This window comes from Staphylococcus croceilyticus, from assembly GCF_002902575.1.
Taxonomy (GTDB): domain Bacteria; phylum Bacillota; class Bacilli; order Staphylococcales; family Staphylococcaceae; genus Staphylococcus; species Staphylococcus croceilyticus.
On the sequence record NZ_PPRD01000009.1, the window covers coordinates 1 to 56,398 of the forward strand.

Below are 56,398 nucleotides of genomic sequence, written 5' to 3' on the forward strand. Positions count from 1 at the left end.
ACGAAGTATTGTAAATAAAGAAGCCAGTAAATGAATTTATAAAAAACTCATTTACTGGCATTTTTGCTAGGAATTATGTCCCAGCCTCATTATATAAATTACTTAATATCTACGATTTTAACGTTAATTTCGCCACCATTTGGAAGTGGTACGCGAACTTCACCATTTAAATTTTTACCAATTAAAGCTTTAGCCATTGGTGATTCGTTAGAAATTTTACCTTTGAATGCATCTGCTTCAGCAGAACCAACGATTTGGTAACTTTCTTCTTCGTCACCAGGTAATTCAACGAATGTTACTGTTTTACCGATTTGTACTACATTGTTATCGCCAGTATCTTCAATAATTAAAGCATAGCGTAACATATGTTCAATACGTTGAATATCTTGTTCGATAAAACCTTGTTCATCTTTAGCTGCATCGTACTCTGAGTTCTCAGATAAGTCACCAAATGAACGTGCAACTTTAATTTTTTCAACTACTTCTGGACGTTTAACCGTTTTTAATTCTTCTAATTCTTGTTCTAATTTTTCATAACCTTCTTGAGTCATTGGATATTGTTTTTGATTTTCCATTATGTCATCTTCCTTTTCACATACTAAGATTTAACTTCTAGAATTGATAAAAAATAATGCAATATTAGAATACTCGTAAGTTATTGTTTACTTACAAGTGTTTGGATTTTAGTTGTCATTATATCAATTGCGACCTTATTACTTCCACCTTCTGGGATAATAATATCTGCATAGCGTTTAGTAGGTTCAATAAATTGATTATGCATAGGTCTGACAACATTTAAATATTGATTGATTACTGATTCCATTGAACGACCACGCTCTTTAGTATCTCTTACTAATCGGCGTAAGATTCTTAAGTCGGCGTCAGTATCAACATATATTTTAACATCCATCACATCACGTAAAGTTTTATTTTCTAATGCAAATATACCTTCTACGATAATAACATCTTTAGGCTCAAATGCAATCGTTTCATCACTTCTTGTGTGATTAGCGTAGTCATATGTTGGTACTTCTACAGCGTGACCATTACGTAAGTCTTTTAAATTTTCAATTAATAAATCATTATCAAATGCGAAGGGATGGTCATAGTTCGTTTCTAAACGTTCTTCAAACGTTAAATGTGATTGATCTTTATAATAATAATCCTGGGCTAATAAAGCTACACTATGGCCTTCTAAATTCTTCATGATTTCATTAGTAACTGTTGTTTTTCCAGAACCAGATCCGCCTGCAATACCAATAATAGTTGTGTTCGTCATTAGCCGATTTCCTTTCTCATCATGTTGTTAGGATAAATAGGATGATTCACCTTAATTTGGACGATTTGAAGTGGATGACGTGCAGCATCTAAGCTATTTCCTTCTTCGTCATAAATTTCATCAATAACTTGTTTGAAGCTTTCAATTTCAGGACCGAAGAATTCAATTTCTTGACCAGGTTTAAAATGGTTACGTTGTTGGATAGTTGCTATTTGAGATTCAGAATCATAGTCTAATACTAATCCACAGAAATCATAAGGTGATTTTTTATTTTGTTGTAAGCCAAACATTTGCTCTTCATAACCTGGTGTACCTTCAAAGAAAGCAGGTGCTGTATCTCTATTAGCACATTTATCTAACTCAGTTAGCCACTCTGGTTTAATTTTAAAATTGTCAGGGTCTTCTGCATATGCATCAATCACTTTTCTATAAACAGAAACTACCGTAGCAATATAGTGAATTGATTTCATACGACCTTCGATTTTAAGTGAGTCGATACCGATATCCATCATTTGTGGGATTGATTCTATTAATTTTAAATCTTTGGGGCTCATAGCGAAAGGCATTACATCCCCATCTTGATAATATAAATCAAGTTCTCCGTCTGCATCGACAGAAAGTAAATCATAATCCCAACGACAACTTTGACAGCAACCGCCTCTATTAGAATCTCGTGCTGTCATATGGTTACTTAACGTACATCTACCAGAATAAGCGATACACATTGCTCCATGAATGAATGCTTCAATTTCAATATCGACATTCTCTTTCATTTCCTTCATTTCCATAGCACCAGTTTCACGAGCTAATACAACGCGATCTAAACCTTCTTCTTTCCAATATTCTACAGCTTTATAGTTAGAAAGAGATTGTTGCGTAGATAGATGGATTTCTAATCTTGGTGCTACGCGTTTACATGCTTCAATAATAAGTGGATCAGCCACTATGATTCCAGTCGCACCTGTTGCGTCTAATTCCATTAAATATGATTCTAAGCCATCGATATTTTCATCATGCGCAATAATATTTGTAGTAACATAGATTTTTGCGCCATATTGATTAGCGAATTCAACGCCTTCTTTAATTTCTTCCAAAGTGAAATTATCCGCATTAGATCTTAAACCATATTCTTGTCCGCCTAGGAATACAGCGTCTGCGCCATAATGTACAGCAATTTTTAATTTTTCTAAATTACCAGCAGGCGCTAATAATTCAGGTTTTTTAACTTTAGATTTACTTGTTGAATTAATTTCAGTTAATGTTTTCATATAAGCGCCCCCTTTTAATAAACAGTCTGTTTGTATAAAAATCCTTCATCAAATGGACGATGTTCTGGTTGAATTTCTTCAATAGGATCTACTAACATAAATTTTTCATCTTCATATGCTTCAGGATCTTCATTATATAAATCTATAGCTTCTCTATATTGAGTCGTTACAGTATTAATATATTCTTCACTTTGCAAGACGCCATCAATTTTAAATGAATCAATGCCAGCTTCAAAGAACGGTTCAAGTTCTTCAATTAAGCAGATATCATTTGGTGACATAATATGTGTACCATTATAATCTTCGAATACAGGATATTTATTATCACGTTCTTCATCATATAACAATAACGCAGTATCACCTTTATCACGTTGAATTTTCATTTGTCTATCTTGGAATGTATAATAATTACCAAGTAACATACGTTTAGATTGGAACATACAAGTCATGCCATGTACCTGGACTTCTATTTCTACAGCGGCATTCTCTTTAATATTAATAATTTCATCTAAGTTTAATTCACGTGCTAATACTGCTCTTTGCGCGCCTCTTTTCCCCCAATAATTACATTGGAAGTAATTCGTCACGATAGTTTCAGCATCCCAATTAAGAGGGATTGGATTATTTTGTTGCTTAACGAACATCACTACAGCTGGATCACCAAATATAATTCGATCAACGTTAATTTCATGTAAGAAATTGATATAATCTTCAAGCGCATTTAAATGATAATTATGGAAAATGCCATTTACAGCAACATAAACTTTTTTCTCATTGTCATGTGCTAATTTAACAGCTTGTTTAATATCGTCACGATCGAATTCTCCAGCTAATCGTAATCCAAATTTTGGTTCCCCAATAACAAATGCATCAGCACCTAAATCAATTAATGTTTCCATATGAGCTAGTGATTTAGGAGTAACTAGTAATTCTGTCATTTTTATTCTCCTTTAATAGATATGGCTAACCCATCATCCATATTCACAAAATTAGTTTGATAATTTTCTTGTGTCATTAACCAAGCATTGAATTTCTGCACTTTTTTTACCATTTGTTTAACGTTTCTTGAGCGAACAACATCTATATCCGCTACGAACCCGTGATAAAGTACATTATCTGTAATGACAAGCCCGCCCTTTTTAAGTAATGGCGTATATAATTCAAAGAATTTTTTGGATTGTGCTTTAGCCGCATCAATAAATATCATATCGTATTCTTGATCATTAACATTAGAATACTGTTCCAAAGCATTACCTTCTATAAGCCTAATTTGATTTTGGTAACCAAACTTTTCAAAATTTGGTTTAGCTTGATAAATCATATCTTCATCTCGTTCAATTGTCGTCACATTTATATCATCTGAAATTGAAGCGAATTGCATTGAACTATAGCCGATAGCTGTTCCTATTTCAAGTATATTTTTAGCTTGGTGTATTCTTATTAATTGTTTTACCAATTCAAGAGATAATCTATCTATAATAGGCACAGCATGTTCTTCAGCATAGGCTCTTAATTTTTCAATATGATTATCTGTTTTTTCATGTATTTCAAGTAAATACTGTTGATTTGCTTCCATTTTTTACTTCCTTTTAAAATACAAAATAACATTAAAAATAATCAGTCTATTTACTGGAAGTTTTACTCCTTAAAAAAAGTTTCAATTCGAAAAACTTATGTGTTTAATGACTGATTGAATGATTAATATATGCTTATAAGATTTAAACTTTATATATTTTACCATAGTTTTAGGCTAAATTTAAGAACGAATTTGGAAAACGAGACCTTTGTATCTGATTTGAAACAATCATACTATAAAAAATTTTAGTAAATATAACCTCCTACTGCTCAGATTGACAAATAAATATCACATAAAAAACTCCTCCATAAATAATTCGTATTATGGAGGAGTTTTTTTTATTCAACTACACATGAAAAGAATAGCTATTAAGCCTCTATTCTTCCATGTTTGTATTAACGACTTCTTCAATCATATCCCATTCTTCATCAGTTTCGATTGGGACTAGTTTACCACCGTCGCCTGATTCATCAGGTTCATTAATCATTGGGATAAGTTCAATCATATCATCGTCATCTGATTGAGCGCCTTCTTCAGCTAAAATAACATATTCTTTTTTGAATTCTGGGTGATAGAATTCTAACATCTTTCTGTATAAAACTTCATTACCATCTTCATCAAATAACGTTAATAATTCTTCTTCATTACTAATATTTAACTCAGAGTTATGGTCGTGATTATGTTCAGTCATAATTTAATTCTCCTTTATTGGATAGAGTCTATATAGCCTTGCAAGATAAAGACAGCGGCCATTTTATCAATAACTTTCTTTCTCTTTTGTCTTGAAACGTCTGCTTCAAGTAGTGAGCGTTCAGCAGCCATTGTACTTAAGCGCTCATCCCACATAATTATTTCTATGTTTGGTAATGCTTCTTGTAGCAGCTCCTTGTATTGTAACGAAGCTTCGCCACGAAATCCAATAGAATTATTCATATTTTTTGGTAGACCAATTACTACTGAACCTACATTGTGTTCTTTAATAATTGTTACTAATTTATCAATACCAAATTCGTTATTTTCCTCATTAATTCTTAGAGTGTCTAATCCTTGAGCAGTCCATCCCATTAAATCGCTAATTGCAATGCCTACAGTTTTACTTCCTACATCTAAACCTAAAATCTTGTGTGTTAACATAAATTATTGCTTATGCTCTTTAAGATAGTTTGAAACAAGTTCTTCCATAATTACATCTCGATCAATATGACGGATTTGATTACGGGCATCGTTTTGACGTGGTATATATGCTGGATCTCCAGATAATAAATAACCAACAATTTGATTTACAGCATTATAGCCACGTTCTTCAAGTGTTCGATGTACGTTGTTTAAGACTGATTCGACATTTTCTTTAGGGATTTCTTCATAGTTAAACTTCATTGTTTTATCAATATTTTCCATAGATGCGACACTCCTCTAATACGAATTATCTTACATAATAATTTTACACTAGTTGATTACAAAGTTATAGGTTTTTAATGTAATCTTTAATAAAGCGTAATGAATTTGAGATATTTTCTGGTTCAGTACCGCCACCTTGAGCCATGTCAGGACGGCCACCACCTTTACCACCAACAACAGGAGCCATATTTTTAATAATATCTCCAGCTTTAATTTGGTTAGTATATTCTTTAGGGACTGTTGCGATTAGTGAAACTTTGCCGTTTACTTCACTTGCTAAAATGATGATAGCATCTTGTTGTTTTGATTTAAAGTCATCCATTGTTTGTCTAATTTGTTTAGGATTTGAAACTTCAACTTCAGTAGCAAGTACTTTGAAACCATTAATTGTTTCAATTTGATCCTCAATATTACCCATTTTAAGTGATGTGATTTCTTTATTGCGTTGTTCTAATTGTTTATGAAGTTCTTTTTGTTCATCTTGAATTTGGACTACTTTATCATAGACTTGATTATCTGATTTAACTTTTAATTGAGTTTTAATAGCATTGAATTTGTTTTGGACTTCTTCTAGATATAAGAATGCAGCTTTACCAGTTAATGCTTCGATACGTCTTACACCTGCGCCAGTACCTGATTCACTTACAATTTTAAATAAACCAATTTCAGCTGTATTATCTACGTGAATACCACCGCATAACTCGATTGAGAATGGCGCCATATTTACTACACGCACGATATCGCCATATTTTTCACCGAATAATGCCATAGCGCCCATTTCTTTAGCTTCAGCTATTGGCATTTCTTGAATATGAACAGAGATACCTCTCCAAATTTCTTCATTTACGCGTCTTTCCACTTGATCAATTTCTTCTTGTGTCATTGGACCGAAATGAGAGAAGTCAAATCTTAATCTTTCACTTTCAACTAAAGATCCAGCTTGGTTAACATGCTCGCCTAATACTTCTTTTAATGCAGCGTGTAATAAGTGTGTAGCACTGTGGTTCTTTTGAATATCTTTACGTTCATCGCGATTTACACTTGCATCTACTTCGCTGTTAACAGTAACTTGTCCAAATTGTACGACACCTTTATGCAAGTTTTGGCCATTTGGCGCTTTAGTTACTTCTTGAACTTCGATTTCAAAATTATCATTTCCTACAGTACCTCTATCAGCTACTTGTCCACCACTAACAGCATAGAAAGGTGTTTCTTTTAGAATAAAGTAAACTGTTTCGCCAGCCTCTACACTTTCAACTTTTTCACCGTTGAAAATTAGATCTGTTAATGTAGTTTGATAATCAGTAGTTTCATAACCTACAAATTTACTATCTGTATTAATATTTTTTAATACATCACTTTGTACTTGCATAGATTGAGAACTTTGACGTGCTTCTCTAGCGCGAGTACGTTGTTGTTGCATTTCTTCTTCAAAAGTCGCCATATCAACGCTAATGCCTTCTTGGCTTGATAATTCTTCAGTAAGTTCAATTGGGAAACCATATGTGTCATATAGTTTGAATGCATCAGAACCATTAATTTCATGCGTAGAAGCTTTCGCTTTATCAATTAATTGATTTAAAATCGTTAAGCCTTCTTGTAATGTTTCGTGGAAACGTTCTTCTTCAGATTTCACTACACGTTTAATGAATGCAGCTTTCTCTTTAACATTTGGATAATAAGGTTCCATAATCTCAGCCACGATATCTACTAATTTATACATGAATGGTTCATTAATACCAAGACTTTGACTAAATCTTACTGCACGACGTAATAAACGACGCAATACATAACCTCGGCCTTCATTTGATGGTAACGCACCATCTGAAATCGCAAAAGCAATTGTTCTTATATGATCAGCAATAACTTTAAACGCCACATCTTGTTCAGGAACGTCTAAATATTTTTTTCCTGAAACATTTTCAACCTCATGAATGATAGGCATAAATAAGTCTGTTTCATAGTTAGTACGAACATTTTGTGAGATAGAAGCCATACGTTCTAACCCCATACCAGTATCAATATTTTTATTTGGTAGCGGTGTGTACGTATTATCTTTATTATGGTTAAACTCACTGAATACTAAGTTCCATACTTCTAAATATCTTTCATTTTCTCCGCCTGGATACATTTCTTCAGCAGGATCATCTTGACCATATTCTTCACCACGGTCATAGAAGATTTCAGTATTCGGACCTGAAGGACCTTCACCAATATCCCAGAAGTTACCTTCAATTCTAATAATGCGACTTTCTTCAAGACCAACTTCTTCATTCCATAAACGGTATGCTTCTGTATCTTCTGGATGAATCGTTACATATAATTTTTCCGGTTCCATACCCATCCATTTTTCACTAGTTAAGAATTCCCATGCAAATTCAATTGCTTCTTTTTTAAAGTAATCTCCAATAGAGAAGTTTCCTAACATTTCAAAGAATGTATGGTGTCTAGCAGTAAAACCAACATTTTCAATATCGTTCGTTCTAATTGCTTTTTGAGAGTTAACAATTCTAGGTTTTCTAGGTGTTTCACGACCATCGAAGTATTTTTTTAATGTTGCTACACCAGAGTTAATCCATAATAAAGAGTCATCATCAATGGGTACTAATGGTGCAGAAGGCTCAACCATATGCCCTTTTTCAACAAAGAAATCAATATACATTTGACGAATGTCACTTGCTTTTAAATTTTTCATTTATTCCACTCCTAAACATTCTTTATTTTTGAAAATTAAAGAAAAACAAAAAAACGCCCATCCTCAATCAAGGGACGAACGTTTTCGCGGTACCACCCTAGTTATAAACACACTGACTATATCACAATACCATCTATGTTTATCACTTAATTACAATATGAAACTATCATGAAGTAGCGTTCAACAATTAACCTTGCACTTTTCACCAACCAGTGCATCTCTAAAAGTGTTTAGATTGCCTACTCATCTTCATGTGAATTTAAATTTATTTTAAGTATTTTTCAGTTAAATGTCAACGTTCTACAAAGTCATATGGTGAAACGTCATCCATATTAATCATTGGATTAATTTGATAAATTGTTGCTTCACTTAATACAATTTGGTCTTGAATATCATCTACGTTCTTATCATCTGTCTCATTTATATTAGAAGCGCCAGTCTTAGCATGTTCATCTTGAGTAGAAGTGTTTTCAGAAGAAATATCTACTTCAAAGTAAGCAAGAATCAGTTCACGTAATTGCGTTTGACGCGTTTGTCCTTGCGTATTTAAGCCAATTTCGAATGCTTTTGGATCACCTAATAAAACAAGTGATTGTTTAGCTCGAGTAAGCCCAGTATATAGTATTGGACGTTGTAACATTCTAAAATATTGTTTAACTATCGGCATAATAACGATTGGAAATTCTGAACCCTGCGATTTATGAATCGATGTACAGTAGGCATGCGTTAATTCTAATAAATCTTGACGAGTGAACGTGATTTCGTTGCCTTCAAAGTCCACGATAAGTACATCTTTATTGAGCGCATTTTCCTTTGCCCAGAAAATGCCGACAATGACGCCAATATCGCCATTAAAAATATTATCATTAGGTCTATTCACTAATTGGAGTACTTTATCCCCTTTTCGGAATTTAATATCTCCAAATTCAATTTCTCTAACATCATCTTTTTTAGGATTAAGAATGTCTTGCAATACTTGATTAAGTCGCTTTATTCCAGCGCTCCCTTTATACATCGGCGCTAACACTTGAATATCGCTCATATCATAGCCTTTATTAACTGCACTTGAAACAACCTTTTCAACAACATCAGGAATTTGATCAACGTTACAGTTAATAAAACTTCTATCATGATAACGCTTCGTAATATCAATTGGTTCACCATGTTTCATACGATGTGCCAAATCAATAATACTTGAACCATCTTGCTGACGATACACTTCAGTAAGATTAACACGTGGTAAAGCATTAGAGTCTATTAAATCTTTAAATATTTGACCAGGACCTACTGAAGGTAGTTGGTCTTCATCGCCTACTAAAATAATTTGTGCATCTAAGGGCACAGCACTTAGAAATTGATGGAATAACCACGTATCCACCATAGACATCTCATCTATAATTATTAATTTAGCATTAATTTCATTATCTAAAATGTCTTCAGGTTGCGTATCCTGATTCCAACCTATTAGACGATGAATCGTCATAGCTTCTAGTCCTGTTGACTCTTGAAGACGCTTAGAGGCACGTCCAGTAGGCGCAGCTAAGACAATCGGATAATCATCTTCTTCATAATCAGAATAATTTAATGATAAACCATGAATTTCAGCATATAATTCAACGATTCCTTTAATAACAGTTGTTTTACCTGTTCCAGGCCCACCTGTTAAAAGCATAATTTTAGAATTAATAGCAGTTTGCAAGGCTTCTTTTTGCGAAGGCGCATAACTCACATTATTACTATCTTCAATCTCACCAATGTGCAACTGTAAATCAGACTGTTCAATTTCTTTAAGTTTATTTTTATACGTTTTTATACGATATAAGTTTTGCACGCTTTTTAACTCAGAATAATATAGACTAGGTATAGCTACACGATCGTTTTCAAACACAAGTTTACTTTCTTCCGCCAGAATTTGTAGTACTTCTTCTAATTGATGACCCTCTACTACCTCTTCATTGCGCGGGTCACTTAACATTTCTTGTGTAACTTCTATCACAAATTGGTGGGATAAGTATGTATGACCTTGTTTAATACATTCTTCTTCTAATGTATATAAGAGTCCTGCTTTCAATCTTTCTGGATCATTAAATTCGATTCCATTATTGCGCGCTAGTGTATCAGCTTTTTGAAATCCAATTCCTTTCACATCATAAACAAGTTGATAGGGATTTTTCTCTAATACATTTAAAGTTTCTGATTGATAAAATTGATAAATCGCCATCGATAATTTAGGCCCAAATCCTAAGTCATGTAAGCGAATCATCACTTTTTCCGATTCTTGATTTGCGCTAACTTGTTCAGCTATTTGCTGCTGTTTCTTTTTAGGTAAACTCGGTACTTTTTCTAAAACAGTAGCATCATTCAAAATGTCATTAATTGCATTTTCACCTAATGTATTTACAATATTTTGAGCCGTTTTCTTCCCTATTCCTTTGAAAAGGTCACTCGATAAGTAACTCACAATCGCATCTTTAGTTTGCGGTAACTCTTTTTCAAATGTTTCAGCCTTTAACTGTTTACCATAACGAGGATGTTCAACTACTTGTCCTTTAAAAGTATAAACATCGCCTTCAGCAATATTTGGAAAGAACCCTACAACTGTGGGCAAATTATCAAATGATTCATTTGTTTCAATGGTATCGACTTTAAGAACAGTATAAAAATTATCTTGGTTCTGAAATAAAATAGCATCTACTGTTCCTTTAATCATTGAATAATCAAATAGTGTAGGGTCTGACATATTATTCCTCCTGCGCTTTTAAAGATTGAAATGTTTGTTTCGCATGTTGACTTAACAAGTGTTTAGGATCGATTTCAATCGCTTTATCAAAATAAGCAATCGCCTCGTCTACATCTTCTGTTTCCATGTATGTGGCAAGTCCTAAATTATATAAAGCATCAACATGTTTGGAATCGATAGTAAGTACTTTATTTAACTGTTTAATAGCTTCTTTAAACAATTCTAAATGACATAACACTAATCCATATTGGAACTGAACTTCCGCATCATTATTATTATCTAGTTCAGCTGCTGTCATTAAGAACGGCATAGCTTCTCTGTGAGAATCTAATTGATTAAATGCCATGCCAATCATATAGTTTGTATCCACTTTATCCATATCATGCTTTAAAGCAAGTTGATATAGCTTGATAGCTTCTTGATAACGGTCCTGATTATAGTATAAGTTAGCTAAATTATAATAAACTGCACCATTCTTGTCATCAATTGTAATAGCTTTTTGGAAAAAGCGCTCCGCTTTCTCAACTTCCCCAGCGTCTGCTAAAACAATACCAGCATTGATATAATTTTCAACTACATTTGGTTCTTCTTCAATATTATTAAATAATGCTTGTAAAGCTTGCTCTAACTGCCCTTCTTTTATCCATTCATAAATTGTTTCTTGATTTACCATTACAAATCTCCTCAATTTTATGTATTATTTACGTTCATAATATTCAAAAAGAAAAGAACTGGGACAAAAATTTCCCAGCCCTTCATGAATATATTTAAATTAAACTACGTAACTTAATTGGCCAGTCGTTTTGTATACATCATCAATTGTAGCGCCACCAAGACAAACTTCTTCATCATAAAATACAACTGCTTGTCCAGGAGTAATCGCACGTACAGGTTCATCAAAAGTAACGCGAATAGAATTATCATTCTCTTTTTGTACAAATACTTTAGTATCTTTTTGACGATATCTAAATTTAGCTGTGCATTCAAATCCTTTTTCTAAGTCAACAGGATTAACGAATGAGAAGTCAGAAGCGATAAGATAATCGCTATATAATGCTTCATGATGGAAACCTTGTTCAACGTATAATACGTTGTCTTGTAAGTTCTTACCAACTACAAACCAAGGATCGCCGTCTCCACCAATACCTAAACCATGACGTTGACCAATCGTATAATACATTAATCCACTGTGCATCCCCATTTTCTTACCATCTAATGTTCTCATTTCTCCTGATTGAGCTGGAAGATATTGTGATAAGAATGATTTAAAATTACGTTCACCAATAAAGCAAATACCTGTAGAATCTTTTTTCTTAGCAGTAGCTAAATCCTGTTCTTCTGCAATTCTACGTACTTCTTTTTTCTCAATATCACCAATTGGGAACATTACTTTAGATAATTGTTGTTGTGATAATTGGTTTAAGAAATAAGTTTGGTCTTTATTATTATCTACGCCTCTTAACATTTCTACATGACCATCTTCATGACGACGAATACGAGCATAATGTCCTGTTGCCACATAGTCTGCACCTAGTTTAAGCGCATGTTCTAAGAATGCTTTAAATTTGATTTCTTTATTACACATTACATCTGGATTAGGAGTGCGTCCTTTTTTATATTCATCTAAAAAGTAAGTAAATACTTTATCCCAATATTCTTGTTCAAAGTTAACTGCATAATAAGGTATACCGATTTGGTTACATACAGCTATTACGTCATTATAATCTTCTGTTGCTGTACAAACGCCATTTTCGTCTGTGTCGTCCCAGTTTTTCATAAAAATACCAATGACATCATAACCTTGTTCTTTTAAAACATGTGCAGTAACTGAACTATCTACGCCACCAGACATACCAACTACAACGCGTATATCTTTGTTTGACAATTTTATTCCTCCTTAAATTTATGATAAATTTTATGAATTTCAGCTACGATATATTTAATTTCTTGCTCAGTCGTTTGTTCATTAAAACTAAAGCGTACTGAATGTTTAGCACGTTCTTCATCTTCATACATCGCTGCTAAAACGTGTGAAGGAGTAGTTGACCCAGCCGTACATGCTGATCCAGAAGAAACATAAATATTAGCTAAGTCTAACAATGTTAACATTGTTTCTACATCTATAAATGGGAAATATAAATTTAATATATGCCCTGTTGTTTCTACCATAGAACCATTCACTTCGAAAGGAATTGCACGTTCTTGTAAGCTCACTAAAAACAATTCTTTTAGCTGCATCAAATGGATATTGTTATTATCTCTATTTTCATCAGCGAGTTCTAAAGCTTTCGTTAAACCAACGATTTGCGCTAAATTTTCAGTTCCAGCACGTCGTTTCGTTTCTTGTTCCCCACCTAATTGAGAGAATTCGATAGGCGTCTTATCTTTAACTAGTAATACACCCACGCCTTTAGGACCTCCGAATTTATGTGCAGTGACACTCATAGTATCGATTTTGAAGTCTTCAAATTTTATATCAAGATGACCCACAGCTTGCACAGCGTCAACATGTAGTAATGCACTTGATTGAGCAACGATATCTTCAATATCATAAATAGGTTCAACTGTGCCAACTTCGTTATTAACAAACATGATTGAAACTAAAATAGTATCTTCAGTTAACGCTTCTTCTAACTGATCTAGGTCTACTTTACCTGTGTCATCTACATCTAAATAAGTAACATCATATCCTTCTTTTTCTAACTCTTCAAAGACATGAAGTACTGAATGATGTTCGATTTTAGTAGTAATGATATGATTCCCTAAATGTTCATTTTCATAAACTAAACCTTTAATAGCAGTGTTGTTAGATTCAGTTGCACCACTTGTAAAAATCACTTCACTTGGTTTAGCACCTAGAAGCTTAGCGACTGTTCTTCTTGATTCATCTAAATAACGACGGGCATCTCGCCCTATTGTATGAATTGAAGATGGATTACCATAATGCGATTGGTAAATTTCCATCATTGCATCTATAACTTCTGGTTTAACTGGGGTAGTTGCAGCATAATCTGCATATACTTCCATTATTTTGTACACTCCTCACAATATTATCAATGTTCCTATAATAGCACCTAACCATCAATTTTTCTACATTGTTGTTTGTAACTTCATTACTTCATATTTTAACATTTATCCCTTCTCTATTTATATATTTTTTATTTTTGAAAATGTCTTCATTATATGCAGTGAGCAAATTAATAACTCATCGTCGTCTATCTTGTTACACTAAACCATAGTAAAAAATAAAGGAGTCTTTGCAAATGTCTAATATGAAATTTTCTGCACTTAATTTAGTGCCTATTAAAGAAGGTCAAAGTGATAAAGACGCCATTAACGATATGGTTGCGTTAGCTCAAAAACTTGATGAGCTTGATTATGAAAGATATTGGATTGCTGAACACCATAATGCGCCTAACCTAGTAAGTTCAGCTACAGCATTGCTTATTCAACATACATTAGAACATACTCAAAATATCAAAGTAGGTTCAGGCGGTATCATGTTACCTAACCACGCACCTTTAATAGTGGCAGAACAATTTGGTACGATGGAAACCCTTTTCCCAAATAGAGTGGATCTTGGTTTAGGAAGAGCGCCTGGTACGGATATGATGACAGCAAGTGCGTTACGCCGAGATCAACATAACGGCGTGTATGCCTTTCCAGAAGAAGTGGAACAACTTCAAACGTACTTCGGTCCAGGCAATAAGCAAGCATATGTGCGCGCTTATCCAGCGGTAGGAAAAAATGTGCCATTATATATTCTGGGTTCATCAACGGATTCTGCCCATTTAGCAGCACGTAAAGGTTTACCTTATGTATTTGCTGGACATTTTGCTCCTCAACAAATGAAAGAAGCGATTCAAATTTATAAGGAACTATTTGAACCTTCTGAGGTATTACAAGAGCCTTATATGATAGTTTGTTTAAACGCTATCGTCGCTGAAACAGATGAAGAAGCTGAATATTTAGCAAGTACGTTGGCTCAAGTGTTTATTGGTATTGCGCGTGGTAGAATGCAGCCGGTTCAACCACCAACAAATGATTTACAAGGATTATTGACACCACGTGAATATGAAATGGCTAAACAACGATTTAATGATTCATTAGTGGGTTCTGAGGCTACGGTTAAACAGAAATTAGAAGACTTTATTGAAGAATACGGAGAAATTGATGAGCTAATGGGTATTAGCTATATTTATGATCAAGATAAACAATTTGAATCATTTGAACGCATGAAAAATGTAGTTCAATCTTTGAATAATTAATAGTCAAAAGTAGTAAGTTAGTAAAGTAGTTCTAAAATAGATGTTCACTTACTTAAGTTGAGATGCTTGCCGAGCCTTAGTCTTGTACAGAAGTTCTTAGATGAATGTTACTCATTTTGTTGCGACCCTTTCTTGCGGGAAAGGCTGAAGCCTGTAGTCTTATAAAGCAGTTCTTTGATTTTAATCATTAGAACTACTTACTTAAGTGTTTGAACACTTAAGTTCCTCAACCCCAACTTGCATTGCTTGTAGAATTCTATTCGAAATTCTTTATGTTGGGGCCCCGTCCCCAGCTTGCTTTGTTTGGAGACTTTCTATGCGAAAGTCTTTGTGCTGGGGCCCCGCGCGCAACGTCATTCGTTATTCATCTTAGAACTACTTACGTAAGTGTTTGAACGCTTACGTTCATCAATAAATCTAATTCCCTCAGGCGTCATAAAGCTTTAGTTGGTAATTTCACAATTTTATATAATTAAATACTTTATAAAAAAATTAACCCTTCAATTACTTCAATCGAGTTTTTGAAGGGTTTTTTGGTATAAAAAAAGGACGGTTAATACCGTCCCTAAAATTGATAATTATTTGTCATCTTTATCTTTTTTGTCACTGTCGTTGTTACCGCCAGTATATTCGTTGATTTGATCTTTTACTTTATTAACTTGTTCGTTATCGCTATCTTTGAATTTCTCTGCAGCTTCTTTTGCTTTATCCATGAATCCCATAATGAAATTCTCCTTTCAAATTTAAGCATAATTTAATTTAATAACTAACTTATGTTTAATCTACGATAACCATCAATAAACAAACATTATCGATTGGATGTATTTATTAGATACCCCGTACAATTTATTAATAAACACATTCAACCAAAAAGAATTTAAATATAAAACATATATCCATCTAATTTATCATCAGTTTCGATATAATCTGCTAAATATTTTAAAGTTGTATTATCTAATACCTCACGTACGGCATCTCTCATACGAAGCCATAGTTGTTTTTGAGCAGGTGGTTCTGATTCAATACTTTCTACAATTGTAATAGGACCTTCTAATAAACGAATGATATCGCCTGCTGTAATTTCGTCAGCTGGTACTCTTAGTTGATAGCCACCTTTAGCACCACGAACACTTCGAATTAAACCAGCATTTCTTAAAGGGCCTACGAGTTGTTCAAGATATAAGTCGCTCAGACTATTTTCTTCTGCGATTGTTTTTAATGATACACACCCTTGTCCTTCCCTTTTGGCTAGGGATATCATTAAAGTTAACCCATATCTCCCTTTCGTTGATATTTTCATAACATTACCTCTCTTAATTCGAATAATATATATTCCCATTCTAGCATTTTTTCAGTTAAGATAGTAATAGAAAGGTGTGAAAATCATGAGTACTGAACCATTAGCTTCAAGGATGCGCCCTACTAATATAGATGAGATTATTTCACAACAACATTTAGTAGGCCCTAAAGGTATCATTAGACGTATGGTTGAAACCAAACGTTTATCCTCAATGATTTTTTATGGACCTCCTGGAATTGGTAAAACAAGTATTGCTAAAGCCATTTCAGGAAGTACTGAATATAAATTTAGACAACTGAATGCAGTAACTAATACTAAAAAAGATATGCAGTTAGTAGTTGAAGAAGCAAAAATGTCTGGTCAAGTCATTTTATTATTAGATGAAATTCATCGCTTAGATAAAGCAAAACAGGACTTTTTACTACCACATCTTGAGAACGGAAAGATTGTATTAATTGGAGCAACTACTTCTAATCCATATCATGCAATCAATCCTGCTATACGTTCACGAGCTCAAATATTTGAGTTATATGCCTTAGATGAGAAAGACGTACGTGTAGCCCTTGATAGAGCTTTGTCAGATGAAGAGCGTGGATTGAAATTATACAACCCTATTGTTGATGAAGATGCACTTGAATACTTTTCAACTCAAAGTCATGGAGACGTTAGAAGTGCATTAAATGCTTTAGAATTAGCAGTGTTAAGTGCTGATGTTAAAGATGAACAACGTCATGTATCGTTATCTGATGCGAAAGATTGCTTGCAAAAAGGCGCTTTTGTTAGTGATAAAGATGGGGATATGCACTATGATGTGATGAGTGCTTTTCAAAAATCTATTAGAGGTAGCGATGTGAACGCAGCGTTACATTATTTAGCAAGATTAATTGAAGCTGGGGATTTACCAACTATCGTCAGACGTTTAATGGTTATAAGTTATGAAGATGTAGGTCTCGCTTCGCCAAGTGCTGGACAACGAACACTTGCAGCTATACAATCTGCAGAACGTTTAGGTTTCCCTGAAGCACGCATACCTCTCAGCCAAGCTGTGATAGAACTTTCATTATCACCGAAGTCTAATTCAGCTATTACAGCAATTGATAACGCCTTAAGTGATATACGTAAAGGCCAAGTTGGTCAAATTCCTGATCATTTAAAAGATGGCCACTATCAAGGTGCAAAAGAATTAGGACGAGCGATTGGTTATAAATACCCTCATAATTATGAAAATGGTTATGTAGTTCAACAATATTTACCAGATAAATTAAAAAATAAAATTTATTACGAACCAAAAACAACATCAAAGAGCGAACAACAATTTAAAGCGGTGTATGACAATCTTCGTAATAAAAGCTAAAATTAAAGACTATGAAATGTAGAGTGATGTGATTCATCTCAATTTCATAGTCTTTTTAATTAGAAATTACCTTTATCTTTAATGCGTCTAACTGGTACATCTTTAAGAATATCATTAACCACATAACTAGCGCATATTAAACCTACTGTGCTAGGTACAAATGCATTTGAAGATGGAGGCATTTGACCTTTACGATTACTAGCATTTGGATCCCCTACTGTTGCTTTTACATCTTCACGTATTACGATAGGACTTTCATCTGAAAATACTACAGGAATTCCTTTTCTAATACCCTGACGTTTTAATTTATTTCTAATAATTTTAGCCATAGGATCCATATACGTTTTAGAGATATCTGCAATCTGGAAACGTGTAGGATCTGTCTTATTAGCAGCGCCCATACTTGAAATGACTTTAATGCCACGTTCTAAACACTCTTTCATTAAATGAACTTTATAAATAATCGTGTCACTAGCATCTATGAAATAATCAATATCATAATTATTAAATAAGTCTTCATAAGTTTCTTCAGTATAGAACATATGTAAAGGCGTTACTTTACAATCAGGATTAATTAATTTAATTCTTTCTTCCATAAGTGTTACTTTACTTTGACCAATAGTTGTAGTTAAAGCATGAATTTGACGATTGACGTTCGTAATATCGACATCATCTTTATCTATAAGAATAATATGACCAATATTTGTTCTAGCAAGCGCCTCAGCTGCAAATGAACCAACGCCCCCTACTCCTAATACGGCCACTGTTTTATTCTTTAATAAATCTAAACCTTCTTTACCATATGCTAATTCATTTCTTGAAAATTGATGTTTCATTTTGAACTCCTTTATCAAACATTACGCTACCATAATATTAACAGAAAAAGACAAATAAAAATACGCAAGACAAAAGTCTTGCGTATCGATAGAGTCCGTAATTGCCGTAGTTATAAAAAGCTTGATCATTCGGCCTGCTATATACAGGTGGGTGCCCTGTTTCTTGTTTTGCAAGTCCTCCTATTGAGGCGTGTGCGCTGCAAGAAAACCTATTGGGCTCCCTGATCAAAAAGTGTTAGGCCCAAATAAAAAGCAAACATACGTACAATACAGATGACTATCTTATATAAATATAATAGCATAAACCTTAAAATAAAGAAATCCTTAAGAATCGTTAGAAAATCAAACTTGTGATAGAAAATATTTAAATATTATAAGTTGACATAATATAATTATAGTTTAATTAATATTAGTAATTGCTTCTTTTTCCTAATAAAAAAACTGCTAATAAAGCAATGAAATACTTTATCAACAGTCTATTCAAACTTATTATTTAATTATTTAAATTAATGACGAATTCTTAATGATAATTCTTCAAGTTGTTTATCAGAAACTTCTCCAGGTGCGTCTGTAAGTAGACATGTAGCTGAAGCAGTTTTAGGGAATGCAATTGTATCACGTAAGTTAGTGCGATTTGTTAATAACATTACTAATCGGTCTAAACCTAATGCGATACCACCGTGTGGAGGTGCACCATATTTGAATGCCTCTAATAAGAATCCAAATTGTTCTCTAGCTTGTTCTTTAGTGAATCCTAAAACTTCGAACATTTTTTCTTGTAATTGGCTATCTGAAATTCTGATAGATCCCCCACCTAATTCGTAACCATTAAGTACGATGTCATAAGCGTTTGCTTCAACATTTTCAGGTTCAGAATCTAATTTATCAATATCTTCTTTCTTAGGTGATGTGAATGGATGATGTGCTGCTACATAACGTTTAGCATCTTCATCATATTCTAATAATGGCCAATCAGTTACCCATAAGAAGTTTAATTTAGTTTCATCAATTAAACCAAGCTCTTTAGCAAGTTTGACACGTAATGCACCTAAACTTTGAGCAACAACATTTGGTTTATCTGCTACGAACATAACTAAGTCGCCTGCTTTAGCGCCAGTTAATTCTTTTAATGTTGCAACATTTTGATCTTCAAAGAAACGAGCGATTGGGCCGCTTAAACCGTCTTCTACAACTTTAACCCAAGCTAATCCTTTAGCACCGTAAATGTTAACAAATTCAGTTAAACCGTCCATATCTTTACGAGTGTAATTATCTGCAGCGCCTTCAGCAACAATTGCTTTAACTTCACCATTATTTTCAACAGTATCTTTAAATACTTTGAAATCCATTTCTTTACCTAATTGAGAAACGTCAATTAGTTCCATACCAAAGCGCGTATCAGGTTTATCTGAACCATAACGGCGCATGGCTTCAGCGTATGTCATACGTGGAAATTCGCCTTCTAATTCAATACCTTTAACGTCTTTAACAACTTTACGAAGCATTTCTTCGCCCATTTGAATAACGTCTTCTTGATCTACAAAGCTCATTTCGATATCGACTTGAGTAAATTCTGGTTGACGGTCAGCACGTAAGTCTTCGTCACGGAAGCATTTAACGATTTGATAGTATTTATCGAAGCCACTAATCATTAATAATTGTTTAAATAATTGTGGTGATTGTGGTAATGCATAAAATTCACCTTCATGTACACGAGATGGTACTAAGTAGTCACGTGCGCCCTCAGGTGTAGATTTAGTTAATACTGGTGTTTCAATATCAAAGAAACCACTATTATCTAAATATTCACGAATAGAACGTGTTGTTTGATGTCTCATTTTAAATGTTTGAGCTAATTCAGGACGTCTTAAATCTAAATAACGATATTTTAAGCGAATGTTTTCATCTACATTTTGGTTTTCTTCATTAATTGAGAATGGAGGTGTTTCTGCTTTATTAATGATTGTAATATTTGAAACTTGTACTTCTACTTGCCCAGTTTTAATTTTAGGGTTTACTGTTTCAGGGTCACGTTTTGTTACTGTACCTTCAACTTCAACTACATATTCAGAACGTACTGTTTCAGCAATACTTAATGCTTCTGCAGAGAAATCAGGGTTAAATACGATTTGAACGATACCTTCTCTGTCACGTAAGTCAACAAAGATTAAACCACCTAAGTCACGACGGTTGTGTACCCATCCTTTTAAAGTTACTTTTTGATCTAATAATTCTTCTGTAACTAATCCACAATAAGTTGTTCTCTTACTCATATTTTTACTCTCCTTTATTATTTTTCAAAAAAGTTAACAAGTTCATCTAATTTAACAGTTTCTGAGTCACCTGTTGCCATATTTTTTACATCTATTTGATTATTTTCAAGTTCTTGATCGCCTATTACTACAGTATATTTAGCATTTAATCGATCGGCTTGTTTCATTTGACCTTTAATTTTACGGTTTAAATAATCTTTATCAGCTTTAACGCCATGTTTTCTTAAATTATTTAAAAGTTTCACACTATAACGTTCAGCTTCTTCTCCCATAGTCACTATGAATAAATCAAAATCATCTTCAACATCTAATTCAATGCCTTCTTCTTCAAGTGCTAAAAGTAATCTTTCAATACTTAAAGCGAAACCAATACCAGTTTGACTTGGGCCATCTAATAACTCTAATAAGCCATTGTAGCGGCCACCACCACATAATGTAGTGATTGCACCATCATAGTTAGGGTTATCCATCATAAGCTCAAAGGCAGTATGAGTATAGTAGTCAAGACCACGCACTAAGTTAGGGTCTTCTACATAATTAATACCTAACTCATCTAAGTAACTTTTAACTTCTTCATAATAAGCTTTTGATTCGCTATTTAAGTAATCTGTAATACGAGGTGCATTTTTAACTGCTTCTTTATCACGGTCAACTTTACAATCTAAGATACGCATTGGGTTACTATGCAAACGTGATTGACAATCTGCACAGAATGTATCAATCACTGGTTCGAAGTGTTTCACTAACGCTTCGTTGTATTCTTTACGAGAATCCGCATCACCAATACTATTGATAACAAGTTTTAAGTGTTTAAGACCGAATGATTCATATATGTGCATTACCATTGCTAGCACTTCAGCATCAATACTTGGATTTTCAGCACCAATAGCCTCTACACCAAATTGATTAAATTGGCGGTAACGCCCTTTTTGTTTACGTTCATATCTAAACATTGGCCCATTATAATACAACTTAATCGGTTGATTTGGATTACCTTGCATTTTATTCTCAATATATGAACGCACAACAGCAGCAGTACCCTCTGGTCTCAATGTAATACTTCTATCACCTTTATCTTTAAATGTATACATTTCTTTTTGTACGACGTCAGTTGAATCACCAACGCCACGTGCAAATAAATCTGTACTTTCAAAGATAGGTGTACGAATTTCTTTATAGTTATATATTGTCATCAGTTCATCTAGCTTATTTTCAATATAACGCCATTGACTAGACGCTTCAGGTAAAATATCTTGAGTCCCTCTAGGAATTCTAATCACCTAATCACTCCTTCATCTATCTATTACTTTGATAACTTAACATCCTCTAATAAAAAAAGTCCCTTATATAGCATTAAACTATATAAGGGACGAATCGCCGTGTTGCCACCCTAATTGAGAATAAAATAGACTATCTTACTCTCCACTCAAAACGTTTAACGTACGTAAACCGGCTTTATTTATTAAAGCACCTCTTCTTGTGTTCAAAAGTAAAACTACTCAGTATAATCTTTCAGCCAAGGATTATATCTCTACACAGTTATAAATAACATTGCTACCTATTTCATTTAACTTTCCAAGAATACTAACGGTATTGTTTATAAAGTTCACTCATTATGATAACGAGTTTAGCTTCACTTTGCAAGACTTATGATGCAAAATATTGTTTCAAACCATCAACAACCGCTTCTTCAACGACTTGTCTATGTAATGGATCTCTAATCATCATCTCGTCAGTTGGATTACTTATATAACCCAATTCTAACAATACGGCCGGTTTATTTGTTTGTCGTAATACTTGGAAATTCTCTTGGCGTGTACCTCTATTATATAACAAAGATTTCTTTTGGATATTCGCATTTAACGTTTCCGCTAGCGATTCTTGACTATCTTGATACCAATATACAGTAGCCCCATTAGCATTCGCACTATCTAATGAATCATTATGTATGCTGATATACGCATCGCCATCCATTTTACGATCATCCAAGCTCACATATGTATCATCAGAACGCGTTAACTTTACTTTAGCGCCCGCTTTTTCAAGCGCACGTTTTAATTCTTTCGCAGTTTGTAATGTATATTTCTTTTCTAAACTTTTATTAGCAGTATTACTAGAGGCCCCTTGATCACTGCCTCCATGGCCAGGATCTAAGACAATGACCTTATTCTTCAAAGGGTTCTCTTTTTTATTAACATCCTCAGGAATATCTAAGCTTGTATGCCACCCAGCAATCCAGCCTTTTTTAGTAGCATTATGATTCTCTACTTCAATCCATTTATCTAACTTATCTACCTTTTTAAAACTCTCGCCTTTATCTACTTGATAAATCACTGGATAACCTGCATTAGGACCTGTACGTAATTCGGCATCTTCTGTAATCGTTATACGATTGCTACCTTGGTCATCATGATTCATAAACATAAATAATAAGATTAAAAATAGGATGAAGAGAATAACCACAATAAGCGTACGACCATTTTTTAGACCATGTTTTGTTAACCATGCATCTATTTTACTCATATCACTTTGCCATCCTGACTTTCGTAAATGATCGTCACTGGGCCATCATTAATAATTTCCACTTCCATATCCGTACCGAATTCTCCAGTTTCTACTTCTATACCATAATTTCTTAAAGCAGTATTAAATTTTTCATAGAGTTGTTCCGCTTCTTCTGGATTTTTTGAATTTGAAAATCCGGGACGATTACCTTTTTTCACGTCTGCATATAACGTAAATTGAGAAACTGAAAGTATTTGGCCTTCTACTTGCTGGATATTTAAGTTTAATTTACCGTTCTCATCTTCAAATAAGCGGGCATTCACTATCTTCTTAGCTACTGCTTCTACATCCGCTTCAGTAGAATCTTTACCTACGCCTACTAATAAACAATATCCTTTTTCAATTTGATTGTGAATATTAACATTTTTTACTGAAGCTCGTTTCACTCTCTGTACAACTATTTTCATCTCTTTTGCACCTCAATTAATTCCATACTCTTGAAACAGTATATATATCACTTAATTGTTTTAGTTTTTCAACGACTCTATAAACATCATTTACATTTTTAACCATAACACTAATTGTAATCACTGCGTTTTTATCTGTGTCCGAACGACCGTTAATTTTAATAATGCTACCTACCGTCGAGTTAACCGCTTGTATCACTTCATTTAATAAACCATTGCGATCATAGGCATTGACCTCTAAATCAACTTGATAGCGTTGTGTAGAGTCTTTGGATTTTACCCACTCTACATCAATTAAACGATCGTCTTCATTTTTTATGTTAGGACAATCTGTTCTATGAACTTTAATACCATGTCCTTTAGTTATATACCCAACAATATCATCCCCTGGGATTGGGTTACAACATTTAGAAAGTTTAATTAAGACATTTTCAATACCTTCTACATAAACCCCACTGTCTGTAATGATATCCTCTTTGATAGGTAAAGACTTAATAACTTCTTGTGCTTCATTAAGCGCTTTTTGCTTATCTTGGATTCGCTGACGCTCTGTAAGTTTATTTACCACTTGTAATGCAGTTACGCCACCAAAACCTACAGCAGCGTATAAATCGTCATCATTAGCGAAATTATATTTCTCATTCACTACCTCTATATTCTTTTCGGTTAATATATCATCAACTCTAAAGCCTTGTTCCTTAATCTCTGCTTCAACCATAAATTTACCTTTTTCAATATTGGATGAGCGGTCTTGTTTTTTGAAAAAGCTTTTTATCTTACTCTTAGCACTTGAAGACTTAACAATTTTTAACCAATCTCTACTTGGACCATACGAATGTTTACTTGTTCTAATTTCGATTATATCCCCCGTTTGAAGAACATAATCAATTGGAACAATTTTACCATTTACTTTAGCGCCTATCATTTTGTTTCCTACTTCACTATGAATCGCATAAGCGAAATCAATAGGGACTGCCCCGTATGGTAATTCAATAACATCACTGGCTGGCGTAAAGGCGTAAACTTTATCGCTTTGTAAATCATATTTTAACGACTCCATAAATTCTTGGGCATCAGAAGAGGTATGGTCCGCTTCAGCTAATTCTTTTAACCAATTTAACTTATTTTGGAAGTCTTGCGTTTTTTCATTTACCGTTTTACCTTCTTTATACGCCCAATGTGCGGCTACCCCGTGTTCAGCAATTTCATGCATTTCAAATGTTCTAATTTGAATCTCAAGAGGATCACCATTTGGACCTACAACTGTCGTATGTAAAGATTGGTACATATTTTGTTTAGGCATCGCGATATAATCTTTGAAGCGACCTGGCATTGGTTTCCATAATGTATGCACTAAACCTAAAATTGCATAACAATCATTAATTGAGTTAACGATGACACGAATAGCTAATAAATCAAATATTTGATCAAATTGCTTTTTCTGTTTCATCATTTTGCGATAGATACTATAGATATGTTTAGGACGTCCACTGATTTCTCCAGTGATTTTCATATTATCCATTTCTTCTTTAATTTTATCGATAGCATTTGCGATATAAGCTTCACGTTCACTACGTTTTTTCTTCATTAAATTGACAATACGGAAGTATTGTACGCTATCAATATAACGTAAGGCAGTATCTTCTAGTTCCCACTTAATTGTATTAATCCCTAATCTGTGAGCAAGAGGCGCATAAATTTCTAACGTTTCTTTAGAGATACGCACTTGTTTTTCTCGAGCCATAGCTTTTAGCGTTCTCATATTATGCAGTCTATCTGCAAGTTTAACTAAGATCACACGTACATCTTTGGCAATCGCAATGAATAACTTTCTGTGATTCTCTGCTTGTTGTTCTTCTTTAGAACGATATTTCACTTTTTTTAACTTAGTAACGCCATCCACAATACGCGCAACTTCTTCATTAAACATTTCCTTCACATCATCAAATGTGTAAGGTGTATCCTCAATCACGTCATGTAAGAATCCTGCTACGATAGTTGGACCGTCTAAACGCATCTCTGTCAATATGCCTGCCACTTGAATAGGATGCATAATATAAGGCAGACCATTCTTTCGAAATTGACCCTGGTGTGCTTCATAAGCAATATGATAACTTTTTAAAACATATTGGTACTCATTTGCTGATAAATAGGATTTCGCTTTATGTAGTACCTCGTCAGCACTATATGGATATTCATTATTCAATATATGACACCCCAACTCTCTTATATTCCAAATACTCTGCCCGTTAATTGACTTTTTTAAAATGAAGCTACAAACACTCTAGTATCTTTTAATTTGTATAAAAATAACATTTCCAAAGTCATAGAAATGCGAGTATTAATCTTAGTGTATCAAATGTTCAATACACTATAAAAGGTTTAACTTTTTTATAAATAATAGTTTTATGATACTACAAGTTTTTAAATAAATAAATGCTGTTAAATTAAATTTAAACTTCTAGAAATAAATGCTTCATAATAAAAAAAGAAGCGGTAGAGAAAGTCATTTTAATAAATGATTTCTTCATTCCGCTTCTATATGAGTAATTATGATACATTTAAATTGGATATTTTAAATGAACACTTATTCATCGTAAGAGATTAAACTCATTACATCATAATCTTTAATTTTTTCAATACCGTTTAAGTATTTTAATTCAATAATGAATGCAATACCTACAACGATACCGCCAAGTTTTTCAACTAATTTAATTGCCGCTTCAATTGTACCACCAGTAGCTAATAAATCATCTGTGATTAACACACGTTGACCTGGTTTGATAGCATCTTTATGCATCGTTAAAACGTTTGTACCGTATTCTAAGTCATATTCATAACGAATGACTTCACGAGGTAATTTACCTTCTTTTCGAACTGGAGCAAAGCCAATACCCATTGAATAAGCAACCGGACATCCGATAATAAATCCTCTTGCTTCGGGTCCTACGACAATATCCACATCTCGTTCTTTAGCATATTCAACAATTTGATCAGTAGCATAGCCATATGCTTTCCCATTATCCATAATCGTTGTAATATCTTTGAAACTTACTCCTGCTTTTGGCCAATCTTCAACCTCTGAAACATATTGCTTTAAATCCATTTATCTATTTCCTCCTATTATTTAGCCCTTTTGATTTTTAATCCATTTTTTAAGTTGTGAAAAGTCATCATAGAGTAGAAGTTGCTCAACTTCGATTCTTGCTTGTCTAGCTTGATAAATGCGACTTGATTCAATCGCTTGTTTGTTAGGATTATTATTTATTTTAATTATACCATTTTCGTCAGTGATAAAGCCTAAGTCAAGAAACACTTTCAACATAAATTTAAGTAAGTTAGGTTTAATTCTTAAATACTGACATAATTGCATGCCTTCTTGAGCTAGATTCATTTCTTGTTTATTCAATAATGCCTTATAGCAATTTTTAAATAACAATGCGTTTGGCATACCTTCAAAATATATCGACTGACTGTGTTGTAAGATTAAATACAATTGCGAATAAGTTAAACCTTGTAAACTTTGTTGAACACTTTCAAGATTTGGCGGTAAATCACGAAATACAATTATATCATGAGTTGGGTCTATCTCTTCACCATAAAAATAATAATTATCATCTAATTTTTCTTTTTTAGGATGAATGACAAACGCATAATGATGGTCGGTAGGATTTATATCCAATTGTTTACGTTTACTTCTGTAATCTAATATTTGTTCGTCGTTGGTTGCTAAATCTTGAATGATAAGTTGTGGCGATTGATTGCCATTCCATTCATTAATTTGTAAATGACCTAACAGATTAATAGGTTGCCCTATTTCGAGCTGTGTGGCGAGTTGACCATTTTTCCAAAAAAGATTTTGAAGCTGTTGTTCGCCGGCTACAAGTTTTAAGTGTGCCTTATCTTTACCAATTGCTTTAACATCTGTTACATCGATATCATCAATTTCAAATAATGGTTTTTCAAAATCTGTACCGAATGGACTTAGTTTTTGAATATCGTTAATGTTACCAACCGTAATATCTTTTTCTTCAAGTTTTACGGTGACATGTTTAGCCGGTTCTAATGAAGTATGTTCTGTTAACTGTGTCATCCATTCATTTAAGCCTTGCTCTAATGGTTGAATATTCTCAATTTCCATGGTCATTCCTGCAGCCATGTGGTGACCGCCGAATTTAGAAATTAAGTCTTGATGCGCACTCAATATTTCAAACATCGATACTTGTTCAATACTTCTCGCTGAACCTTTAGCATGATTTTGTTCTAAATCTATATTTAAAATGAGGGTTGGCAGTGAATAGGTTTCAACAATTTTAGAAGCTACTATTCCTAATACACCTTCATGCCAATCTGCTTTGGCTAGTAATAAGAATTGATGACCAGCATTTACCTTTTCTTCAGCCATCACTAAGGCTTCTTCAGTAATTTGAGCAACAATATCTTTACGCTCAATATTAAAATGTTCGACTTGTTCCGCTAAAAACTCGGCCTCTTCCTCATCCTCTGACATAAGCAGTTCTGCAGCTAATGAAGCATCTTCAAGACGACCTACTGCGTTCAGTCTTGGTCCAATAATAAAACCAATCGTTTCTTCATTTATCGTGTCATTAAAGCCAGCTTGATTTAAAATAGCTTTAATTTGAGGTGGACAATGCTCATTTAAGTGAGCCAAACCATTTTTTACAATGGTACGGTTCTCATCGGTTAATGACACTAAATCGGCAATTGTCCCAATAGCAGCTAAGCTCTCAAAATAATTAGGTGGATTATCTAGTAACACTTGAGATAATTTAAAAGCTACACCAGCGCCACATAAATAATGAAACGGATAATCAAATTCTGGATGCATAGGATGAACGATAGCATAGGCTTCTGGAAGTGTACGACCAATTTCATGATGGTCCGTAATTATAACGTCTACACCTAATTCTTGCACCATTTTAATCTCATTATGGCCTTGTATCCCATTATCTACTGTAATAATAAGTGAAACACCTTCATCATAAGCATTTCTAAAAGCAAGTTCGTTAGGACCATAACCTTCAGTGAAGCGGTTTGGAATATACCATCCTACTTCAGCACCTAGCATTCTTAACGTATTTACTAGAATTGTGGTAGATGTAACACCGTCCGCATCATAATCTCCATACACTAATATACGCTCGTTTTTATCAATCGCTTGATTAATTCTTTCAATTGCTTTATCCATATCACTTAATAAGCGTGGATCATGACTAACCATTGATCCAGAAAGTAAATCTTTAATATCGCCGTCTTTAGTGATGGCTTTACTTTCCAATACTTTTTTTATTATAGGTGTTAATTTATGTGCTTTAGCTACATCATCTGCTATATATTCAGTTGGAGGTTCATAAAGCCATTTATATTTAGATTTAATCATACAACTATCCTTCCTTTTTCCAAGAGCCATTATACCTAAAATTTTATTAAATAAAAAGTAACATCTGATTAAATAAATAAAACTAGATTATTTAAAAAATAAAAAAAGAACTATTGATAAACCGGAGTTCATCAATAGTTCTAATCAATCAAATATTAAACTAAGATTTTTTCATCATTAGATTTTTTCTCTTTATACACTACAAGTTTTCCATTTTCTGATTTTTTCAATTGACGTTTCTTCAAAATACCCCAAAGCGGAACGGCAATAAATACTGAAGAGAATACGCCTGAAATTAATCCAATTAATAATGCAAGTGAGAAGTTAAATAGACTTGATGCACCAAAGATTAAAATCGCAATAACAACAACTACAACAGTTAATACTGTATTAATAGAACGTGTCATCGTTTGTCTGATTGAACGGTTAACAATATCGTCAATTTGTTCAGAATCAGTAATCACTTTAATATTATGCAAGTTCTCCCTTACGCGGTCGAAGGTAACAATTGTATCGTTGATTGAATAACCTACGATAGTTAAAATGGCTGCAATAAATGTAATGTCTACTTCCAATCTGAATAAACTAAATAACGCAACAATAATAAAGACGTCATGAAGTAAAGCTAATACAGATGAAAGACCCATTCTCCATTCGAATCTTAATGACACATAAATAATGATACCAATAGCTGCAAAGATAAGAGCTTTCATAGCATTTTTAGCTAACTCTTGACCAATCATTGGAGATACAGTATTTACAGTTGGTTTATGTCCATATGCATCATTCATTTTCTCATTTACTTTAATCACTTCATTTTTAGTTAAAGCTTTTTTAAATTGAACAGTAGCTTGCTTATTATCTTCACCATTAATTTGAATTTGGTCAGGCGTTAAGCCTAAATCTTTAACGGTACGTTCAACTTGAGGTTGCGTTAATTTAGTATCAGAATTGATATCTACACGCGTACCTGCTGAGAAATCAATACCTAAGTTTAATTTGAAAATACTTAAAATAATAATACCTGCAACTAAGATAAGTATACTTAAACTTATTAATGGTTTAGCTAATTTAACAAAATTCCATTTTTCAAATGATGTTTTTAAGTCGTGTACATCTACGCCTTCATTAATATCATGACGGTCTTTCTTCTTAACACCAAATAACCAATATTTCTTTTTAAAATAATTAGATGACACAAGTAATGAAAGTAACCATCTTGATAAAAATACTGCCGTTACGAAGATCATTAAAATACCTAATAATAACATCGTAGCGAAACCTTTAACTGAACTTTCACCGAAGAAGAATAATACGCCGGCTGCAATTACAGTTGTTAAGTTTGAGTCAAAGATAGTTAAGAATGAACTTTTATTTGCCTTACTATAAGCTTGTTTGAGCGTTCGTCCTATCCTCAATTCATCTTTTATCCGTTCATACATAATGATGTTAGCATCGACTGCCATACCTACACCGAGTACTAAGGCAGCTAAACCTGGGAGTGTAAGCACCCCAGAAATAAAGTTAAATGCTACTAAAGTTAAGTAGATGTATACAGTTAATGCAATAATTGCAACTAAACCTGGTAATCTATAGAAGCCTACCATGAATAAGTAAATTACAGCAATACCAATTGCAGATGCGAAAATTGTTTTATCAAGTGCATCTTGACCAAATTGAGCACCTACAGAATTTGAATAAATTTCTTTTAAATCAACTGGTAATGACCCAGCGTTAAGTAATTCTGCAATTTGTTTAGCTCTTTCCACGCCTTCTTGACCATGGAAACCACCAGAAATTTCTACACTATCTGAATTGATAGGTTGGTTAACAGAAGCGGCTGATACGTATTTACGTTTATTCTCAGGTTTCTTTAATTCTTTGTGATAGCTATCACCTTTCTTATAATCTAACCAAACTACCATCATGTTTTCTTGTTTTTTAGAAATCTCTTCCGTTACTTTTTTAAATTTAGCACGATCTTTCAATTTAAAAGTAACAGCTGGTTCATTCGTACCTTGTTTAAACTCTTGTTTAGCTGAACCTTGTACAATATCCTTACCAGTTAATTTAACTTTATCATCTGCATCACGAATCGTTAAATTAGCTTGAGAAGATAAGATTTTTCGAGCCTCGTCAGGATCTTTAACACCAGCTAACTGAACTCTGATACGATCAGGGTCTTCTACTTGAATATGTGGCTCAGATACACCCAATACGTTAACACGATTTTCTAATGTACGGGCAGTAGATTGTAAAGCATTATCATTAATCTTTTTGCCACCTTCAAGCGGTTTAACTTGGTAAAGCACCTCGAAACCACCCTGTAAATCAAGACCAAGATTTACATTTTTAACTACTTTCTTATAAGTAAGTCCCATTCCCACAAAGAGGAGGACTACAATTAATAAGTAAGCAATTATCCTACTAATTTTTTTCACATGAACACCTCATTGTTTACTTATGTAATTAGAATAATCTTTTAATTAACCACGTGCAAGTTAATAAAAGATTACATTGTTATAACATGACTTAATTATATTAACATAACACAACATTTAGTGAAATTCAGATCCATGTCCATTTTTTTAATTTTTTTAAATGTTGCATTATATCCCTTATGACATTTCAAAACTACAATAAGCTGATTTATACATATCTTTTTGTAAAAAATAGATACGGAAATGTTGTACATCGACGCCTGAGAGATATGAATTTATTGAGGTTCGTAAGTATTTATATACTTACGTAAGTAGTTCTAAGGTAGATTACGAAGTGTAGTTGTGAAGACTCCTAGGGAAGCAGTATATTTGATGAACCTAAGTGCTATGGCACTTAGGTAAGTAGTTCTAATGATTAAATCAAAGAACTGCTTTAGAGACAGCACCCCATGAATATGAAATAATTTAAACAAGTAAATATCTATCTTAGAACGTCTTTAATAAAAAACACAAAAAAATGCCCACAAAGTTTTTAACTTCGTGGGCATTTCAAGTTATAAAGTAAGACTACTTTTTCAACGTATATTAATTATGATGGATCTACTTGTTTAATGGCTGGTTTTTCGAAAGTCATTTCTGTACCATGACCATTTACAGTAATTACTACAGTAGTTTCATCTACAGCTTTAACTGTACCTTTTAAACCACCAATTGTAGTAACACGTTGACCTGATTCAATTCGACTAATCATTTCACGATGTTCTTTCGCGCGTTTTTGTTGAGGTCGAATTAAAAAGAAATAAAACACAATAATTAAAATTATTGGTAAAATCAATGCTGAAACGTTCATTATGTTTTCTCCTTACTAAAAGTTTTTAGGGTTCTCTACATTAAGTCCATATTGTTCGAAGATTTCTTCTTTAAAATCTAATAATCTATCTTCTCTAATGGCCTGTCTAATATCTTCCATTAATTTTAGCAGAAAATGTAAATTATGAATAGTAGTAAGACGGATACCAAAAGTTTCCTCAGCTTTAATTAAATGTCTAATATAAGCACGTGTATAATTCTTACATGTATAGCAATCACAATTTTCATCAAGTGATCTGAAATCTTCTGCAAATTTAGCATTTTTAATAACTAATCTACCATTAGAAGTCATACAAGTACCATTTCTAGCAATACGCGTTGGTAATACACAGTCAAACATATCCATACCACGAATACTACACTCGATTAATGCATCTGGAGAACCAACGCCCATTAAATAACGTGGTTTATCTTCAGGCATATATTGAACGGTATGTTCAACCACTTCATACATTACAGGTTTCGGTTCACCTACTGATAAACCGCCAATCGCATATCCAGGGAAATCAAGCTTAACAAGTTCTTTAGCACTTTGTTCTCTTAAGTCCTTATATTCTCCACCTTGAATAATTCCAAATAACGCTTGATCTTCAGGACGTTTATGCGCTTTAAGACAACGCTCTGCCCATCTTGTAGTACGTTCAATAGAATCTTTAACATATTTATATTCAGATGGCATAGGTGGACATTCATCGAACGCCATCATAATATCTGAACCTAAATCATTTTGAATTTCCATTGATTTTTCAGGACTTAAGAATAATTTAGAACCATTTGTATGGTGTCTAAATTCAACGCCCTCTTCAGTAATTTTTCTTAAATTACTTAAACTAAATACTTGGAAACCACCTGAGTCAGTAAGAATTGGGCCATTCCAATTCATGAACTTATGCAAGCCCCCAGCTTGTTTGATAATATCATTTCCAGGTTGTAACCACAAATGATATGTGTTCCCTAATATAATTTGAGCCTCAATTTGTCTTAATTCTTCAGGGCTCATTGTTTTAACTGTAGCTTTTGTTCCAACTGGCATAAACATTGGTGTTTCAAAAGAGCCATGTGGTGTATGAACAATGCCTAAACGTGCACCTGATTGTTTACAAGTTTTAATATGTTCATAAGTAACTGCTGGCATATTAATACCTCTCATTCATTATATAATTAACATTGCATCACCAAAGCTAAAGAATCTATACTCTAATTCTACAGCTTTATTATATGCATTTAAAATATTTTTCTTGCTACTAAATGCTGATACAAGCATAACAAGCGTTGATTTAGGTAGATGGAAGTTAGTAATTAAACCATCTATTGCTTTATATTCGAAACCAGGATAAATAAAAATATCCGTCCAACCGCTTACTGCTACAAATTGATCGTAATCACGACGAATTGTTTCTAACGTTCTAGTAGATGTAGTACCGACTGAAATAATTCGATGACCCTTAGCTTTAGTTTCATTTAGTAAATCAGCTGTTGCTTGTGTCATTTGATAATATTCACTATGCATTTCATGATCGTCAATATTTTCTACACTAACTGGTCTAAATGTACCTAATCCTACATGTAATGTAATAAAAGCAATATTAACACCTTTTGCTTTTATCTTTTGTAATAATTCATCAGTAAAATGTAAGCCAGCAGTCGGTGCAGCAGCAGAGCCACTTTCTTTCGCATAAACCGTTTGGTAGCGATCCGGATCATCTAAACGTTCTTTAATGTATGGTGGTAATGGCATTTCACCTAGTTCATCTAGACGTTCTTCTAAGATACCATCATAATGCAATCGCATAATGCGTCCACCTTGGTCTAACTCTTTAATACACTCAGCAACGATTTTACTATCACCGAAAGATAATTTATTTCCGACTTTGATTCGTTTGGCAGGTTTTAATAGCACTTCCCAATCATTATCTTCAATGCGCGTAAGCATTAACATTTCTACTTTGGCGCCAGTTTCTTCTTTGAGGCCAAATAAACGCGCTGGCATAACACGCGTATCATTTAACACAAGCGTATCACCCGCTTCAAAGTAATCAATGACATCTGTAAAATGCTTATGTTCCATTTCTCCAGATTCGCGTCCAAGTACTAATAAACGACTATGGTCTCTATCTTTTAATGGCGTTTGAGCAATTAACGATTCCGGCAAGTGATAATCAAATTCCTCAACATTCATTTAAATTCCCTCATTCTTTTATATTTTTAAAATGTTCATACGCAAACGCCGTAGCTTTTCTTCCTCTCGGCGTACGTTCAATAAAGCCTTTTTGTATTAAAAATGGTTCATAAACATCTTCAATTGTTATACGTTCTTCACCAATTGATACCGCAATCGTATCAAGACCTACAGGGCCTCCATTATATTGATTAATTATACAGTTCATCATTTTATGATCGATATAATCTAAACCTTCATCATCCACTTGTAAAAGTTGTAATGCTTGTTTAGTCGTTTCAATATAAATTTGTTCATCCTCATTCACTTGTTGGAAATCTCTGACCCTTTTCAATAGACGATTTGCAACACGAGGAGTCCCACGAGAACGTTTAGCTAACTCGATTGCGCTTTCATCATCAATCTTGGTTCCTAAAACATCTGCAGTACGTATAATAATTTCTTTTAAATCATTCTCATTATAATATTCAAGTCTGAGATGAACGCCAAAGCGATCCCTTAAAGGACCAGTTAAACTTCCTGCACGTGTAGTAGCGCCTACTAAAGTAAATGGAGGTAAATCAATACGTATACTACGTGCTTCATCACCTTTACCAATAATAATATCTAAGAAGAAATCTTCCATAGCTGAGTATAGAACTTCTTCTACGACACTACTTAAACGGTGTATCTCATCGATAAATAATACATCTCCTGGTTGTAAGCCTGATAATATAGCTGCTAAGTCGCCAGGTCTCTCTAATGAAGGTCCTGAAACAGTACGAATGTTAACTTCCATTTCATTAGCAATAATATTAGATAACGTCGTTTTACCTAATCCTGGGGGACCAAATAACAACACATGATCAAGCGGTTCTTCACGCAATTTAGCCGCCTTAATAAAGACTTCTAAGTTACTTTTAATAGAAGATTGGCCAATATATTGTTTTAATCTTGTTGGTCTTAATGAATATTCAAAAGATGACTCATCATTGTGTAGAGATTGATCAACCATTCTATCATCCATACTTATCTCCCCCAGCTGTTTTAAAATTATTCAAGTCTAATTAACTTCGTAATCTATGACACTAAAGTTCTTAAACCGATTTTAACCGCTTCATCCACGGATTCAACATTTTCTTTATTAAGCACTTTTTCTACCTTCGCTAATTCTCTCTTAGAATAGCCTAATGCTTCAAGTGCTAGTAAAGCTTCTTTAATTACATTTTCATTTACTGATGCTTGACCATCAATTTGGAATAGAGTTTCACTCGTTTCCTCAGTGATTTGAACTTTGCCTTTTAAGTCCAACACAATTTGGCGTGCCGTTTTCTTCCCAATACCAGGAAACTTTGTTAAATACGCATCGTTTTCATTTTCAATAGCGCGTTTGACTTCATTTGGTGTACTTGTAGCCAAGATAGCTAGTGCTGATTTAGGTCCTATCCCTGTCACCTTAATCAAACTTAAAAACATATCCTTTTCTTCTTCACTAATAAAGCCATATAACAATTGGGCATCTTCTCTAACGATTAATGAAGTATAGATAGTCGCTTCTTTGTTTAAATATTTTTGAAAACGATAGGAATTCGGCGTTTGTATTTCATAACCAATTCCACTAGTTGTTTCAATGACAACATGTGTAGGAAATAGTTGTGTTAATTGTCCTTTAATATAAGCGTACATTTTTGACCTTCCTTACATACTCATACTGATTAGTTCTACTTTAGAAACGTGTTCAATATCTCGTAGTGCGATAATAATTTCATCGATAGATTTCGCAGTATCTTTCGCACTTAAAGACAACGTAATAGTAGCTTTATCTTCCATCGGCACACTTTGGTGAATAGTGAGTACAGACAATTCTAATTTAGAAACTGTATTTAACACTTGTGCAAGCATACCCACAATATCATTTACGTATAAGATAAGCGTAAATTCTCGATGTTCTAGCATTTTCTCATCCACCGGAAAGATAGTTTCTCGGTATTTATAAAATGCACTTCGTGATAAATCAAATTGTTTTACTGCTTCAAAAATGGACAAATTAGGATTATTTTTTAAAGCATCTTTAATTTTTAAAGTTTTCACAACAGATTCTGGTAACACATCTTCGCGTATTAAATAAAACTTTTTATAATCTTTATTGTCCACTTAAAGCACTCCTATTCTATAAATTCAAACTCCCCGCCTAAGATTCTTACGATATCGCCATTGCTACACCCACGTTCTCTTAAGGCATCATCTATACCCATTGAACGCATTTGTCTTGCAAATCGTCTTACGGCTGGATCACTGTTAAAGTCTGTCATCTTGAACATACGTTCAATTGCATTACCACTTACTACATAAGCACCATCATCGTCTCTTGTAATAGTAAATTTATCTTGAGATGGCGTATGTTTGTAAAGAACACGGTTAATACCTGCATCTTCGTCTTCATCTACACTAAAGTCAATGTCTTTAACTTCTTCTAATTTATCAGCAATAGTATATAATAATTGATCGATATTATCTCTAGTAATAGTAGACACAGGAACAATCGTCACGTCTTCTCCTACTTCTTCTTTGAAAAGCGCTAAATTATCTTCTGCCTCAGGTATATCCATTTTATTGGCTACAATAATTTGAGGTCTATCTTCTAATCTCTGTTTATAATTAACTAATTCTTTATTAATGATTTGGTAATCATCATAAGGATCACGACCTTCTGAGCCGCTCATATCTATCATGTGAACAATTACTTTTGTACGTTCTACATGTCGTAAGAATTGATGACCTAAACCAACGCCGTCCGATGCACCTTCAATTAAACCAGGTAAATCAGCCATAACAAAACTTCTACTGTCTGGTGTAGAAACTACGCCTAAGTTAGGCTTGATTGTAGTAAAATGATAAGCACCAATTTTCGGTTTAGCTTTTGATACGATTGATAATAACGTTGATTTACCAACGCTTGGGAAACCAACTAAGCCGACATCCGCTAATAATTTAAGTTCTAAAGTAACATCTAATTCTTCCCCTGGTTCACCATTTTCACTGAAATCTGGTGCAGGATTTCTAGGCGTTGCGAAACGTGAATTACCACGTCCACCTCTACCACCTTTAGCAATAACTGCTCTTTGTCCATCTTCAACCAAGTCTGCTAAAACTTCGTCAGTGTCTACACTTTTAATAATTGTACCAGGTGGCACTTTTAAGACTAAGTCTTCAGCATTTTTACCATGCATATTACTACTTTGTCCATTTTCACCTTTTTTCGCTTTAAAGTGACGTTGATATCTAAAGTCTAATAACGTTCTTAATCCTTCATCCACTTCAAATACTACAGAAGCACCTTTGCCTCCATCGCCACCTGCTGGACCTCCAAAAGGTACATATTTCTCTCTACGATATGCTGTGATACCATTACCTCCATCACCAGCTTTAAGAGATATTTTAACTTGATCGACAAACATATATCTCACCTCTTTTACATTTAATTCATCAATGACAATATTATATCATTAAGTATAAAATTCATATAAATAAACAAATTGTATTTTAAACAAAATAAAACACCAGAAGCATTCACTTCTGGTGTTAACTAGACAAAATTATTCAGCAACTGTGTATACAGAAACTTGTTTTTTGTCGCGACCTTTACGTTCGAAACGAACTACGCCGTCGATTTTAGCGAATAATGTATCATCGCCACCACGACCTACATTTTCACCAGGATAAATTTTAGTACCACGTTGACGATATAAGATTGAACCGCCAGTAACGTATTGACCGTCAGCACGTTTAGCACCTAAACGTTTTGATTCTGAGTCACGTCCGTTTTTTGTAGAACTTACCCCTTTTTTAGATGCGAAGAATTGTAAGTTTAATTTTAACATCGGGATACACCTCACTTGTATTTTAATCTGATATTTTCATTATATTCATCTTCAATAGTTTGTAAAGAAACTAACATCGCTTGAAGGATGAGTTGTGCTTGTTCATTATTCGTATCTACACTTCTAATATGAAAATGACCACCGTCATCTTCATAATCAATGTCAGGCTTTTCCGAAGTTAAACCTAAGATAGCATTAACGCTACCAAATAACACTGCTGAAGCACCTGCACAAACAATGTCATGACCATATTCGCCATGATTAGCATGTCCATCCATTATAACATCCGTTACCTTACCATCTTCATTTATTGAAACATCAACAGTAATCATAAGGATTAAGCGTTGATTTTATCAATAGTTAATTTAGTGTAAGGTTGACGATGTCCTTTTTTACGTTTAGAGTCTTTACGGCGTCTATAAGTGAAAACAGTAATTTTTTTACCGCGTCCTTGTTTATTAACTGTAGCAGTTACAGTAGCACCTTCAACTGTTGGCGCACCAACTTTAACTGAATCGCCACCTACAAATAAAACTTTATCAAATGTGAATGAATCACCTTCATTAACATCTAATTTTTCAACGAAGATTTCTTGACCTTCTTCTACTTTAATTTGTTTACCGCCTGTTTCGATAATAGCAAACATACTTTGCACCTCCTATATTATAAGTCACGCCATATACAGGTGACTCGTTAAATAAGTACTTAAACCTGTATGCGAGCGGTTGTATGTAGCTATAAAACTACTCAACTACTGCATCTTACCATTCCTATATCTTACTGTCAATCTTGTTTTGAGTTTTTTTGAAAATTTTAATTAAAATCGGATAAAGTATGATGAGTAGTATGCTATTAAGTATTATTGTTGGTATTAATCGCAATAATAAGAAAGGTACAATATCAAATTCAACAAATCCAATAATTGCATAAATAAGAGCAACATAAATTTCAAATAATATCACAGCACATATATTAAAGATAAATATCATAGTATAATCACGATAAAAAACTTTGATAAACTTATCAAAAAGTAAAGTTATTCCTACATATCCAAACATATACAGCCCATATATACTACCTAAATAAATATCTGTAATAATTCCTAAAAATGCACCAAGTAATAAGGCAACGCCCAAACCACGATATATAGTTAATAATAATATGAACATTAGCGTTAAATGTGGCACAAAGATTAATTCCACATTCCCTATATGCATTGGAATGACTAGACCAATGATAGTGTCTAAATAGAAGAGTATAACGCTAATGATTAAATAGGATATCACTCTCATTATTACTCCCTACTTTCTTCAGAGACCGTTTTCGCATCCCTCTTAGCGATATACACGTGATTAATTTGAGATAAATTGGCGCCTGTTTTAACTCTTACTTCTTTAGCTAAACCATATTCATCATTTTCAACCTTAGTAACTTCACCTATGTATAAATCACTTGGTAACTGATCAGCTAATCCACTAGTAACAACCTTATCACCTTTAGAAATTTTTTCTTTATTATTAATGTTACTAATAATAAGTTCTTGGCTTTTTTTGTCAAAATGATCAATTAAACCAAATACATTACTTGAGCCATGTTGAATATTAACTGATAATTTACCAGTTCTCGTATTCGTAGATATTAAGTCTACTTGTGAAGAAAATTGATTAACTTTAGTTACTCTGCCGATTAATCCATCAGCTGTCATGACAGCCATGTTATTTCCTACACCAGCTTTTTTACCCTTATCTATAATTACTGTATTCATCCATTGATCGGGATTACGAGCAATAACGGCTCCTGATATTGCATCATATTTAGAAACGTCACTCATATGTAATTCTTTTTTTAAGTCTTTATTTTCCGCTTCTAATTTCTCATTCTTAGCTTCTAATTCTTTAATTTTTTTATTGTCAGTTGATTTAGATGAGCTAAAAATATTATTTATTGCTCCAGTCACAAAATTAACGGGATAACTAATAACTCTTTGTCCAAATGAAACAGAATCCCCCACATATTGCTCCGGAGGTGATTGAGTTTGTGATCGAATGGACAAACCAATCAGTGCAATAAAAACTATTATTGCACAAAAAACAACAATCAACTTGTTATTTTTAAAAAACTTTTGCACTCACAACACCTCTACAATTGTTATTTAAATTGTCCTTTACTATTTTATATTACTCTATAATCTAAATAAAGCACTAAATACTTTCCTTTTAAGCTTTCTTCCTTTAAATATAAAAAAAGAGATTTGAAATCTTGTGCTTAAAACACCTTCAAATCAGTGTATGAAGCATTTCAATTTCAAATCTCAATACTCATTATCAAATTATTATTTTTCTTTATCAGTATTTTCCTTTTTTTCATCTTCGCTATAAAGCGTTTCATCTTTTCGCCACTTAGCGAATAAGTTTTGAGCTTTGGCTTGTTCATTAGCTTGTTTTTCTTTAGATTGTTCTGACATTAATCACACCAACCTTTGAATTTTTATCTCTAATAGAACTGTAACGCATTTAATTTTTCTTTTCAAATAGTTAAATTATACGCGCTATCAATTAATAAGCACTCGGTGGCTTAAGCTCAATACTTTGTCCCATGCGATTTAAATCTTGTTCCATTTCGATTTCAGTACTATAAACTCTCATTGAGTCACTACCAAATTTATAAAGGATAAACTTATCTTCTTTTTGACCTGCAATATAATTGTCGTTATATCCCATTCTTCCAAGACCTGAGACGGCCATAAATTCATTTTTATCAATTAATTTGAAGACATTTCTCACTTGACTAGGCGGAATATTTTCTAATAAGTCGTTATCCTCAAGTACATAATGTTTGCCATTTGTAGGATATTGATTATCACTTTGATTATAACTCTCACTTACTGACGCATTATTAGGAGGATGGTTCATAGGATTCCATTCTTGTTCTCTTAAAAAAGGAGCATATTTCAATGCAATATAGACGACACAAATAATGGCTATAACTGCAACAATATTTTTGATGAGACTTAGAATAAATCGCATTACTTTCCCTCCTAATTAAATCCTAATTAGTATAAATAAATCTTAATTATTGTTCATCAGTCTTAGGTACTAGAAAGCCTATTACCTAAAGTATGATATGTTTTTATGCTAAAATGAATTACAATAATATTATGTTGTAATTGACAAACTTTTTTAAGTGAGGAGTGTGAATATGCATATTCTTACAATTATATTAATTGCATTATTAGTTATCTTATTATTTAAAGTAGGCCTTGCTATTTTAAGATTTCTCATCTCAGCCGCTTTAGTTATTTTATGTCTTTATTTAGGTTATCAAGGTATTCTTTGGATTCTCGAAAATTTTCAAACACTCTCAGCCTATATTCGATAAAATAGAAATGCTAGCTATGTATCTAATGATTAATTTTAGACTGCTTAGCTAGCATTGATTTATTTTTTAAAAGTATGCGTTAAATAATTATAGAGTTTATATGTACCTGCCAAGAGCAATCCCCAAATGATACCAGTAATAATCGCTCCAACTAATAATGTAAAGATATTTACCTTTTGGTGACTAATTAATACACCTAAAATTGAAAATACTACATAACCTATGACAGATAACCCTACTGTTACTAATACTTCTCTAAATTTAATTGTTTGTTGTTTTACGTTTAATCTAATTACATAAATAATTGGCAGTAATATACCAATAATTAAAAAGATTGTCATAGTACACCTCTTAATCATATATTAAAACCTTATTATACAAAAAGTTATTCAGACATACTATAACGAATTTTTATTAGCCTTTACTCAAAATATCCTTCCTCTACTAAGCTAGTAAATTTTTGGTCCCCAATAATAATATGATCCAATAAATCTATACCTAGAATATGACCGCATTCTTTCAATCGAATAGTCGTTGCAATATCTTCTTTAGATGGCGTCACATCACCAGAAGGATGATTATGTACTACAATAATTGCATTACTAGATGCTCTAATTGCTGCATTGAATACTTCTCTAGGATGTATCACAGATGAATTCAATGTTCCTTTGTAAATGACTTCTTCCTTCATAACAACGTTTTTTGAATTCAAAAATAATGCTATAAAATGTTCTTGGGTTAAGTCTTTCATTTTAGCCATCATCATATCTGCTACATCTTTAGGCGATTTAATTTTAACTTTTTCATGTGTACTTCTTGTATTCATTCTTTCTCCTAACTCAAATGCCGCTTTTAACGTTGTTGCTTTATAAGTACCTATACCTTTTATTTTTATTAAATCATCGATAGATAATTGCTTTAGTTCTTTTAAATTTGGATATTTGTTCATAATGTCGTTTGCTATATCAATACTAGAGTAACCTTGACGTCCAGTGTTTATTAAAATTGCGAGTAATTCACTATTCGATAAACTTTTTTCGCCTTGTTGAATAAGTCGTTCTCTAGGTAATTCACTTGTTGCCATGTCCTTAATTTTCAAAAAATCAACCTTTCTATAAATAAATTATAATATAGGGATAGAAATAACTTGCTAAAAGATAACCAAGAAAGATAAAAGGAATGAATGGAATGTTCGAGGATTTCTTAATTAAAATTGTGAAGAGTGATAATGGCATTGCAGTTAGTAATGCAAAAAGAAGCATAATACAAAAGAAATTGTACGGATAAAATAACGATAGCATACTCAATAAGAGGATATCACCATAGCCAATTTGATTTGGCATAATGAAAAAACAAACGTGTAAAATTATGGAGAAAATTAGAAAAGTGAATATATAAATGTGCGATATAAATAGAGAAATAATGGCTAGTATAACTATAAGATTCATATTAACGGTCATAGTATCAATATCATAAGACGCCATAGTTAATAGAAATAAAAATGTGGTTAAAAATAATGGGAAATATATAGCGGCATGAAGATAACATGAGAAAGGGATAACAAAAAATGCTAAAAGTTCACCTATAAAATAATTAGTATTAATCTTATTGCCACAACAGTTAGACCGCCCTTTTAGACAAATAAAACTTATGATAGGTAAAAGTTCAAACCATTTCAAAGTTTGATGACAGTTATCGCATTGGGAACGTAGTTTAAAATAACTGAAAGAGAGTCTATTGATTGAGCTTAGTTGATATAAGTAGCTAAAGAGGACACTACATAAGTACGAAAGTATATACATGAAACATCTCCTTTCTCTTATTGTAGCAAAAAATTTGTAAAAGTAAACTGTATAATTTTATTAATGTATATTTTTATTATAAAAATTCACAAATTTCTTACTTAAAGCTTCTATATTTTAATTTCTGCAAATAAACACAATCAAAAACCACTTAACAAACGACTATATTTGAAAAAGTACGTTGTTAAGTGGTTAATTAGCTTTATAAACTTTAAAATTGTGTTTTAGCTTTTACTTCACTAATAAAATATAAACTACCAGTGATTAATAATCCTTCACCTTTATACTGATTAATAAACTCAACATAATCATCGATGAATTGAATATTATCAATATGAATACTTTCGGTAAGATCTTCTTTACTAAGTGCTTTAGGGAAATCAAATTCTGTGAAATAAATGGTATGAGCTACTTCCGATAACTTATTCAACATACCTGAAATTGGCTTACCTTTAATAGCTGAGAATAGAATATCCATTTTCGTGCCGTAATAATTTTTAATAGTGTCTATTAAAGCTTCTACACTTTCATTATTATGTGCACCATCAATAATAATTAATGGGTTCTCTTTTACTTTCTCTATTCGACCAGTCCACGTTACGCTTTCAATGGCATCAATCATTTTATTGAAATCTAATTCAATTACATTTTCTTCGTTTAGTTCGATCAATGCAGTAATAGCTAACGCGGCATTTTCTTTTTGATGTTCGCCTAGCATATTTAAAATAATTGTTTCTAATTCATAGTCTTTATAACGATAAGTAAACTCATCGTCTTGAGAAACCACTACAATTTCACGATCTAATTCCATAGGCTTAGCATCATTACTTTCAGCTAAATCGCGAATATATTTAAGCGCTTCTTCATTTTTCACCGCATAAATTACAGGTGTACTAGGTTTAATAATTGCACCTTTATCTTTAGCTATATCTAAATAAGTATTGCCTAAAATATCAGTATGATCTAATCCAATACTTGTTAGAATAGAAAGAATCGGTTTGAATACATTAGTAGAATCATTTTTAATTCCAAGGCCAGCTTCAACTACTACGAAATCGACTGGATGAATTTCTCCAAAGTATAAAAACATCAAAGTCGTGATAATTTCAAACTCTGTAGCGCCACCTAATTCTGTTTCTTGTTCTAATGCCTCACTCACAGGTTTGACACGTTCGACTAATTCAACTATTTCTTCATTCGTAATGGGATGACCATTTAAACTTATTCTTTCATTAAATGTTTCAATAAATGGTGAAGTAAATGTGCCTACTTCATAGCCATTTTCAACAAGAGCGGCTCTTAAATAAGCAACTGTAGAGCCTTTACCATTTGTACCACCAACATGAATGCCTCGAATATTTAATTGAGGGTTGTTCAAACGATCTAGCATCCATTCCATTCTCTTAACACCGGGTTTGATACCAAATTTTGTTCGTTCATGTATCCAATACAAACTATCTAGGTAATTCATTGGCGATTCTCCTATGCTTTTAATTGTTCAATTCTAGTTTTTACACCATCGTATTTTTCTTGATAACGTTGTTGTTTTTCTCTTTCTTCGTTAATAACTTTTTCAGGCGCTTTATTTACAAAGTTCTCATTAGATAATTTTTTGTCTACTCTATCTAATTCTTTTTGTAATTTATCTAATTCTTTTTCAAGACGAGCGATTTCTTTATCCATATCGATTAAGCCTTTTAAAGGAAGAACAACTTTACCCGCTTCAACAACTGATGTCATTGCTTTTTCTGGAATTTCAATATTTGTATCAATAATTAACTCGCTTGGGTTACAGAATTTATGAAGATAATCTGCATTTTCATTAAGTGTCGCTTTCACGTCTTCATCTTTGGCTTGGATGAAAATTGGAATAGCTTTAGAAAGCGGCGTATTAACTTCAACACGAGATTGTCTAACTGATTTAATAATCTCAACAAGTTGTTGCATTGTTTGTTTACTATCTTCAAAGCTCAATTCATCTTTAACCGTTGGCCAAGATGCTTTGACAATTGTTTCTCCTTCATGAGGAAGACTTTGCCAAATCTTTTCAGTAACAAATGGCATGAATGGATGTAACATACGCATAATTTGGTCTAATGTGTAACTTAATACAGAACGTGTTGTTTGTTTTTGCGCTTCATCGTCACCATTCATCGGGATTTTACTCATTTCGATATACCAATCACAGAATTCGTCCCAAATAAAGTTATATAATGCGCGGCCTACTTCACCAAACTCATATTTATCACTTAAGTGTGTGACTGTTTCAATTGTTTCATTTAAACGCGTTAAAATCCATTTATCTGCTAAAGATAAATTGCCAGATAAGTCAATATCGTTGTAGCTAAAGTCATCCCCAATATTCATTAAACTGAAACGCGCGCCGTTCCAAATTTTATTGATGAAGTTCCATACTGATTCTACTTTTTCAGTAGAATAACGTAAATCATGACCTGGAGATGAGCCAGTTGCTAAGAAGTAACGTAAGCTATCTGCACCGTATTCTTCAATAACATCCATTGGGTCTACACCATTACCTAATGATTTACTCATCTTACGACCATCTTCAGCACGAACTAAACCGTGTAATAATACGTCGTTAAATGGACGGCGATCAGTGAATTCTAATCCTTGGAAGATCATTCTTGCTACCCAGAAGAAGATAATGTCATATCCTGTTACAAGCGCATTCGTTGGATAGTAACGTTTAAAGTCTTCTGCTTCTTCATTTGGCCAACCAAGTGTTGAGAATGGCCATAATGCACTTGAGAACCATGTGTCTAATACATCTTCGTCTTGTTCCCAATTTTCAATATCTTGTGGTGCTTCTTCGCCAACATAAAGTTCGCCTGTTTCTTTATGATACCAAGCTGGAATTTGATGACCCCACCATAATTGACGAGAAATCGTCCAGTCTCTGATTTCTTCCATCCAACGGTTGAATGTATTCTCAAAACGAGGTGGATAGAAATCGATACGATCATCTGTTTTTTGATTATCTAATGCTCTTTGAGCAAGTGGTTTCATTTTAACGAACCATTGTGTTGATAAATATGGTTCAACTACAGCACCCGTACGTTCTGAGTGACCTACTGAATGCATGTGCTCTTCAATTTTAATGACTAAATCTTGTGCTTTTAGGTCTTCAACTAATTGTTTGCGGCATTCGAAGCGGTCTAAACCTGCATATTTGTCAGCTTTATCGTTCATTTTACCGTTTTCATCCATAACGATGATATTTTCTAAGTCATGACGTTGTCCAATTTCAAAGTCATTTGGATCGTGTGCAGGAGTTACTTTCATTGCACCACTACCGAATTCAATATCAACATATTCATCTGCTAAAATTGGTAATTCACGGCCAACGATAGGTAAAATAACTTTTTTACCGATAACATCTTTATAACGTTCATCATTAGGGTTAACAACGATTGCTGTATCACCTAACATCGTTTCAGGACGTGTAGTAGCAATTTCGATATAACCTTCGCCATCAGCATATGGATATTTAAAGTGATAGAAGTGACCTTGAACATCTTCATGGATAACTTCAATATCTGATAATGCGGTTCTAGCTTCTGGGTCCCAGTTGATAATACGCTCTCCACGATAAATAATACCTTTATTGTATAAGTCAACAAATACTTTTCTAACAGCTTGGCTTAAACCATCATCTAATGTAAAGCGTTCTCTGCTATAGTCTAAACCTAAGCCTAATTTCGCCCATTGTTGACGAATAAATGAAGCATATTCTTCTTTCCAAGACCATGCATGTTCTAAGAACTTCTCACGGCCAATATCATGACGAGAAATACCTTGCTCTTTTAATTTCGCATCTACTTTAGCTTGCGTTGCAATACCGGCATGATCCATACCAGGAAGATATAATGTATCATAGCCTTGCATTCTTTTCATACGCGTAATAATATCTTGTAACGTTGTATCCCATGCGTGACCAAGATGTAATTTACCAGTTACATTTGGTGGAGGAATAACAATCGTATAAGTGTCTTTTGATTTATCTTCTGAGGGTTTGAAATACCCATTTTTTACCCATTCTTCGTAACGACCCGCTTCAACTTCACGCGGGTTATACTTAGGTTCCATGTTCATAGAAAAAACCTCCTAGTTATAAAAAAACACCCCTCCTAAAAAATAGGACGGATGTTCCGTGGTACCACCTAAATTCAAGATTAAAATTCTCAATTGAGAACTTTAACTCTTGCACTTAATTATGATTAACGCTCAAACACGCTTTTATTTACTTTATATATGTTCAATAAAAGTTCGAGTGGGCTACCTTCAGTAAGAACGCTATACATATTTCCACCAACCATATGCTCTCTTTGCTACCATTCAAACTTACTCTTCCCATAAATATATTTAATTACTTATTTATAGTATAATGGAAAGCCTAATAAGTCAATCTCTTGGAGGTATATTTATGAACGAATGTGCGTTCGGCACGAAGGATCCAATTTATCTTGAGTATCATGATCACGTTTGGGGCCAGCCATTATACGATAGTAAAGCACTGTTCAAATTATTGGCGTTAGAGTCTCAACATGCCGGTCTATCTTGGTTAACAATTTTAAAGAAAAAAGCCTCCTATGAAGAAGCTTTTTATAATTTTGAACCTGAGAAAGTGGCCCGTATGACGGATGAAGATATTGATAAATTAATGGAGTTTCCAAACATAGTGCATAATCGTAAAAAATTAGAAGCTATCGTATCTCAAGCGAAAGGCTATTTTGAAATTGAAAAAGACTATGGAAGTTTTAGCGATTACTTATGGTCATATGTAGATCATCAACCTATCGACTTACATTATCAACATGCATCTGACAGAATTACTGTTGATGAGCGTGCTACACAATTATCTAAGGACTTAAAGAAATATGGTTTTAAATTTTTAGGTCCAGTTACTGTATTTTCATTTTTAGAAGCGGCTGGATTATATGACGCACACTTAGAAAGTTGCCCTTATAAACCTCAACATAAATAAATAATAGCGATCGCTCGTAAAAACGAGTGGCCGCTATTTTTTTGCATTTCTTTTCATGAAAAATCCAATTATAGGAGCGACGAGGAATAATATAAAGAAAATCCTAAATATATGGAAACTTGAAATCATAGCTACATCGGCGCCTGTTGCTATAGCTACAAGCACGATTTGACTCATTCCTCCGGGAGCGCCTCCTAGAAATAACTCATTCATTGAATTATGGGTAAATAAATGTACGATAAATACCATTACAAATGCACCGATGATTAAAAGAACATTTTGATAGATTATCGCTATGGCTAATCGCCCTTTCAAATCTCCTAATAATTTAGCAATTTGTAGTCCAATTCTAATCATATAAATCAACTGTGCTGAAGCAAGTATGCCATTGTTTAGTGTGAATGTTGCATGTGTAGTTAAATTCCATACAACTAAGACAGCTATTGGCGCTAATAATTGTTTAGTTGGAAAATGAATCTTCGCCATTATAAAGTACATAATGCCAATTGTAATAGCTAAAAATAGAATTTGCGGAATATTTAAAGCCTCAGTTAAAGGGGGCGACTTACTTACAGTTTGATTGCTACCCTCGCCACTACTGAAAATATAGGAGATAAACGGCACTAAGACAACCACGAATATAACGCGAGATGTTTGAGTTAAACTCACCACAAGAATGTTGGCCCTTTTATTTTCTTCGGCCATAATCAACATTTGGCTGAGTGCACCAGGAATAACACTTAATATAGCTGTTTCGGTATTAACTTGAGCTATTTTTTTGAAAAAATAAGCAATTAATAATGAAAGCGATATTAATAATATCGTAACAACTACAATCGTCAACCAATCATTTTTAATATCATTGATAACCTTTTTAGTAAAAGTAGATCCTATTTGGACCCCTAGTAAAATCAAACCAATTTGACTGAACCAAAATGGCCATTGAACGTTCAATTTAAAAACTTTTACTACTAATATAGCAGCAATAATGGGACCAAACATGAACGGTAAAAGGATATGAGCAAAATTCAAGATTAAACTCATAACGACTGCAGTTGTAAATAAAATTAAATTATTACGCCATAATACCCACATTAATGCTCACTTCTTTCATTAAAATGAGGTTAAGACTATCGTCTTAACCTCTCATCATTTTATATTAAATTATACAATGCGACTTAATGCAGTATCAAATGCTTGAATTGTTTTTTCAATATCCTCTTTTGTATGCGCTGTAGATAAGAACGTACCTTCAAATTGTGATGGTGGTAAGAAGATACCCTCTTTAGCCATTTCACGATACATATTACTAAAGAGTTCTAAGTCACTCTTATTCGCTTCTTCAAAGTTAGTCACTGGACCTTCATTTAAGAAGTAACCAATCATTGAGCCTGCTCTATTAACTGTAATAGGCACATTATGTTTTGCAAAGACTTCTTTTAAACCTTTTTCTAAAATATCTCCAAGTTCTTGGAAATACTCATAAGATTCTGGAGTTAATTGACTAAGTGTTTCATAGCCACTAGTCATAGCTAATGGGTTACCTGATAATGTACCAGCTTGATAAATGTTACCTACAGGAGCAATACTGTCCATAATTTCTTTTTTACCACCAAAGGCACCTACTGGTAAGCCACCGCCAATTACTTTTCCTAAACAAGTAAGATCAGGTGTTACACCAAAGTAACCTTGCGCACAATTATAGCCTACACGGAAACCAGTCATTACTTCGTCAAAGATAAGTAAAGAACCATATTCAGAAGTAATATCTCTAAGTCCTTGTAAGAAACCTTCTAAAGGTGGTACGACACCCATGTTACCTGCAACTGGTTCTACAATAACACCTGCAATATCGTCGCCATAATTTTCAAAAGCAACTTTAATAGCATCTAAATCATTATAAGGAACAGTAATTGTATTTTTGGCAGTACCTTCTGGCACACCTGGAGAGTCAGGTAAACCTAATGTCGCTACGCCAGAACCTGCTTTAATAAGTAATGAATCACTATGTCCATGATAGCAACCTTCAAATTTAACAATTTTATTTTTACCTGTATAACCACGTGCAAGACGTAATGCAGCTAATGTAGCTTCAGTTCCTGAAGACACCATACGCACTTTCTCAATTGATGGTACACGGTCAATAACTAATTCAGCTAATCGATTCTCTTCAAGTGTAGAAGCACCAAAGCTAGTACCTTTATCTACCGCTTCATGTAACTTCTCAATCACTTGTTTATTTTTATGTCCTAAGATTAAAGGACCCCAACTTAAAACGTAATCAATATATTCATTACCATCAATGTCATAGATTCTAGAACCTTCCGCATGATCCATAAAAATCGCCGGTGTATCTACAGATTTAAATGCTCTTACTGGGCTATTCACTCCACCAGGCATTAAATTTTCCGCAATTTTCATTGCTTCTTGTGATTTCTCGTAACCCATATTAAGTCCTCCTTTTCAAAAATAATTATTTATCTAAATAACGGCAAATATCTTTCGCAAAGTAAGTGATAATCATATCAGCACCCGCGCGTTTCATTGAAACCATTTGTTCCATTACTACGCGTTCTTCATCAATCCAACCATTGAGTGAAGCGGCTTTAGTCATTGCATATTCACCGCTAACATTGTAGGCAACAACTGGAATGTTTGTATTATTTTTAACATCTCTAACGATATCTAAGTAACTTAACGCAGGCTTAACGATCATCATATCTGCGCCCTCTTTCAAGTCACTTTCTAATTCTCTTAAAGCTTCTAAGCGGTTTGCAGGATCCATTTGATATGTTTTTCTATCACCAAATGAAGGAGCAGAATCTGCAGCATCTCTAAATGGTCCGAAGAAGCTTGAAGCATATTTAATACCGTAACTCATAATAGGAATGTTGTAGTAACCCGCTTCGTCTAAACCTTGACGAATTTCAGTTACAAAGCCATCCATCATGTTACTTGGCGCAATAATATCAGCACCAGCTTCAACTTGCGAAATAGCGGTTTTCACTAATAACGGTAATGATTTATCATTATCAACATCATGTGTGTGATCGTAAATTAAACCACAGTGACCGTGGTCAGTGTATTCACAAAGGCAAGTATCTGCTACGATGAGTAAATCTTCGTGTAATGATTTAGCTTTACGTGTTGCTTCTTGAACAATTCCGTTATGATTATAAGCACCTGACCCAACTTCATCTTTTTCATTTGGCACGCCAAAGAACATGATAGCTCTAATACCTAAATCGTAGGCTTCATTAATTTCTTCATCTAAAAGGTTTAGACTAATTTGATATACGCCAGGTAAAGATTTTATTTCACTTTTAACATTATCTTTTTCTACTACAAAGATAGGGTAAATTAAATCTTCTTTTCTAACATGGTTTTCTCTAACTAAACTACGCATTGATTCTGAAGAGCGTAATCTTCTGTGTCTATCAAATTTCATTATTTATTCCTACTTTCTATAACTTTATTAATAAGTGCTTCTGCCGTCTGTTTATCAGCTATATATGGTTCGATGCCATACTCCCTTAATGTATCTGCAGTTTGATGACCGATTGCATAATATTGATTAAAGTCAGACGGAAGTCCTTCATTAAAATAATAACGCACTGCCGACGAACTTGAAAACGTAAGTGCTTCAATTTCATTATTATTTATCATTTTTAAGACATCATGAATATTCTTCTTATAAGGAATAGGTTTGTATATATCAATTTTCACTACATCATTATTGATTGCTAATTGTTGTTGTAATTTAGGTCGCGCTTGTGCACTACTTGGTATTAAGATTTTCTGCCCTTGTATCTTAAAATTATTCAATAAGCCTTCTTGTGAAAAATCTTCAGGAATGAAGTCCACTTTAATGTTTAATTCACGACATTGTTGTGCAGTTTTAGTCCCTATTACAGCAATATGTTTAACTTGAAGTTTATCCATATAAGGCTGAAATAACCTCACTGCATTTTTAGACGTAAAAATAAGCCAGTCATAGTTGTTCTGCAATAATCGAGTATTAATCTCAAGTGGTTGAATTTGGATAAAAGGCTTATGCACAATTTCCGCTAAATCACTTTTTATTTTACTCGTTTGCGTCATTACTATAACTGGTTTCATTTGTTTTTACACCTCTAAATTTTGTATTAATGCTTAAATACATTAACTATTAGTGTGGTTGTTCTTCATTTAGTTTTCTAATAATTTCGTAAGCACCTTGTTCGATAAGCACATCGCTTACTTTTTTACCTAATTCTACTGGATCAGTACCTACTACAGTGTGTTCATATCTTTCCTTGCCATCTGGTGTCATAATTAAACCTGTAAATTCAATCTCTCCATTTGAATTATTAGTAGCATAACCACCAATAGGTACTTGGCAACTGCCATCCATAGCAGCTAAAAATGTTCGTTCAGCTGTCACACAATCTGCTACTTGCTTGTTGTGAACTTTCTGAAGTAATTCTAACAACTCTTTATCGTCACTTCGACACTCTATACCTAATGCACCTTGGCCGATAGCAGGTAAAAGAACATCCTTATCAAGATAAGTAGTTACAATGTCATCAGACCAGCCCATACGGCGTAAACCTGCAGCTGCTAGAATGATTGCATCATAATCTTCAGTTTCTAACTTATGAAGTCGAGTATCAATATTTCCACGAATCCATTTTATTTTTAAATTAGGATATTTAGATAATATTTGTGCACCTCGTCTTAATGAACTAGTACCAATAATACTACCATCAGGTAATTCATTTAAAGGCGTGTGGTTTTTAGAAATATACGCATCAAAAGGCACTTCTCTATCGGGGATGCAACCTAATGTAAGGCCTTCTGGAATAATACTTGGAACATCTTTTAACGAATGAATTGCCATATCAATGTCTTTATTAAACAACTCATGTTGAATTTCTTTAACGAAAAGACCTTTGCCCCCAACTTTTGATAGTTGTTTATCTACAATTCGGTCCCCTTTAGTGACAATTTCTTTTATTTCTATATCTAAAGTCGGATCCACTTCTTTAAGTTTATCGATAAATTGTTGACTTTGCGTTAAAGCAAGTTTACTTCTTCGCGAACCTACAACTAATTTGCGCATACGTGCTGCCTCCTATTGCTTTTCAAAAAATTAAGTGAAATGAGCTGTAAAAAATAAGTTAATCATACATAAGCAAAATAACACAATATTAAAGTAAATTAAATGAATTGATTTGAGCCACTGGTTAAGTCGGATAATAATAAAAATACTATAAAGGATTGTTATGATTGTAGATAAAATCACTTTAGGGTCTGTAAAGATGCTTTCTCCAACAGCATAAAAGCCCCACTGTGCTCCTAATATAATACTAAAAATTAAAATAATTAGACCGCTTAATGACGAATAAAACACAATTGCTTCTAAAGTAGCAACGCTTCCAATTCTAAAATACTTTTGGTCAAATTTTTTCTCTCTTAGATTGCGATATTGAATGATATATAACAATGCATTAACAAATGCTAATGCGAAAAATGCATAACTTAGGACAGCTAAACCTATATGAATTAAGAGTAATTCATTAATAACGGTAACTCTTTGGCCATTCGTAGAATAATGTTCTGGTTGGAAAGTATTCATCATTAATAAGACAAAGCCAATGACGTTTAAAAAGAATACGGAAAAGCTCAATACTTTCACAACATTTAATATTAATGAAATAGATATAATAATCCATGCCAAAAAGAAAAATACATCAAAAAGAGAATTGAGTGGTATGTGACTATGGGAGGTCATATAAATAGACAAAGAGATTGTTTGTAATATCCAAACAATCCCTAGTGTGTATATACCTAACTCTCTTATTTTATAGCTTTTTCTAACAAAATCTATAAAGTAACAAAGAATACTTATTAAATATATGACTAATATAATTTCATGAAATCTAATAAACAGGGTTTCTTGCATATTATCACCATATTAATATGCTTATCCAAAACTTAAGATATGTCGTACTGAAAGCTCCTTTTCTCTTTCTGCTTTACGCGCTTTAACTTGTTCGTAAGGATTTTCAGCTTCTATATCAAAGATATTTTGAAATAGCTCTAATTTTTCATTGCTTTTCTTATCGTTACTTAATTCTTTAGCCTGTTTAATTGGATCTTTTAGCATTTGATTAATAATACTTTTAGTATGCTTAGAAATAACTGTGCGTTCTCTTTCTGATAAATTAGGAAGCTTTCTATCAATACTTTCCATTGTTTCAGCTTGAATTGTCATAGCTTTTTCACGTAATGCTCTGATAACTGGCACTACGCCTAACATGTTAACCCAGTCATTATGATTTTGAATTTCATTAGGTATTTGATCTGCAATCATTTCTGCAGCCATTTGACGCTCACGTAAGTTAGCATCAACTAATCCTTTCAAATCATCTACATCATAACTAAACACATTATCACTAAAGTTAATACCTGGCTCAATGTCTCTAGGTACCGCAATATCAATTAACAATAATGATGTAGCTTTTCTAAGCGCTACCGCTTCTTCCATCATACTTTTTGTAATAATAAAATCTGGTGAACTAGTTGAACTAATCACAATATCAGTAGAAGCCAATAAAGTAGGTAAAGAATTAAGTGTATCATATTTAACATTATGTTTTTGTGCTAACAATCTTGCATTCTCTTCAGTTCTATTAACGACTGTAATGTTTGTAATACCTGAACCTAATAAGTTAAGTAGTGATAATTCACTCATTTCCCCTGCACCAATAATGACAGCTTGTTTACTTTTAAGTTTACCGAATACCTTTTTAGCTAATTCAACAGCTGCATAAGAAACACTCACTGCATTATCTGCAATATCAGTTTCACTATGCGCTTTTTTAGCGAAAGTAATTGCTTGTTTAAATAAATGATTAAAAATAGTTCCAGTTGTATTTGTTTCTTGAGCTAAGAAGAATGCGTCTCTCATTTGTCCAAGAATTTGAGTTTCACCTAATACAATTGAATCCAAGCCAGAAGTAACACGCAATAAATGTTCTACTGCATCGTCCCCCACTTTTACTTCTGACATAGCTTTTATATCATCTACTTCAAATCCAAACGAACGTGCTAAAAATCTTTGAATATAATAACGTCCAGTATGGATTTGGTCTACAACAGCATATACTTCTGTACGATTACATGTAGATAAAATGACGTTTTCTAAAATAGATTTAGTTTCAAATAAATCTTCATGGGCTAATCGTAAGGCATCATTTCTAAAAGCAACTTGCTCTCTAAGTGCTACATCGGCTGTACGATGATTTATACTTAAAGCAATAAAATGCATTTATAACGCCCTCCATATACTAACAATACCATTAGTATAACATATATACCTTTGATTTTAAGTTGGTTGCTCAAATAAATTAGAAAGATTCTAATTTACAGTCAAATTTTTGTCATTAATTGGCATACCTTTATAATATTAGAATATTTAACTTTAGTAGTAATTATAATTATTATAAATAAGAAGCAATT

Annotated in this window: 54 protein-coding genes, 1 other RNA gene and 3 other annotated features; of the genes, 4 read left to right on the forward strand and 51 right to left on the reverse strand. The window is 33.2% G+C overall.

The genetic code is table 11. From position 1 onward, the window contains the following. Window positions 1–98: 98 nt before the first annotated feature. From greA to CD128_RS02095, 13 genes are all read right to left on the reverse strand, one after another. On the reverse strand, window positions 99–575 hold the full coding sequence (gene greA / locus CD128_RS02035) for a transcription elongation factor GreA (protein ID WP_103328428.1): 477 nt from the start codon (window positions 573–575) through the stop codon (window positions 99–101). An 80-nt stretch (window positions 576–655) separates the two neighbouring features. Then, the gene (gene udk / locus CD128_RS02040) at window positions 656–1,279 is read right to left on the reverse strand and encodes a uridine kinase (protein ID WP_103328429.1); all 624 of its coding nucleotides are present in this window, start codon (window positions 1,277–1,279) and stop codon (window positions 656–658) included. Further along, window positions 1,279–2,547, reverse strand: coding sequence for a peptidase U32 family protein (locus CD128_RS02045; protein ID WP_103328430.1), 1,269 nt, complete (start codon window positions 2,545–2,547; stop codon window positions 1,279–1,281). Before CD128_RS02045 ends, udk begins: the two co-directional genes overlap by 1 nt. A gap of 14 nt (window positions 2,548–2,561) precedes the next feature. Then, window positions 2,562–3,485, reverse strand: a complete 924-nt coding sequence (locus CD128_RS02050; protein ID WP_103328431.1) for a peptidase U32 family protein — start codon at window positions 3,483–3,485, stop codon at window positions 2,562–2,564. A 2-nt stretch (window positions 3,486–3,487) separates the two neighbouring features. Next, window positions 3,488–4,123 carry an O-methyltransferase gene (locus CD128_RS02055; RefSeq protein ID WP_103328432.1) on the reverse strand — a complete coding sequence of 212 codons (636 nt, stop codon included), beginning with the start codon at window positions 4,121–4,123 and terminating at the stop codon, window positions 3,488–3,490. 376 nt (window positions 4,124–4,499) lie between these two features. Then, window positions 4,500–4,814, reverse strand: a complete 315-nt coding sequence (locus tag CD128_RS02060) for a DUF1292 domain-containing protein (RefSeq protein ID WP_103298274.1) — start codon at window positions 4,812–4,814, stop codon at window positions 4,500–4,502. A 14-nt stretch (window positions 4,815–4,828) separates the two neighbouring features. After that, window positions 4,829–5,257: a Holliday junction resolvase RuvX gene (gene ruvX / locus CD128_RS02065; RefSeq protein WP_103328433.1), complete on the reverse strand. Its 429-nt coding sequence runs from the start codon at window positions 5,255–5,257 to the stop codon at window positions 4,829–4,831. Between the two features lie 3 nt (window positions 5,258–5,260). Continuing rightward, window positions 5,261–5,521 carry an IreB family regulatory phosphoprotein gene (locus CD128_RS02070; RefSeq protein ID WP_103328434.1) on the reverse strand — a complete coding sequence of 87 codons (261 nt, stop codon included), beginning with the start codon at window positions 5,519–5,521 and terminating at the stop codon, window positions 5,261–5,263. Between the two features lie 64 nt (window positions 5,522–5,585). Next, the gene (gene alaS / locus CD128_RS02075) at window positions 5,586–8,216 is read right to left on the reverse strand and encodes an alanine--tRNA ligase (RefSeq protein ID WP_103328435.1); all 2,631 of its coding nucleotides are present in this window, start codon (window positions 8,214–8,216) and stop codon (window positions 5,586–5,588) included. Between the two features lie 67 nt (window positions 8,217–8,283). Next, window positions 8,284–8,475, reverse strand: a binding site (T-box leader). 33 nt (window positions 8,476–8,508) lie between these two features. Further along, window positions 8,509–10,956, reverse strand: coding sequence for an SF1B family DNA helicase RecD2 (recD2, locus tag CD128_RS02080; RefSeq protein WP_103328436.1), 2,448 nt, complete (start codon window positions 10,954–10,956; stop codon window positions 8,509–8,511). A gap of 1 nt (window position 10,957) precedes the next feature. Next, window positions 10,958–11,629 (reverse strand): tetratricopeptide repeat protein, encoded by a 672-nt coding sequence (locus CD128_RS02085; RefSeq protein WP_103328437.1) that lies wholly within the window; start codon window positions 11,627–11,629, stop codon window positions 10,958–10,960. Window positions 11,630–11,728: 99 nt separating this feature from the next. After that, window positions 11,729–12,841 carry a tRNA 2-thiouridine(34) synthase MnmA gene (gene mnmA / locus CD128_RS02090; RefSeq protein WP_103328438.1) on the reverse strand — a complete coding sequence of 371 codons (1,113 nt, stop codon included), beginning with the start codon at window positions 12,839–12,841 and terminating at the stop codon, window positions 11,729–11,731. A 2-nt stretch (window positions 12,842–12,843) separates the two neighbouring features. Next, window positions 12,844–13,983: a cysteine desulfurase family protein gene (locus tag CD128_RS02095; protein ID WP_103328439.1), complete on the reverse strand. Its 1,140-nt coding sequence runs from the start codon at window positions 13,981–13,983 to the stop codon at window positions 12,844–12,846. A 236-nt stretch (window positions 13,984–14,219) separates the two neighbouring features. Here CD128_RS02095 and CD128_RS02100 point away from each other — a divergent pair, with 236 nt between their 5' ends. Beyond that, window positions 14,220–15,224 carry an LLM class flavin-dependent oxidoreductase gene (locus CD128_RS02100; RefSeq protein ID WP_103328440.1) on the forward strand — a complete coding sequence of 335 codons (1,005 nt, stop codon included), beginning with the start codon at window positions 14,220–14,222 and terminating at the stop codon, window positions 15,222–15,224. Window positions 15,225–15,802: 578 nt separating this feature from the next. Here the strand turns inward: CD128_RS02100 and CD128_RS02105 are convergent. Both CD128_RS02105 and cymR read right to left on the reverse strand, forming a co-directional pair. After that, window positions 15,803–15,946 carry an SAS049 family protein gene (locus CD128_RS02105; protein ID WP_103328441.1) on the reverse strand — a complete coding sequence of 48 codons (144 nt, stop codon included), beginning with the start codon at window positions 15,944–15,946 and terminating at the stop codon, window positions 15,803–15,805. Between the two features lie 155 nt (window positions 15,947–16,101). Next, window positions 16,102–16,524, reverse strand: coding sequence for a cysteine metabolism transcriptional regulator CymR (gene cymR / locus CD128_RS02110; RefSeq protein ID WP_103297199.1), 423 nt, complete (start codon window positions 16,522–16,524; stop codon window positions 16,102–16,104). Window positions 16,525–16,609: 85 nt separating this feature from the next. Here cymR and CD128_RS02115 point away from each other — a divergent pair, with 85 nt between their 5' ends. Next, window positions 16,610–17,878, forward strand: a complete 1,269-nt coding sequence (locus CD128_RS02115) for a replication-associated recombination protein A (RefSeq protein WP_103328442.1) — start codon at window positions 16,610–16,612, stop codon at window positions 17,876–17,878. 59 nt (window positions 17,879–17,937) lie between these two features. Here the strand turns inward: CD128_RS02115 and CD128_RS02120 are convergent, their stop codons facing one another. The 24 genes from CD128_RS02120 to CD128_RS02235 form a co-directional block, all read right to left on the reverse strand. Next, complete coding sequence (locus CD128_RS02120; RefSeq protein WP_103328443.1) at window positions 17,938–18,714, reverse strand: tRNA threonylcarbamoyladenosine dehydratase; 777 nt, start codon at window positions 18,712–18,714, stop codon at window positions 17,938–17,940. An 88-nt stretch (window positions 18,715–18,802) separates the two neighbouring features. After that, window positions 18,803–18,993, reverse strand: a non-coding RNA gene (gene ssrS / locus CD128_RS02125) — 6S RNA. 227 nt (window positions 18,994–19,220) lie between these two features. Beyond that, window positions 19,221–20,987 carry an aspartate--tRNA ligase gene (gene aspS, locus CD128_RS02130; RefSeq protein WP_103328444.1) on the reverse strand — a complete coding sequence of 589 codons (1,767 nt, stop codon included), beginning with the start codon at window positions 20,985–20,987 and terminating at the stop codon, window positions 19,221–19,223. A gap of 17 nt (window positions 20,988–21,004) precedes the next feature. Continuing rightward, entirely contained in the window at window positions 21,005–22,267 is a 1,263-nt protein-coding gene (hisS, locus tag CD128_RS02135; RefSeq protein ID WP_103328445.1) for a histidine--tRNA ligase, read from the reverse strand. Window positions 22,268–22,634: 367 nt separating this feature from the next. Continuing rightward, entirely contained in the window at window positions 22,635–23,510 is an 876-nt protein-coding gene (locus tag CD128_RS02140) for an N-acetylmuramoyl-L-alanine amidase (protein ID WP_103328446.1), read from the reverse strand. After that, entirely contained in the window at window positions 23,507–23,959 is a 453-nt protein-coding gene (gene dtd / locus CD128_RS02145; RefSeq protein WP_103328447.1) for a D-aminoacyl-tRNA deacylase, read from the reverse strand. The genes CD128_RS02140 and dtd overlap by 4 nt, the downstream gene beginning before the upstream one ends. Window positions 23,960–23,975: 16 nt before the next feature. Continuing rightward, window positions 23,976–26,165, reverse strand: a complete 2,190-nt coding sequence (locus tag CD128_RS02150; RefSeq protein ID WP_103328448.1) for a RelA/SpoT family protein — start codon at window positions 26,163–26,165, stop codon at window positions 23,976–23,978. Between the two features lie 381 nt (window positions 26,166–26,546). Next, entirely contained in the window at window positions 26,547–27,065 is a 519-nt protein-coding gene (locus CD128_RS02155; RefSeq protein WP_103328449.1) for an adenine phosphoribosyltransferase, read from the reverse strand. Window positions 27,066–27,086: 21 nt separating this feature from the next. Continuing rightward, a complete protein-coding gene (recJ, locus tag CD128_RS02160; protein WP_103328450.1) occupies window positions 27,087–29,360 on the reverse strand; it encodes a single-stranded-DNA-specific exonuclease RecJ in 2,274 nt (757 codons plus the stop codon). Window positions 29,361–29,515: 155 nt separating this feature from the next. After that, a complete protein-coding gene (gene secDF, locus CD128_RS02165) occupies window positions 29,516–31,801 on the reverse strand; it encodes a protein translocase subunit SecDF (RefSeq protein WP_103328451.1) in 2,286 nt (761 codons plus the stop codon). A gap of 589 nt (window positions 31,802–32,390) precedes the next feature. Further along, the gene (yajC, locus tag CD128_RS02170; RefSeq protein WP_103298268.1) at window positions 32,391–32,651 is read right to left on the reverse strand and encodes a preprotein translocase subunit YajC; all 261 of its coding nucleotides are present in this window, start codon (window positions 32,649–32,651) and stop codon (window positions 32,391–32,393) included. A 15-nt stretch (window positions 32,652–32,666) separates the two neighbouring features. Further along, complete coding sequence (gene tgt / locus CD128_RS02175; RefSeq protein WP_103328452.1) at window positions 32,667–33,806, reverse strand: tRNA guanosine(34) transglycosylase Tgt; 1,140 nt, start codon at window positions 33,804–33,806, stop codon at window positions 32,667–32,669. An 18-nt stretch (window positions 33,807–33,824) separates the two neighbouring features. Next, entirely contained in the window at window positions 33,825–34,850 is a 1,026-nt protein-coding gene (gene queA / locus CD128_RS02180) for a tRNA preQ1(34) S-adenosylmethionine ribosyltransferase-isomerase QueA (RefSeq protein ID WP_103328453.1), read from the reverse strand. Window positions 34,851–34,860: 10 nt separating this feature from the next. Then, complete coding sequence (gene ruvB / locus CD128_RS02185) at window positions 34,861–35,856, reverse strand: Holliday junction branch migration DNA helicase RuvB (RefSeq protein WP_103328454.1); 996 nt, start codon at window positions 35,854–35,856, stop codon at window positions 34,861–34,863. 53 nt (window positions 35,857–35,909) lie between these two features. Further along, a complete protein-coding gene (gene ruvA / locus CD128_RS02190; RefSeq protein WP_103328455.1) occupies window positions 35,910–36,515 on the reverse strand; it encodes a Holliday junction branch migration protein RuvA in 606 nt (201 codons plus the stop codon). A gap of 12 nt (window positions 36,516–36,527) precedes the next feature. Beyond that, window positions 36,528–36,983: an ACT domain-containing protein gene (locus CD128_RS02195; RefSeq protein ID WP_103328456.1), complete on the reverse strand. Its 456-nt coding sequence runs from the start codon at window positions 36,981–36,983 to the stop codon at window positions 36,528–36,530. An 11-nt stretch (window positions 36,984–36,994) separates the two neighbouring features. Further along, a complete protein-coding gene (obgE, locus tag CD128_RS02200; protein WP_103298262.1) occupies window positions 36,995–38,287 on the reverse strand; it encodes a GTPase ObgE in 1,293 nt (430 codons plus the stop codon). Window positions 38,288–38,425: 138 nt separating this feature from the next. After that, window positions 38,426–38,710: a 50S ribosomal protein L27 gene (gene rpmA / locus CD128_RS02205; RefSeq protein WP_103328457.1), complete on the reverse strand. Its 285-nt coding sequence runs from the start codon at window positions 38,708–38,710 to the stop codon at window positions 38,426–38,428. An 11-nt stretch (window positions 38,711–38,721) separates the two neighbouring features. Continuing rightward, the gene (locus CD128_RS02210) at window positions 38,722–39,042 is read right to left on the reverse strand and encodes a ribosomal-processing cysteine protease Prp (protein WP_103328458.1); all 321 of its coding nucleotides are present in this window, start codon (window positions 39,040–39,042) and stop codon (window positions 38,722–38,724) included. Window positions 39,043–39,047: 5 nt separating this feature from the next. Next, window positions 39,048–39,356, reverse strand: coding sequence for a 50S ribosomal protein L21 (gene rplU, locus CD128_RS02215; RefSeq protein WP_103328459.1), 309 nt, complete (start codon window positions 39,354–39,356; stop codon window positions 39,048–39,050). 12 nt (window positions 39,357–39,368) lie between these two features. After that, window positions 39,369–39,447, reverse strand: a sequence feature (ribosomal protein L21 leader region). 33 nt (window positions 39,448–39,480) lie between these two features. Next, window positions 39,481–40,002, reverse strand: coding sequence for a rod shape-determining protein MreD (mreD, locus tag CD128_RS02220; protein WP_103328460.1), 522 nt, complete (start codon window positions 40,000–40,002; stop codon window positions 39,481–39,483). Window positions 40,003–40,004: 2 nt separating this feature from the next. Beyond that, the gene (gene mreC / locus CD128_RS02225) at window positions 40,005–40,838 is read right to left on the reverse strand and encodes a rod shape-determining protein MreC (RefSeq protein WP_103328461.1); all 834 of its coding nucleotides are present in this window, start codon (window positions 40,836–40,838) and stop codon (window positions 40,005–40,007) included. Window positions 40,839–41,042: 204 nt separating this feature from the next. Further along, on the reverse strand, window positions 41,043–41,174 hold the full coding sequence (locus CD128_RS11985; protein ID WP_103298258.1) for a hypothetical protein: 132 nt from the start codon (window positions 41,172–41,174) through the stop codon (window positions 41,043–41,045). A 91-nt stretch (window positions 41,175–41,265) separates the two neighbouring features. Continuing rightward, on the reverse strand, window positions 41,266–41,736 hold the full coding sequence (locus tag CD128_RS02235) for a DUF4930 family protein (protein WP_103328462.1): 471 nt from the start codon (window positions 41,734–41,736) through the stop codon (window positions 41,266–41,268). A 172-nt stretch (window positions 41,737–41,908) separates the two neighbouring features. On the opposite strand from CD128_RS02235, the gene CD128_RS02240 reads away from it, so the two are divergent. After that, on the forward strand, window positions 41,909–42,088 hold the full coding sequence (locus CD128_RS02240) for a hypothetical protein (RefSeq protein WP_103328463.1): 180 nt from the start codon (window positions 41,909–41,911) through the stop codon (window positions 42,086–42,088). A gap of 59 nt (window positions 42,089–42,147) precedes the next feature. Here CD128_RS02240 and CD128_RS02245 read toward each other — a convergent pair whose 3' ends face one another. The 5 genes from CD128_RS02245 to CD128_RS02265 form a co-directional block, all read right to left on the reverse strand. Then, on the reverse strand, window positions 42,148–42,429 hold the full coding sequence (locus tag CD128_RS02245; RefSeq protein ID WP_103328464.1) for a hypothetical protein: 282 nt from the start codon (window positions 42,427–42,429) through the stop codon (window positions 42,148–42,150). Between the two features lie 80 nt (window positions 42,430–42,509). Further along, on the reverse strand, window positions 42,510–43,187 hold the full coding sequence (gene radC, locus CD128_RS02250; protein WP_103328465.1) for a RadC family protein: 678 nt from the start codon (window positions 43,185–43,187) through the stop codon (window positions 42,510–42,512). 13 nt (window positions 43,188–43,200) lie between these two features. Further along, entirely contained in the window at window positions 43,201–43,890 is a 690-nt protein-coding gene (locus CD128_RS12040) for a prepilin peptidase (RefSeq protein WP_103328466.1), read from the reverse strand. Between the two features lie 211 nt (window positions 43,891–44,101). Beyond that, a complete protein-coding gene (locus tag CD128_RS02260) occupies window positions 44,102–45,361 on the reverse strand; it encodes a bifunctional folylpolyglutamate synthase/dihydrofolate synthase (RefSeq protein ID WP_103328467.1) in 1,260 nt (419 codons plus the stop codon). Window positions 45,362–45,372: 11 nt separating this feature from the next. Then, complete coding sequence (locus tag CD128_RS02265) at window positions 45,373–48,003, reverse strand: valine--tRNA ligase (RefSeq protein WP_103328468.1); 2,631 nt, start codon at window positions 48,001–48,003, stop codon at window positions 45,373–45,375. Between the two features lie 40 nt (window positions 48,004–48,043). Continuing rightward, window positions 48,044–48,273, reverse strand: a binding site (T-box leader). A gap of 61 nt (window positions 48,274–48,334) precedes the next feature. On the opposite strand from CD128_RS02265, the gene CD128_RS02270 reads away from it, so the two are divergent. Beyond that, window positions 48,335–48,895, forward strand: coding sequence for a DNA-3-methyladenine glycosylase I (locus CD128_RS02270; protein WP_103328469.1), 561 nt, complete (start codon window positions 48,335–48,337; stop codon window positions 48,893–48,895). A gap of 33 nt (window positions 48,896–48,928) precedes the next feature. Here CD128_RS02270 and CD128_RS02275 read toward each other — a convergent pair whose 3' ends face one another. From CD128_RS02275 to hemA, 7 genes are all read right to left on the reverse strand, one after another. Next, a complete protein-coding gene (locus CD128_RS02275) occupies window positions 48,929–49,990 on the reverse strand; it encodes an AbrB family transcriptional regulator (protein WP_103328470.1) in 1,062 nt (353 codons plus the stop codon). A 69-nt stretch (window positions 49,991–50,059) separates the two neighbouring features. Next, on the reverse strand, window positions 50,060–51,343 hold the full coding sequence (gene hemL, locus CD128_RS02280) for a glutamate-1-semialdehyde 2,1-aminomutase (protein WP_103328471.1): 1,284 nt from the start codon (window positions 51,341–51,343) through the stop codon (window positions 50,060–50,062). Window positions 51,344–51,368: 25 nt separating this feature from the next. Beyond that, a complete protein-coding gene (hemB, locus tag CD128_RS02285) occupies window positions 51,369–52,343 on the reverse strand; it encodes a porphobilinogen synthase (protein ID WP_103328472.1) in 975 nt (324 codons plus the stop codon). Next, window positions 52,343–53,014, reverse strand: coding sequence for a uroporphyrinogen-III synthase (locus CD128_RS02290; protein WP_103328473.1), 672 nt, complete (start codon window positions 53,012–53,014; stop codon window positions 52,343–52,345). Before CD128_RS02290 ends, hemB begins: the two co-directional genes overlap by 1 nt. Window positions 53,015–53,063: 49 nt before the next feature. Further along, complete coding sequence (hemC, locus tag CD128_RS02295) at window positions 53,064–53,996, reverse strand: hydroxymethylbilane synthase (protein WP_103328474.1); 933 nt, start codon at window positions 53,994–53,996, stop codon at window positions 53,064–53,066. A 30-nt stretch (window positions 53,997–54,026) separates the two neighbouring features. Next, entirely contained in the window at window positions 54,027–54,839 is an 813-nt protein-coding gene (gene ccsA, locus CD128_RS02300) for a cytochrome c biogenesis protein (protein ID WP_103328475.1), read from the reverse strand. Between the two features lie 21 nt (window positions 54,840–54,860). Then, window positions 54,861–56,207, reverse strand: a complete 1,347-nt coding sequence (gene hemA, locus CD128_RS02305) for a glutamyl-tRNA reductase (RefSeq protein WP_103328476.1) — start codon at window positions 56,205–56,207, stop codon at window positions 54,861–54,863. Window positions 56,208–56,398: the final 191 nt, after the last annotated feature.

Coding starts and splice junctions, on each gene's coding strand:
- greA (WP_103328428.1), bottom strand. CDS start 575: ATGGAAAATCAAAAACAATATCCAATGACTCAAGAAGGTTATGAAAAA.
- udk (WP_103328429.1), bottom strand. CDS start 1,279: ATGACGAACACAACTATTATTGGTATTGCAGGCGGATCTGGTTCTGGA.
- CD128_RS02045 (WP_103328430.1), bottom strand. CDS start 2,547: ATGAAAACATTAACTGAAATTAATTCAACAAGTAAATCTAAAGTTAAA.
- CD128_RS02050 (WP_103328431.1), bottom strand. CDS start 3,485: ATGACAGAATTACTAGTTACTCCTAAATCACTAGCTCATATGGAAACA.
- CD128_RS02055 (WP_103328432.1), bottom strand. CDS start 4,123: ATGGAAGCAAATCAACAGTATTTACTTGAAATACATGAAAAAACAGAT.
- CD128_RS02060 (WP_103298274.1), bottom strand. CDS start 4,814: ATGACTGAACATAATCACGACCATAACTCTGAGTTAAATATTAGTAAT.
- ruvX (WP_103328433.1), bottom strand. CDS start 5,257: ATGTTAACACACAAGATTTTAGGTTTAGATGTAGGAAGTAAAACTGTA.
- CD128_RS02070 (WP_103328434.1), bottom strand. CDS start 5,521: ATGGAAAATATTGATAAAACAATGAAGTTTAACTATGAAGAAATCCCT.
- alaS (WP_103328435.1), bottom strand. CDS start 8,216: ATGAAAAATTTAAAAGCAAGTGACATTCGTCAAATGTATATTGATTTC.
- recD2 (WP_103328436.1), bottom strand. CDS start 10,956: ATGTCAGACCCTACACTATTTGATTATTCAATGATTAAAGGAACAGTA.
- CD128_RS02085 (WP_103328437.1), bottom strand. CDS start 11,629: ATGGTAAATCAAGAAACAATTTATGAATGGATAAAAGAAGGGCAGTTA.
- CD128_RS02095 (WP_103328439.1), bottom strand. CDS start 13,983: ATGGAAGTATATGCAGATTATGCTGCAACTACCCCAGTTAAACCAGAA.
- CD128_RS02100 (WP_103328440.1), top strand. CDS start 14,220: ATGTCTAATATGAAATTTTCTGCACTTAATTTAGTGCCTATTAAAGAA.
- CD128_RS02105 (WP_103328441.1), bottom strand. CDS start 15,946: ATGGGATTCATGGATAAAGCAAAAGAAGCTGCAGAGAAATTCAAAGAT.
- cymR (WP_103297199.1), bottom strand. CDS start 16,524: ATGAAAATATCAACGAAAGGGAGATATGGGTTAACTTTAATGATATCC.
- CD128_RS02115 (WP_103328442.1), top strand. CDS start 16,610: ATGAGTACTGAACCATTAGCTTCAAGGATGCGCCCTACTAATATAGAT.
- CD128_RS02120 (WP_103328443.1), bottom strand. CDS start 18,714: ATGAAACATCAATTTTCAAGAAATGAATTAGCATATGGTAAAGAAGGT.
- aspS (WP_103328444.1), bottom strand. CDS start 20,987: ATGAGTAAGAGAACAACTTATTGTGGATTAGTTACAGAAGAATTATTA.
- CD128_RS02140 (WP_103328446.1), bottom strand. CDS start 23,510: ATGAGTAAAATAGATGCATGGTTAACAAAACATGGTCTAAAAAATGGT.
- dtd (WP_103328447.1), bottom strand. CDS start 23,959: ATGAAAATAGTTGTACAGAGAGTGAAACGAGCTTCAGTAAAAAATGTT.
- CD128_RS02155 (WP_103328449.1), bottom strand. CDS start 27,065: ATGGATTTAAAGCAATATGTTTCAGAGGTTGAAGATTGGCCAAAAGCA.
- recJ (WP_103328450.1), bottom strand. CDS start 29,360: ATGATTAAATCTAAATATAAATGGCTTTATGAACCTCCAACTGAATAT.
- yajC (WP_103298268.1), bottom strand. CDS start 32,651: ATGAACGTTTCAGCATTGATTTTACCAATAATTTTAATTATTGTGTTT.
- tgt (WP_103328452.1), bottom strand. CDS start 33,806: ATGCCAGCAGTTACTTATGAACATATTAAAACTTGTAAACAATCAGGT.
- queA (WP_103328453.1), bottom strand. CDS start 34,850: ATGAATGTTGAGGAATTTGATTATCACTTGCCGGAATCGTTAATTGCT.
- ruvB (WP_103328454.1), bottom strand. CDS start 35,856: ATGGATGATAGAATGGTTGATCAATCTCTACACAATGATGAGTCATCT.
- ruvA (WP_103328455.1), bottom strand. CDS start 36,515: ATGTACGCTTATATTAAAGGACAATTAACACAACTATTTCCTACACAT.
- obgE (WP_103298262.1), bottom strand. CDS start 38,287: ATGTTTGTCGATCAAGTTAAAATATCTCTTAAAGCTGGTGATGGAGGT.
- rpmA (WP_103328457.1), bottom strand. CDS start 38,710: ATGTTAAAATTAAACTTACAATTCTTCGCATCTAAAAAAGGGGTAAGT.
- CD128_RS02210 (WP_103328458.1), bottom strand. CDS start 39,042: ATGATTACTGTTGATGTTTCAATAAATGAAGATGGTAAGGTAACGGAT.
- rplU (WP_103328459.1), bottom strand. CDS start 39,356: ATGTTTGCTATTATCGAAACAGGCGGTAAACAAATTAAAGTAGAAGAA.
- mreD (WP_103328460.1), bottom strand. CDS start 40,002: ATGAGAGTGATATCCTATTTAATCATTAGCGTTATACTCTTCTATTTA.
- CD128_RS11985 (WP_103298258.1), bottom strand. CDS start 41,174: ATGTCAGAACAATCTAAAGAAAAACAAGCTAATGAACAAGCCAAAGCT.
- CD128_RS02235 (WP_103328462.1), bottom strand. CDS start 41,736: ATGCGATTTATTCTAAGTCTCATCAAAAATATTGTTGCAGTTATAGCC.
- CD128_RS02240 (WP_103328463.1), top strand. CDS start 41,909: ATGCATATTCTTACAATTATATTAATTGCATTATTAGTTATCTTATTA.
- CD128_RS02245 (WP_103328464.1), bottom strand. CDS start 42,429: ATGACAATCTTTTTAATTATTGGTATATTACTGCCAATTATTTATGTA.
- CD128_RS12040 (WP_103328466.1), bottom strand. CDS start 43,890: ATGTATATACTTTCGTACTTATGTAGTGTCCTCTTTAGCTACTTATAT.
- CD128_RS02260 (WP_103328467.1), bottom strand. CDS start 45,361: ATGAATTACCTAGATAGTTTGTATTGGATACATGAACGAACAAAATTT.
- CD128_RS02265 (WP_103328468.1), bottom strand. CDS start 48,003: ATGAACATGGAACCTAAGTATAACCCGCGTGAAGTTGAAGCGGGTCGT.
- CD128_RS02270 (WP_103328469.1), top strand. CDS start 48,335: ATGAACGAATGTGCGTTCGGCACGAAGGATCCAATTTATCTTGAGTAT.
- CD128_RS02275 (WP_103328470.1), bottom strand. CDS start 49,990: ATGTGGGTATTATGGCGTAATAATTTAATTTTATTTACAACTGCAGTC.
- hemL (WP_103328471.1), bottom strand. CDS start 51,343: ATGGGTTACGAGAAATCACAAGAAGCAATGAAAATTGCGGAAAATTTA.
- hemB (WP_103328472.1), bottom strand. CDS start 52,343: ATGAAATTTGATAGACACAGAAGATTACGCTCTTCAGAATCAATGCGT.
- CD128_RS02290 (WP_103328473.1), bottom strand. CDS start 53,014: ATGAAACCAGTTATAGTAATGACGCAAACGAGTAAAATAAAAAGTGAT.
- hemC (WP_103328474.1), bottom strand. CDS start 53,996: ATGCGCAAATTAGTTGTAGGTTCGCGAAGAAGTAAACTTGCTTTAACG.
- ccsA (WP_103328475.1), bottom strand. CDS start 54,839: ATGCAAGAAACCCTGTTTATTAGATTTCATGAAATTATATTAGTCATA.
- hemA (WP_103328476.1), bottom strand. CDS start 56,207: ATGCATTTTATTGCTTTAAGTATAAATCATCGTACAGCCGATGTAGCA.